Annotated in this window: 38 protein-coding genes and 1 tRNA gene (1 of these 39 running past the window's edge); 17 read left to right on the top strand and 22 right to left on the bottom strand. The window is 40.7% G+C overall.

Translation table 11 applies throughout. From position 1 onward, the window contains the following. Window positions 1–443 precede the first annotated feature (443 nt). Window positions 444–1,025 carry a TetR/AcrR family transcriptional regulator gene (locus tag AAC000_RS18485; protein WP_339724800.1) on the bottom strand — a complete coding sequence of 194 codons (582 nt, stop codon included), beginning with the start codon at window positions 1,023–1,025 and terminating at the stop codon, window positions 444–446. 142 nt (window positions 1,026–1,167) lie between these two features. On the opposite strand from AAC000_RS18485, the gene AAC000_RS18480 reads away from it, so the two are divergent. The 4 genes from AAC000_RS18480 (at window position 1,168) to AAC000_RS18465 (ending at window position 3,987) form a co-directional block, all read left to right on the top strand. Continuing rightward, window positions 1,168–1,812, top strand: coding sequence for a peroxiredoxin-like family protein (locus tag AAC000_RS18480; protein ID WP_339724798.1), 645 nt, complete (start codon window positions 1,168–1,170; stop codon window positions 1,810–1,812). Between the two features lie 36 nt (window positions 1,813–1,848). Continuing rightward, window positions 1,849–2,946, top strand: coding sequence for an L-dopachrome tautomerase-related protein (locus tag AAC000_RS18475; RefSeq protein WP_339724796.1), 1,098 nt, complete (start codon window positions 1,849–1,851; stop codon window positions 2,944–2,946). 418 nt (window positions 2,947–3,364) lie between these two features. After that, window positions 3,365–3,715, top strand: a complete 351-nt coding sequence (locus AAC000_RS18470) for a type II toxin-antitoxin system RelE/ParE family toxin (protein WP_339724794.1) — start codon at window positions 3,365–3,367, stop codon at window positions 3,713–3,715. Then, window positions 3,712–3,987 carry a helix-turn-helix transcriptional regulator gene (locus AAC000_RS18465; protein ID WP_339724792.1) on the top strand — a complete coding sequence of 92 codons (276 nt, stop codon included), beginning with the start codon at window positions 3,712–3,714 and terminating at the stop codon, window positions 3,985–3,987. Before AAC000_RS18470 ends, AAC000_RS18465 begins: the two co-directional genes overlap by 4 nt. Window positions 3,988–4,764: 777 nt before the next feature. On the opposite strand, the gene AAC000_RS18460 is transcribed toward AAC000_RS18465, so the two are convergent. Continuing rightward, on the bottom strand, window positions 4,765–5,541 hold the full coding sequence (locus AAC000_RS18460) for a DUF1080 domain-containing protein (RefSeq protein ID WP_339724790.1): 777 nt from the start codon (window positions 5,539–5,541) through the stop codon (window positions 4,765–4,767). A gap of 981 nt (window positions 5,542–6,522) precedes the next feature. On the opposite strand from AAC000_RS18460, the gene AAC000_RS18455 reads away from it, so the two are divergent. Beyond that, window positions 6,523–7,116: a hypothetical protein gene (locus tag AAC000_RS18455; RefSeq protein ID WP_339724788.1), complete on the top strand. Its 594-nt coding sequence runs from the start codon at window positions 6,523–6,525 to the stop codon at window positions 7,114–7,116. Window positions 7,117–7,530: 414 nt separating this feature from the next. Here the strand turns inward: AAC000_RS18455 and AAC000_RS18450 are convergent, their stop codons facing one another. From AAC000_RS18450 to AAC000_RS18440, 3 genes are all read right to left on the bottom strand, one after another. Beyond that, the gene (locus AAC000_RS18450; RefSeq protein WP_339724786.1) at window positions 7,531–8,382 is read right to left on the bottom strand and encodes a hypothetical protein; all 852 of its coding nucleotides are present in this window, start codon (window positions 8,380–8,382) and stop codon (window positions 7,531–7,533) included. Continuing rightward, entirely contained in the window at window positions 8,375–10,573 is a 2,199-nt protein-coding gene (locus AAC000_RS18445) for an AAA family ATPase (RefSeq protein ID WP_339724785.1), read from the bottom strand. Before AAC000_RS18445 ends, AAC000_RS18450 begins: the two co-directional genes overlap by 8 nt. A gap of 120 nt (window positions 10,574–10,693) precedes the next feature. After that, window positions 10,694–12,574 carry a class I SAM-dependent methyltransferase gene (locus tag AAC000_RS18440; protein WP_339724783.1) on the bottom strand — a complete coding sequence of 627 codons (1,881 nt, stop codon included), beginning with the start codon at window positions 12,572–12,574 and terminating at the stop codon, window positions 10,694–10,696. Window positions 12,575–13,065: 491 nt separating this feature from the next. Here AAC000_RS18440 and AAC000_RS18435 point away from each other — a divergent pair, with 491 nt between their 5' ends. Then, window positions 13,066–13,209, top strand: coding sequence for a topoisomerase DNA-binding C4 zinc finger domain-containing protein (locus AAC000_RS18435; protein WP_339724804.1), 144 nt, complete (start codon window positions 13,066–13,068; stop codon window positions 13,207–13,209). 7 nt (window positions 13,210–13,216) lie between these two features. Here AAC000_RS18435 and AAC000_RS18430 read toward each other — a convergent pair whose 3' ends face one another. Next, entirely contained in the window at window positions 13,217–14,050 is an 834-nt protein-coding gene (locus tag AAC000_RS18430) for a transporter substrate-binding domain-containing protein (protein ID WP_339724781.1), read from the bottom strand. Beyond that, entirely contained in the window at window positions 14,037–15,221 is a 1,185-nt protein-coding gene (locus tag AAC000_RS18425) for a diguanylate cyclase (RefSeq protein ID WP_339724779.1), read from the bottom strand. The genes AAC000_RS18430 and AAC000_RS18425 overlap by 14 nt, the downstream gene beginning before the upstream one ends. A 311-nt stretch (window positions 15,222–15,532) precedes the next feature. On the opposite strand from AAC000_RS18425, the gene AAC000_RS18420 reads away from it, so the two are divergent. Further along, a complete protein-coding gene (locus AAC000_RS18420) occupies window positions 15,533–15,844 on the top strand; it encodes a hypothetical protein (protein WP_339724777.1) in 312 nt (103 codons plus the stop codon). 45 nt (window positions 15,845–15,889) lie between these two features. On the opposite strand, the gene AAC000_RS18415 is transcribed toward AAC000_RS18420, so the two are convergent. Next, window positions 15,890–16,810, bottom strand: coding sequence for an AraC family transcriptional regulator (locus AAC000_RS18415; RefSeq protein ID WP_339724775.1), 921 nt, complete (start codon window positions 16,808–16,810; stop codon window positions 15,890–15,892). Between the two features lie 169 nt (window positions 16,811–16,979). Beyond that, entirely contained in the window at window positions 16,980–17,588 is a 609-nt protein-coding gene (locus tag AAC000_RS18410; protein WP_339724773.1) for a TetR/AcrR family transcriptional regulator, read from the bottom strand. Window positions 17,589–18,043: 455 nt separating this feature from the next. Here AAC000_RS18410 and AAC000_RS18405 point away from each other — a divergent pair, with 455 nt between their 5' ends. Genes AAC000_RS18405 through AAC000_RS18395 form a run of 3 tightly spaced genes read left to right on the top strand, consistent with a single transcriptional unit; the run spans window position 18,044 to window position 23,862 of the window. Continuing rightward, complete coding sequence (locus tag AAC000_RS18405) at window positions 18,044–19,285, top strand: efflux RND transporter periplasmic adaptor subunit (RefSeq protein WP_339724772.1); 1,242 nt, start codon at window positions 18,044–18,046, stop codon at window positions 19,283–19,285. Between the two features lie 10 nt (window positions 19,286–19,295). Further along, complete coding sequence (locus AAC000_RS18400; protein ID WP_339724770.1) at window positions 19,296–22,475, top strand: multidrug efflux RND transporter permease subunit; 3,180 nt, start codon at window positions 19,296–19,298, stop codon at window positions 22,473–22,475. Further along, entirely contained in the window at window positions 22,468–23,862 is a 1,395-nt protein-coding gene (locus AAC000_RS18395) for a TolC family protein (RefSeq protein ID WP_339724769.1), read from the top strand. Before AAC000_RS18400 ends, AAC000_RS18395 begins: the two co-directional genes overlap by 8 nt. 60 nt (window positions 23,863–23,922) lie before the next feature. Here AAC000_RS18395 and AAC000_RS18390 read toward each other — a convergent pair. The 5 genes from AAC000_RS18390 to nlpI form a co-directional block, all read right to left on the bottom strand. After that, window positions 23,923–24,012: transfer RNA gene (locus AAC000_RS18390), tRNA-Ser, on the bottom strand. 177 nt (window positions 24,013–24,189) lie between these two features. Beyond that, window positions 24,190–24,789: a beta-phosphoglucomutase family hydrolase gene (locus AAC000_RS18385; RefSeq protein ID WP_339724768.1), complete on the bottom strand. Its 600-nt coding sequence runs from the start codon at window positions 24,787–24,789 to the stop codon at window positions 24,190–24,192. Between the two features lie 107 nt (window positions 24,790–24,896). Then, complete coding sequence (nadA, locus tag AAC000_RS18380; protein WP_339724767.1) at window positions 24,897–25,955, bottom strand: quinolinate synthase NadA; 1,059 nt, start codon at window positions 25,953–25,955, stop codon at window positions 24,897–24,899. 91 nt (window positions 25,956–26,046) lie between these two features. Beyond that, the gene (locus tag AAC000_RS18375; RefSeq protein WP_339724766.1) at window positions 26,047–27,168 is read right to left on the bottom strand and encodes a hypothetical protein; all 1,122 of its coding nucleotides are present in this window, start codon (window positions 27,166–27,168) and stop codon (window positions 26,047–26,049) included. 2 nt (window positions 27,169–27,170) lie between these two features. Beyond that, window positions 27,171–28,079, bottom strand: coding sequence for a lipoprotein NlpI (gene nlpI / locus AAC000_RS18370; protein ID WP_339724764.1), 909 nt, complete (start codon window positions 28,077–28,079; stop codon window positions 27,171–27,173). A gap of 246 nt (window positions 28,080–28,325) precedes the next feature. Between nlpI and cdd the strand changes: the two genes are divergently transcribed. Beyond that, window positions 28,326–28,736: a cytidine deaminase gene (cdd, locus tag AAC000_RS18365; protein WP_339724763.1), complete on the top strand. Its 411-nt coding sequence runs from the start codon at window positions 28,326–28,328 to the stop codon at window positions 28,734–28,736. A gap of 161 nt (window positions 28,737–28,897) precedes the next feature. Here cdd and AAC000_RS18360 read toward each other — a convergent pair whose 3' ends face one another. The 7 genes from AAC000_RS18360 to AAC000_RS18330 form a co-directional block, all read right to left on the bottom strand. Next, entirely contained in the window at window positions 28,898–29,746 is an 849-nt protein-coding gene (locus tag AAC000_RS18360) for a fumarylacetoacetate hydrolase family protein (protein WP_339724762.1), read from the bottom strand. A 27-nt stretch (window positions 29,747–29,773) separates the two neighbouring features. After that, the gene (locus AAC000_RS18355) at window positions 29,774–30,547 is read right to left on the bottom strand and encodes a glucose 1-dehydrogenase (RefSeq protein ID WP_339724761.1); all 774 of its coding nucleotides are present in this window, start codon (window positions 30,545–30,547) and stop codon (window positions 29,774–29,776) included. Beyond that, on the bottom strand, window positions 30,544–31,416 hold the full coding sequence (locus tag AAC000_RS18350) for an amidohydrolase family protein (RefSeq protein ID WP_339724760.1): 873 nt from the start codon (window positions 31,414–31,416) through the stop codon (window positions 30,544–30,546). Before AAC000_RS18350 ends, AAC000_RS18355 begins: the two co-directional genes overlap by 4 nt. A gap of 1 nt (window position 31,417) precedes the next feature. Continuing rightward, entirely contained in the window at window positions 31,418–32,461 is a 1,044-nt protein-coding gene (locus tag AAC000_RS18345) for an aldo/keto reductase (RefSeq protein WP_339724758.1), read from the bottom strand. A gap of 4 nt (window positions 32,462–32,465) precedes the next feature. Next, window positions 32,466–33,617 carry an alpha-hydroxy acid oxidase gene (locus tag AAC000_RS18340; protein WP_339724757.1) on the bottom strand — a complete coding sequence of 384 codons (1,152 nt, stop codon included), beginning with the start codon at window positions 33,615–33,617 and terminating at the stop codon, window positions 32,466–32,468. A gap of 12 nt (window positions 33,618–33,629) precedes the next feature. After that, window positions 33,630–36,080, bottom strand: coding sequence for a sodium/solute symporter (locus tag AAC000_RS18335; RefSeq protein WP_339724755.1), 2,451 nt, complete (start codon window positions 36,078–36,080; stop codon window positions 33,630–33,632). A gap of 169 nt (window positions 36,081–36,249) precedes the next feature. Beyond that, window positions 36,250–39,003, bottom strand: coding sequence for a TonB-dependent receptor (locus tag AAC000_RS18330; RefSeq protein WP_339724754.1), 2,754 nt, complete (start codon window positions 39,001–39,003; stop codon window positions 36,250–36,252). A gap of 344 nt (window positions 39,004–39,347) precedes the next feature. On the opposite strand from AAC000_RS18330, the gene AAC000_RS18325 reads away from it, so the two are divergent. The 5 genes from AAC000_RS18325 (at window position 39,348) to AAC000_RS18305 (ending at window position 46,876) form a co-directional block, all read left to right on the top strand. Further along, entirely contained in the window at window positions 39,348–40,034 is a 687-nt protein-coding gene (locus AAC000_RS18325; RefSeq protein WP_215929711.1) for a GntR family transcriptional regulator, read from the top strand. A 43-nt stretch (window positions 40,035–40,077) separates the two neighbouring features. Next, window positions 40,078–41,169: an enolase C-terminal domain-like protein gene (locus AAC000_RS18320; protein ID WP_339724752.1), complete on the top strand. Its 1,092-nt coding sequence runs from the start codon at window positions 40,078–40,080 to the stop codon at window positions 41,167–41,169. A 216-nt stretch (window positions 41,170–41,385) separates the two neighbouring features. Next, window positions 41,386–45,201: a CBM35 domain-containing protein gene (locus AAC000_RS18315; RefSeq protein ID WP_339724751.1), complete on the top strand. Its 3,816-nt coding sequence runs from the start codon at window positions 41,386–41,388 to the stop codon at window positions 45,199–45,201. A 91-nt stretch (window positions 45,202–45,292) separates the two neighbouring features. Beyond that, on the top strand, window positions 45,293–45,835 hold the full coding sequence (locus AAC000_RS18310) for a hypothetical protein (protein ID WP_339724749.1): 543 nt from the start codon (window positions 45,293–45,295) through the stop codon (window positions 45,833–45,835). Between the two features lie 75 nt (window positions 45,836–45,910). Next, window positions 45,911–46,876 carry a Gfo/Idh/MocA family oxidoreductase gene (locus tag AAC000_RS18305; protein ID WP_339724747.1) on the top strand — a complete coding sequence of 322 codons (966 nt, stop codon included), beginning with the start codon at window positions 45,911–45,913 and terminating at the stop codon, window positions 46,874–46,876. A 17-nt stretch (window positions 46,877–46,893) separates the two neighbouring features. Here AAC000_RS18305 and AAC000_RS18300 read toward each other — a convergent pair whose 3' ends face one another. Then, complete coding sequence (locus AAC000_RS18300) at window positions 46,894–47,610, bottom strand: GntR family transcriptional regulator (RefSeq protein WP_339724745.1); 717 nt, start codon at window positions 47,608–47,610, stop codon at window positions 46,894–46,896. A gap of 339 nt (window positions 47,611–47,949) precedes the next feature. On the opposite strand from AAC000_RS18300, the gene AAC000_RS18295 reads away from it, so the two are divergent. Next, on the top strand, window positions 47,950–48,427 hold the 5' portion of the coding sequence (locus tag AAC000_RS18295) for a hypothetical protein (protein WP_339724743.1). It continues 14 nt past the right edge of the window; only the first 478 of its 492 coding nucleotides appear in the window; it begins with the start codon at window positions 47,950–47,952; its stop codon lies beyond the right edge, outside the window.

Genomic DNA, 48,427 nt, shown 5'->3' with positions numbered 1-48,427 from the left:
AAGATAGAAAATAGAAATACACACAGCCTAAAATACCGTCATTCCGGCGTGCTTTAGGCCGGAATCCATTCTGTTGAAACAGTAAAGAGTTGATAGAAAAAGCAAAAGACTAAAGCTTGTCACAGAAAAAAGCAGATAAAATCATAGTGAAGCTGAGAGAAGCAGAATGTATTATCATTTCGCTGTTACTCGTATTTACTTGCTCCTAGCTGCTTTTAGCTATTCGCCATAGAGCGCTACGCTGCACAGAGAACACGGAAAACATATCTAATATTGGGCTAGGTTAAACCCCTCCCTATAAATTTTATATTTTAACGAACCTAGAACCGCAAAATCTTAGCCTGCTCAATTCAAGGTGCAGTGACCGAGGAAAAATCTTGAAGCACCTATGCTCGCGGCTTTAATTTAATCAACAACGCCAGCCTAAGTTATAAAAGCTAACCCTACTTAATATTGTTATTAGAATCATCTTTCAACCAAGGCAATATGGATAAAATAAAGTCCTCAACATCTTCAGGTTGCTCACTTTGATAACTATAAACACGAATACCAAAAATTATGAGCATGAGCTGTTTTGCGTATTGCAAACTGATCTCAGGAGAGAATATCGTCTTTAGGATAGCGCAGTAATTTGCTTCGATTTTTGCAAACTCTTCGGAAACGTTGCTAAGTATCGACTCATTGTGAGCTGACAACTCCAATTGAGTTTTAACTAAAAAGCAGCCGCAGTAATCCTTGGCTTTGGCCTCTTCGAACAAGTCCACCAGTATCGACTTAATGCCTTCAATAACACTTGAACTGCCTTGTATACGGTTGTTCACAGTCGTAATAGTGGCCGCAGCATAGCGACTAAGAGCAAGCAAGTACAACCCTTCTTTACTTTCAAACTCTCGGTACAAACTACCCGGGCGCAATCCAGTAGCTTGTAACAATTGCTGCATAGATGTTCCATGATAACCATATTGCCAAAATGTATTGATTGCCTGCTCAAGTACGACATCCACATCGAATTTTTTAATCGCCATAACGCTCATTACTTTATTGAGTACAGGGATATTTAATAACATTTTGAATGACTATTCAAATTGATATTGACAAACATCCCATACGGAAATAACATTTTGAACGTTCATTCAAAAAAACAAATTTAATCTTAAGGAAAATGATATGAGTCTTAAAGAGCAATTAACTGAAGTACGCGAAGCATCTGCTAAAAACATCCCTGCGGAAAAGCTTTCTGTCATGCTGGCTGAAACCGACAACCTAAAAGCAAAAGAGCTGGAGAAGAATGCTCCAAAAGCGGGTGAAGTGTTTCCTGCATTCTCTCTTACAGACCAACTTGGCAACCAAGTGAGTTTGTCAGAAAAGCTTTCTCAAGGCCCAGTAGTACTAACATTTTACCGTGGCGGCTGGTGCCCATACTGCAATCTAGAATTGCGTGCCTACCAAAGCGTTCTTGACGACATCAAAGCACAAGGCGCTAGCTTACTGGCTATAACACCTGAGCTACCTGATGCATCACTTTCAACAGCAGAAAAAAATGCGCTAAGCTTCTCTGTATTGTCTGATCCTAACTCTGAGTTTTCTAAAACCTTAGGTCTAGTGTTCACTCTACCGGATTCAATCAAGCCTATTTACAGTGGTTTTGGCATTGAAGTTGAAGCTCATAACGGCAAAGGCGCTTTCGAACTACCTCTTGCTGCAACCTATGTCATCGCCCCATCAGGAAAAATCGTATTTGCTGATGTGCATGCTGATTACACACACCGCGCAGAGCCTAGCGAAGTCGTTGAATCATTGAAGCAAATCTAAAAGCACGGCAATAACTTACTAACAGGAAACGTTAAAATGACGCGTTCATTCAAACTATTAGCATCGGCCGCAATGATTGCTACCAGTGCATTCAGCCTAAACATGGCAGCAGCCGATGAAGCAAGACAGCTTGAAGTAGTCGCCAAGCTCAGTGCCGAAACGCCTCCGGGTAACATTGCGGTGAGCTCTGATGGCCGAATTTTTCTCAGTATTCACGGGTTTTACGGCAAATCTCTACGAATTGTTGAGCTGTTACCAGATGGAACAACCAAACCTTACCCAAATGAAAACTGGGCGTATGCGGCTCAAAGCCGTGAGTCTGGTGGGCTTTACGGTGTACTTGGATTAAATATCGATGCCAATGGCATTTTATGGTTGTTGGACACGTCTGGGCCTGAACATGCCGGACGGTTAGTAGGATGGAACACCAATAAAGAACAACTACATAAAGTAATCTACTTAGCTAAACCTGTGATTACTGGCTCAAGCTTTCTAAATGACTTAGCTGTTGATAGCAAAAACAACGCAATTTACATCGCTGATACGGGCACAAGCTCAATCATTGTGGTTGACTTGACAACAGGCAATGCTCGCCGAGTATTGAAAGAGTCGAAGTCAACTAAAGCGGAAGACATCGATATGGTCATTGACGATCAAACAGTCTACCTAAACGGCCAACCAGTTCGTATGGGCGTGAACCCAATTACGATCGATAGCAACTTTGAATACGTCTACTACGGCGCGATGTCTGGCACAAGCTTGTACCGAATTGCGACCAAAAACCTATTAGATACAAGGCTATCAGAGCAAGAGTTAAACAAGAAAGTGCAGCGCTATGGTGACAAGCCCATTTCTGACGGCATAACGATCGATAACGCTGGCAATGTGTATGTTACTTCAATAACAAATGACGCAATCGGTTATGTTCAACCAAATGGTCATTATAAAACCCTAATTCAGCGCGATGATGTGTCATGGCCTGATGGGCTTGCAGTTGGCTTAGATAGTTACATCTATGGCACAGTGAATGAACTGCACCGCTCTCCCGTATTAAATAACGGAAAAGACAGTACTCAGGGCGAATTTAAGGTCGTACGCTTTAAGGCATTATCCAATGCCAACACCGGCCGATAATTAAGCCAATAAAATCGCTCATTCTAAGTAAGAACTTGAAGGGTTACACTCTTATTCAAACAAGAGTGCAACCCTTAAATCTTAAATCTTAAATCTTAAATCTTAAATCTTAAATCTTAAATCTTAATCAGTATAGAATAGCTGTACTGACAAGGTGTAATTGACCATGACAGAGTTTAAATATGCAGCTTAGCCGAAAGACTAAAAAGCCATTCACCACAGAGCGCTTCGCTACACAGAGAACACGGAGGAAAGAAAAAATACAGGGTTATTTTAATTCCCCCCTCCGCACACCATTTTTGATGACACGCTCAAAATATTCATTTCAACGTATTTAATACTGGACGTATCTATCATCACTTATCTATATATACCTTCTTAGAAACTTGCAGAAGTTCACACGGATGTTAACATTAAGATGAAAACTATTAATTTTTATACAACACAAGAAGGTAAAACACCCGTTGTTGAGTTCTTAGATTCATTGCCAGCAAAGCAAGCTCAAAAAATAACTTGGGTATTACAATTGGTTGAAGAGCTAGATGTTATTCCTACTACTTATTTAAAGAAGCTGGTTAATACCCAAAACATTTGGGAAGTAAGAGCGCAAGTGGGCAATAATATTTTTAGATTATTAGGCTTTTTCGATGGTGATAACTTAGTGGTACTTAACCATGGTTTTCAAAAGAAAACTCAAAAAACGCCAGCCAAAGATATCAAACTTGCAGAACAAAGACGTAGAGATTATCTACGAAGGAAAAAACAATGAGCGATCTAAAAAAGTACGTAGCCAAACGCAAAGCCGATGATAAGGATTTTGCCGAAGGATATGATGAAGGTTACCAAAATTTAAAATTTGGCATCATGCTGAAGACGGCTAGAAAAGAATCAGGCATAACCCAACAAGCATTGGCCGAAATGCTACACACTCAAAAAAGTGCGATATCTAGAATTGAAAACCATTCTGATGACGTAAAGCTCTCCACACTTGAACGTTTTGCGTCTGCTTTAGGTAAAAAGATAGAAATCCGATTGGTATGAGTAAATGCAGCAAGAGCAAATAAAATCAGAATGGAGCTGAGTGAAGCAGAATAAAGCAGTGAATAGTAGCTAGGGATAGAAAAAGCACAGCTTAAGATTTCGTCATTTCGGTGTGCTTTTAAGCCGGAATCCATTCTTTTGAGCAGTAAATAGTTGGTAGAAAAGCAAAAGACAAAAGCTTGTCACAGAGTTACACAGAGGTTAAGGATGCGGCTTCACCGAAAAGACTAAAAGATATTTACCACAGAGCGCTACGCTGCACAGAAAACACAGAGGTTCCAACAAAATTCCCACCCCGTCATTCCGGTAGCCTTTAGGCCGGAATCCATTCTTTTGGAACAGTAAATAGAGGCTAGGAGATAGAAAATAGAAATACACACAGTCTAAAATACCGTCATTCCGGTGAGCTTTTAAGCCGGAATCCATTCTGTTGAAAGCAGTAAATAGTGGCTAGAAGATAGAAATACACACAGCCTATAATCCCGTCATTCCTGCATGTTGTTAGCAGGAATCCATTCTGTTGAAGCAGTAAATAGTGGCTAGCAGATAGCAGCGAATTAAAGCAAAGATCTAATATTGGACTGGTTTAACCCCTGCCCTTATCTATAAAATTTATATTTTGACGAAACTAGATCCACAGAATCATGACCAACTCAATTCAAGACGCAGTGAGTCTTAAATTTGTTTAAAAGTGACACTGACCCATTTTATTTTTGAGTGAGTTTGAAGTAGTGTTTCTTTGTGGCCACAAAGCCCTGATAAATGGGACTAAAGACTCTATTCTAGTAATCTAATTCTAACGTTCTTAAATTCAATAGGATGACCTTCACTTTGTAACCCGATATAGCCCGAGTCTAATGCCTTACCACCTTGTGTAAACTCGGCTGCAGCACCTTTTACCATTTGGTCTTTAGCGTCAATTGTAGGGTTGCTATACACAAGTACCACTTCGCCATTGATTAGTTGTGTTATTTTGGGGCCTTTAACAATTAACTCAGCCGTTACCCATTGATCTTTAGGCAGGGCTTTTTTGTGTGATGATAAACAATGCTTCGGATATACCTTTCCATTAAATTCAATGTTTGTGCCAGGCGAACACATATTTCCTGTAGTTCGCTTACCATCGCCTAGGTCTGCTAGGTATTGCATTTCGACCGACACGGGCCAATTTTGATCTTTGTTTTGAGATTCAGCTGACTGGCTATGAAACATCACTCCGCTATTTAACAAAGCGTAACTAGGCGCATTCTCTTCAAAGTCCCCACTAAAACGGTAGTCAACGGTAAGATGAAAGTTTTTAAAGGGAGTTTTGTAAAATATATGGCCAAATTCGTCGCTAAAGTCATATTGGTCATAACGCACTTTAAGCATTCCTTCCTCTACTCTGAAGGTATTGCCATAGTTATCACCTGCATCATAATGATGAATTTTCACCGTCCAATCGTCTAAATCTTTACCATTGAATAGTGTTATCCATTCGTCTGAACTAGGCGTTTTGCTGCACCCAAATGTTAATATCATGCATAGGGTGATTAAAAATAATTTATTGGCCATTAAGCTATTTATCTATTTTATGAATTGAGTTTTTATACATGAGCGCCGAACATTTAACCTTAATTTTTTAACATTTTCACTTTTTAAATCGCTATTCAGTCCACTTAGCTCAAATAATCTAGTTGTGGTGAAGGTCAATGTATTTCGGATTCCCTTTAACAATTAGAGTCAAAAGTAGTCGGCAATAACTGTGTTGGATGACTGTAAGTGTATAATCAGCGGACTAAGGGATACACAGGTACGTTGTATATCAGTGTATCTGGTGATGTTAAGAATGTGCTTTAGCCTCAACTCAAACTCGCCAATATTACATTCACTTTTTGAGTAATCTCAAAAACCAAATAACTGACCAAAATATAAAATCCAATAACCCGTTATCAAACGTAATGATACCTGCTATAAAAATGGCAAACTCAAATACCCTCCGCTTCCTATACGCAAAGTATTAAGCGCCTCAAGAAAGGACTGGAACAGCCATTCACAACGAAACTTATACAGCACCAGTTGTGCGTTTATCTACTTTTTAATGGACGATACAAAACGAAAAGCCACACTTGTAAAAATGCTTAAAGCGGAACAAAAAAACTTATGTAAAACCTTGTCTTTTGAGCAAACCATGAAGATTTTTAATTTGAGCGATAGAGAGTTACAAAATAGATTTTCAAGGTGGTTAGCTAAGGGGGATAAGTTTACTCATCAAATATAGGGCAACGAATAATTAAATTCAAAAGTGCTGCCTTCGCAGGCCAATTATCATTAAATGTGATTTCTATTAATCGTCTAAAATAACCTTGTTCTGCCCCCGATATTTCCCTTGTTAAAATTAATAAAAAACGAATATCGGGGTCAGAACACGATATTCCTGGACTTAGTTAAAAAAATCGTTTGGTAGAGCGAGTGTTATTCTAAGTGCTGTTAAAATAAGTTAAACGTTAGTAATGTAGAACTAACGTTTAACCTATCTTAACAAAAGAAACAAATATGCATAATCGGTGGCCTTTAGTTATTGTAGTTACATGTTTTTCACTAAGTTTAATTGGTTCATTTGTTCTCTTTTATTTTCTCGAATCAAATGCAGAGGGAAATTTTAAGGGATATACCTTAGGAGGAGCTATAGCTGGCTTTGTAGTGATATTTTTTTTGGTTAAAAATCTCTTTTTAAGTTTAACAAAAACAAACCTCAATTCTACTCAGAGCCTTATAGTCCTAAATCTTTGGGGAAAGAACCAATCTAACAATTACAAAGAATGGTTATTTTCCCTTATTGATAGATATGACACTAATTCACTCAATGGTCAGGAGAGTGCTTTTCAATTGGAAGCAGAATCAATTCGTTGTAAATCCAGGCGGGAATTATCAGAATTTAGCAGTCTGAAAGGTAATTTAGCAGATTATGTAGATTCAATTTTTAATCGCAAAAACTTTGAAGATGACATTAGTAATGTTTTTAAATTGATTACTTCATCAGAAATTAAAACTTCCGAAAAGCGTTACAAAATTTTGAAGATGTTAGAAAATAGGAGAGATATTTTATTTACAAAGTATGAATCTGATTTTCGTGCCACTTCAAAATGATCTTCCCCTAAGCCTGCAGGTGTTTTTTACTGGGACTTTAGAGTTGGGAAAACTGTGGCAATCGCACCAATGATGATTCGGCGACTATGACACGAAATTAAAGCGGGTGTCCATGTAATAGGTGTTGTCGCTACAAATGTGTCCATCCAACTTTTTTCGCTCAAATGGCCTCTTTGACATTTGCGCCTAAAATAAGCCTTTTTGTGCTGAAACTTTAAATGCGGGAAAAAGCAGTGGCTACGCCACCAAAGAGAATTATCTTGCGATGGATGTCTTCGTAATTTCCTATCAAAATTAAGACAATTGAAATCATTTGAAGTTTCAACGAACCTGACCCCACAGGTCATGCCCCCACAGGTCAGAGAATTTAAATCATTTCAATTTTCAACGGATCTGACCCCGCAGTTAGCATGGTTAGGTAGCTTCAAATAGAGTCGTGATATTAATACAATGTGGGTTTGTTAAAATATCGTCTTTTTTAATGTAGTCACTATTAGCAATAATTACGGCATTACTTGAACCCGAAAACTGTAATTGGCCAGCAACTGAAATTAGCGACTTTAATTCTTTAAATTGTACATTACCACCATAGGATTCGTTTTCGCTATTACATGTATATTTTTTTTGTCTTTCAGTCGCTAAATTATTATCTTCCAAAAAGTTGGAGCCACCCGTAAATATATCTTCATTATTTGATTTCATCAATTTAGATAAAATATCTTCTAATTGACCGTGTTTGTCTGCATGCTCTTCATCGTGAAAAATATAACAACCAATCTCATAATCACTTTTGATTTGAATTTCATTATTATTTAAATTTGGCAGCTCTAATGAAGCCTTCAAATTTTCAAGCCTAGCATCTACGCCTTGTTCATCGGAATCTAAAAAGTATAAAAACCTATAATTTAATTTGTCATACTTTTGAATTTTTCTGATATTTTCTTTGTTTAAATTTAGATACATATCAACTATTGAGCTTGCTCCATCATGACAAAAATTGGCGTCTCCATCTAAATTATGAAAAATGACCAAAGTATTACCACGTGTTAATACTGAATAAGGAACTTTTGGTTTTGGACGTTGAAATTTAAATTCATAGTCTTTAATTTTCTTGTCGCCTAAATTTTTTTGATATAGTTCATTAAATGGAATAGGAAAATTCTTTACCTTTTTATCATAAAATGTAAATCCTTGAATCAATAAGACTCTAATTAGAAAAGCTATATCATGATCACCTTCACATAAAACAATTATATACTTATTCATGTGACTTCCCTCGTAAATCAAAATCAATGGTATCGATATACTCTTTCAATTCATTACCATCTACGTAAACAGCCTCTACAATTCCTGAATTATTTTCAATGAAATAAGAAGATATTTCGTCATTGTGGTAGTCATTATTAACGAAAGCATCGATACATTCTTTTGAGTGCGAAGTTAGAAAAACTTGAACATTAAAGGTACTCGCAAGTTCTTGCACAAACTTGGTAAACTCGATTAATATTGAGTTATGGATTGCTGTTTCAAATTCGTCTAAACAAACTATTCCATTTCTTGCCGATGCAAAACTTAATGCTATTTCAAATATCCTTTGTAGCCCTTCTCCATAATTTGTAATTTCTATATTTTTATCTTTAAACTTCGTAGAATCAACTATAAACCTTTGAATATCATCAACTTCATTTAGTCTAATATCATTAATAGAATCATCTATTTTCTTTAAGAACTTAACTACTAGACTAATGGCTGCTTGCCCATTTTTATCTTTATTAATAGTATTTTTATTATAAGTTTCAACAAGTTCATCCAAATTGTAAAAATACGGACTTTTAAATATTGACTTACATAAGTGCTCTACTTTTTCATTTTCTCTGTTTAAGGTGTCATAGCCAAAAGTATGAATTGTATTAGTCAATTCACGTTCATTCAATTTTGCCTGTAATAAATATGAGGCAATATAATCATCACTTTTATTAATGTTCGACGCTTCGAATTTATTAAATTTGACAGAGGCATTTGTATTGTTAAATACGCCTTGCACATCTATAACTTCATTTTTATCAAAAACTTCGTTAAGCCAAATTGGATTTAATAGCTTCAACTTATTCCTTAATTTAATTATCTCTAAAAATGCTCCAATATCATTTTGTTTCGTAAGATAATATAAAGCCTCAAGTAGTGTTGTTTTACCGCTATTATTAAAACCTGCAAAAATATTGATTCTTTTTAAATTATCAATATTGAATTTTTTAAAAATTTTATATTGATTTACCAATAGGGATTTAAAGTGGGAGCTACTAGAGTCGTGTTCAAAAGCGACTGAATGATTACCATAATTTATTTCCATATAACTCTTTTGAGGAACAAATTCATTTAATTTAGCTTTAATAGATTCTAATGTTTCAATATCTTCATATTGAATCATATTTTTATAGCTGCTCAATTCGTTAAAGCTATTCGAAAACTCTGTAAGTGACTTTTCATAATTAAGTTTATCAACTTCTCCACTTACCATTAAACCTCGAATTATGCTTTTTGTTTTTTCCATTTCAATTAAAGCATTTTCATTATTTATAAAAAGAGCAAGCTCTCTAATTTCAAGTGCTTTGGTAATAATTGGATCAATTTCTTCATATTCTTCACTTTCATCATCAATAAGTTCTTCATTGGTTGATAGCCATGAAAACAACCTTTGCATATTGCTTGTATTACGGCAAAAATATTCGTGATCATCCCAGTCCAGCCACTCTTTGATCTTAGGTCGTTTCATTATTTCAACAAAAAATGAGTAATCTTTACTTTCAAATTGATCGCCAAAGTCGCTATTTTTATATTGAATAATCAAATGATAAGCCCGTTGTGAACTGCGTAATTTAATTTTAGTTATCCCAAGAGATTCGCATAGTTGTGTTTCTTTATCTGAATATTCAATCGACTTCCAATATGGCTTCAAAAAATCATAAATTAATTGAGCTTGATTAATAGCAGACCATTTTTTATTTCCACTAATATGTTTCAACCCCATTATAATTAGGTGTTTTTCTTTACTTTCATTTGAATGAATTTCAAATGGTATTTTTTTAAAAATTTCAGGATTTAAATTACCAATACTTAGTCCATTTTCATAATCTTCCTGCAGTACTTTTAGCGAGGCGACTCTTCTATTACCTTCAATTACTAAATATCTATTTTGACCAAGATCTCTAACTTGAATAACATCAACATCTAAAAATCCATTTGACTTAAAACTTGCTATTAAGTCCTTAATATTTGCTCTTTTGTTACCTTCAATAAATGTTGATGAGCGTTTTTGAATATTTTCATCAAATAGGTCACTTTCAGGAACCTCTATATATCCATCATTATCAACAAATCGATAATTATTTGGATCCAAATAGAGATTTTTGAGATTGAAACTTCTTCTTTTGGTAGTTTCAATTATTGGCTCATTCATAAGTTTTCCAGGTTATTTTTATTAATTTTGCGAGATCAATATTAAAAGTTTATATAATCATAAATAATCATACCGTACTAACTTCTAAAAGCACTTCCTAATCATTATATAACTCCTGATTTACCACTCCCTCAACTGCTGCATCTCTCTCAACCTACCACGCTGCACCACCAGCGCTTCAAACAAGTCGTCGATTGATTCGTTGTTTGAGTTTAAGCCCGGTAAGGCGATGTTGGCTTCGGCGAAAAAGCGTTTGTTTTGCCATGGCTGGTTAGCTGCTGTTTGCTCTAATTCTGTTGAGGTATTTGCCGCAGCGGTACTTGGAGAGTTAACTTGGTAGCTGGCTGCTTGTTCTTGTATTTGGTTTGAATTACTGGGTTTAAGCCAAGCTTGTTGCCACCAGTGTTGAATGCGTTCTTTGGCGTTTTTTAATTTTTGTTCTGTGGGTAGTCGGTCGCTTTTTTGGTTATTGATTTTGCAGTCGGTGGGTAAGAGGTTCCATAAGTCGTTATTGGGCCAGCGGGCAAAAGGCATACTGTGGTCAATATCGTATTGTTTGTTTAGTGACTTGGCTGACCATACACATTGGGCAAGTTCTGGGGTTTGTTGTTTCAGTTGTTCAAAGCGAGTGCGTACTTCAGTGGTGGTGCGTTTTGGCTCTAACCAGTTTAATGCTTGTTGTAAGTGGTGTTGATTTTCTGCTGCGGCATATTGCTGATTGCCTGCATAACTGGCCATGGTTTTTACCCATTCGCTGACCAATACTGGCTCTATCCAACAGGCGTATCGGTTGAAGGCCAACCATGTAGATTCTGGCAGTGAAAACTCGCCCCATTGTTCTAAGGTTTGTAGATCTAGAAAAAGGCTGTCTTTGGCTTTGACACTTTTTTTGTCTACTTCAAATACCACTTGGTCACTATTTGGCAAGGTGATGAAACGACAAGGCATGGTTTTAATGTTGGTCACTGCAGCCGAAATGGTTTTGTGTAAGGCGATGGCATCGTCACCCATAAATAAGTTGCCAATGCGATAATCTGCCGCCGTGCGATGGGTTAACTTATGCCAACCATCGGCTTTCATAAAGCCCATGTTCGGGCTTTTATTGGGTGTTTGATATAACTGGTGCGTATCTATTAACTCTTTATATTGATGGCACCAATACAAGGCGACTAAACCAACAGGTAAAATCACCCTGTCACCACTTGGAGTAGCTTCTCGGCGTAATACTGCCCCTGGATGGCCGTCGGCAATTCGTAACAAAACTCTTAAAAGCGCTAGCTTGTGAGTGGCAGATTTACCGTCGTTAATCGCTACGTAGCGAATAAAAGGGAATGCACCTGTGCCGTCATCTGGCATTTGCAGCACAAGGGTTTGCCAATGCACCTCGTCGCGGCCTAGTTTGTCTGTTTGGTTTGCAGTGACTAATGTCGAAAATAACCCAAGGTTTTGCGCTAAACCTTCTACTTCTTCCACACTCACATCGTACATACAGCGTTCTTGCTGCTCGCTTGCTGTCATACCAAACTTGAGAGAAATAACAATTTTGCCGCCCGGCTTAAGTAAGTTAGCCAGTTTACGTAAGGCGCGATTACGTTGCGAAGGCGCTACATGCATCCAAACGGCACTGAGAAGAATTAAGTCAAAGCTGATTTCTAGACGGGTGATCTTGTCGAGTGAAGGCAGAGAATCTTGCAGCCAATGAACATTATGTGCGGCAGTGGTTAGCTGCCCTACTTTCATGAGTTCTGCTGCAGGTTCAACCGCATAGATTTGGCAAGTGTTAGATATGGCTTGAGCTGGGGTTTGAATTGCGGCGGCAAGTTCTGCGATACGTTTTACATCACGGCCCACCCCTGCGCCAACATCCAAAATGGAGGCATTAGGCTTTTCTAAAATAGGCGTTAAATGCTGTGACCAAGTACTATGTACGTCTTCAAAGGTGACTGATAGATACTGCTGAGAAATCTCATTAACTTGGTTGTTGTAATAGTCCGCAGACATTGTATTCCTTTTATTGCAACAGCAAGCCCATTAAACCAAGACTATGCATAGGATTTACCCCATTTACCTTAGGGTATTCATCCACTTGTATTAACACCATCCTAACAACTTTTGGGATAAAAGAAATACCAAAAATATTTGGCTCAGATCCGCTGGTTTTAGAAACACATCAACAAAAAGCAATTCACCACAGAGTTCACAGAGCGCTTCGCTGCACAGAGAAGGGCGAAATGATTGTTAAAACTAAATCCCCTTAACAATTAAGTACTACTTCTTACACATAAACTTTCTTTGCTTAACCTCTGTGTTCTCAGTGGTTCAAATTCTTTTGCTTTTATCTTTTCTATAGCATCTAGTCATTGCTCTAAATGCCTTATGGATTCCGGCCTAAAAGCACACCGGAATGACGGAAGGGTAAACCATATGAATTAATTGCTGACGTGCAAACCACTAAACCTTCGCAAACTAAAGTTAAACCCATCGATGAGCCAATGGTTAAACCAAAAAATACCACCACATGCCCAAAATGTGCTTCACCTATGGTGAAACGGGTCGCTAAAAAAGGCGCGAACCTTGGCAATGAGTTTTTGGGTTGTAGTAGTTTTCCCAAATGCAGGCACATAGAGCAACTCTAGTTACTAGTTACTCATCACCCAAAGTCACCTGATACTTCTCAAGCAACTTTTGTAGTTGTGCGCCTTGCATGGCCACACGGCCTTGATCCCAAATTTTGATGAGTTGTTTTCTTTTTTCTGTGGGGATTTTTTTTGAAAAAATCGGTATTTCGATTAGATTTTTTTCTAAACCGGGGCGTACTATGACTAAGTCGTCATTTAACTTTAGGCGGTGTAATAGGTGTTGTAGAACCAGTTCGTTGTCGGCGTATAAATCGACTCTTTTGTCTTTAATCATCCTAAAGATTCGGTCAACCACATCATCGTCACCCGCTATCACTTCGACAAAGTTGCTATTACTTGGATCATCTAAATAGGCTTGGTAATCAACACTCATTGAACTGTAATTCCAACCGGGACCAGTGGCAATGCGTTTACCTTTTACCGATTGAATACCTGCATAACGCCAGGGGTCGTTGCGCCTTACAACAAAAGCTGAGGGATAACTAAAGGTGGCTTGGCCGGCAAATTCGAAGTCTTGCTCGGCTTCTTCGGAATATAAATATTCTGGCAACATATCACACAACCCTTCAGCCACCATATTTAGCCCTCTGGCCAGTGGCACTTCGTAATAGTCGAGTTGATAGCCTTTTGCTGCATAAATTTGCGCTAACATATCGATAACCACACCACGGGAAGGAGCCCCTTGGGTGGGGAATATCGTCATGGGTGCCCATTGGTCGTAACACACTTTTAGAGTGTTAGCCTGACTCTGGTGAGTCACAACACTGCCTAAAATAAACAATGCCGCACTCAATAGCCGAGGTGTGTGTTTAGTGGTTAACTTTTTATACTTCAACACGATTACGGCCTTTATCTTTAGCACCAAATAGTTTCACATCTGCTCGTTTAAACATATCATCAATAGACGCCTCTTCTGGCTCAGATGCTTCAACGCCAAGGCTTACTGTGTAAGTGATGGTTTTACCATCCACCTCTAAGCTGGCATTGGCAATAGCTTTGCGTATTTTATTGGCAAGCATAAAGGCGTCATCACTATTTGTATCATTTAGAAAAATACCAAACTCTTCGCCCCCTAGCCTGCCCACTAAGTCAGACTTTCTTAAGAAGGTTTGGATGGTTTCGGTGAAATGAATTAGTACTTTGTCGCCACTAAAATGCCCAAACGTGTCGTTGATGGATTTAAAATTATCTAGGTCCATCAACACTAAACAAGTGGGTGTTTTTTGTCTTTGCCCAAGGGCCAATAGGCGTTGTGCGGTTTCAAAAAAACGTCCGCGATTTAACACACCAGTCAACGAATCTGTGCTGGCCATATTTTCGAGTTTTTTATTCAGTACTTGTAATTCTTCGGTGCGCTTTGCAACGGCCTCTTCTAGCCAATTTCGCTTGCTTTGCTCATCTTCTAATAATTTTTGCCTGTCACTTTGGATAGCCGCGAGCATCTCATTCATATGCTTTTGCAATAAACTAAGCTCGTTGTTTTCAATGTTGGATAGGTTAATCCGCTGGCTAACATTTTGATTGAGCTGCACTTTATCCACTTGCGACATTAATTCTTTTAAAGGTTTGGCCATATATCGATCGAAAGCCCAAATAAATAACCAAAACAAAAGTGATAACTTTATAAACTCGGTCAATCCAATTAACGAAAACCCAAACAAAACCCGATCCAAAACCACCTCTGAGGATGAATACAGCACTAAGGTACCCAGAAAAATACGCTCTCCATTTAGCTGCCAATTTAGCTCTGATTGGGTTTCGAAAACCGACATGGGCTGTGAGTTTGCAGCGTAAACCCGTTTAGAAATTAACGATTGGCCCTGCTTATCGAATATGTCCACCCCTTCGATAATTGGCATTTTTACTAAGCCAGCACTCAGAGTTTGCAACTGAGTTTGATTGTATTGCCACATACTAGTTGCAACAGAGTCGAGCACAGTTTCTTGCAACTGTATTAATTCTTTTGAAATAGAATCTTGAGTTTTCAAATATTCAGACAAGAACTGCACACTCGTAATTAGGCAGGTTACAAGCAAATAAATCGAAAAAATCACACGCAACATTTTTTGGGAAAGGTTGTTAGGACGAAGGAAACGTAAAAACATGTATAAGATTACATACCGAAATACTGCAAGTTAGCAGTAATCTTAAATGACTCACCGGCCTAATGGAATAAACTTCGGCACTGTAAAAAAACAGCTCTGCGCTGACCGTGTAAAGAAATACCCTTTATAATGACATTATCTGATAGGTTAATAGTTACTCTCACAATAAAAAACAAACTAGACTCTTAAACAACAAGGAATAACGGACCTGACTTATGAACTTCCAAGAATATTCAGCCTATTGTTATAGCCAACTGGTGCAAGTGTTTAACAACACCCTTAAAGGGCAACCAGACGATAAGTTAAAGTTTCGCACTGAAGGATTATTACAAGCCGGTAAGCTACTTGGCTATTTAAGCCGTGAAGACGCCACAGAACTCATGAACATGGCACACATTGAAGTATTTGGCCAAACCATAGAAGACCGCAAAAATCACAAAGAAAACATAAAAAAAGCCCTGACTGATGACGGCAGCGATTTTTTTACTATTCCGGCTTATGAGAGGCGTGGAGAGTTAGATCGGTAAACACTATTCAACTTTATCGAGCCAAAGAATAAATCATCTTTTTTGCTAAATTGCTTGTCTAAAACGAGCCACATCTGCCTTTGGTGAAGCACCAAATAGGCGACTGTATTCACGACTGAATTGTGATGGACTTTCGTAACCTACTTTATAACTTGCGGTAGCAGCCTCGGTGCCTTCATTGAGCATGATGCGTCTGGCTTCGTTCAGTCGTAACTGCTTTTGAAATTGCATGGGTGACATAGTTGTAACCGCCTTAAAGGCTTGATACAAAGCAGATTCACTTAGATGCACCTTTTCTGCTAGCTCTTTCACACGTAGGGTTTGGTCAAAACGTTGGGTAATCATCTCTATTACGCTGGCCACCCTATGAGCTTGACTATCGATACGGGTAAAGTCTCGCAGTAAGGCACCCTGCTCTCCCTGTAGTAATCGGTATAAAATTTCACGCCTAAGAAGAGGCAACATCACTGGAATATCAAAAGGCCGCTGACTGAGTTGAACTAAGCGATGTATTGCATTAAGTAGCGGCAGATCGACCTGACCAACATTCAGGCCCTTGGCTTTTTCAAGGCTCTTGCCATGATCGGCAGTGTCGATAATTAGATCCGTTAATTCGCGCATATTGATATCCACGCGCACCCCAAAGTATGGTTCTGTTGAACTAGCTGTAAGGATCTTACCCGCTACTGGCATCATTACAGGCACCAATAAAAATTGTAAAGTGTTGTAATGAATAGTTTCTTCACCACAATAAATTACCTTTGAGCCTTGCACCAAAACACAAAATGCTGGTTCATAAATAACAGGCGTCACTTTGGTAGGTGAATCACTGCGAAACAGAACTAACTCGTCGATTGCGGTTTCTTGTACACCATCTTGAGTAGTAAGTTGCTGAATTAAATCTGCTAGTTGTTGGCGCTCTTTCTCCAAACTCGATTCCACAGGGTTTGTAGCTTGAGTTAACATAATTGACCTCACGGATGAAAATTGACTCTGCCGTTAGTATAGGGGCAATTCTCCAACAACATGGATAGTTTGAGTAGGTAATTAGAGTATTAGGCAATAACTGTGGAGAAACAGACAATATTCGTTTTGCCTGTTTACTCTGCAAATTGTTAAAAAGATAGTCTAAACGTTAGGCCCGAGGAAATGCCAGTAGACTGAGTTCTGCCACTTGCATCAGTTGCTCTGCACTGGCACCACTGGTGGCCTGAATTGCCATGCCTTGCATTACAGTTCCCAAAAATTTTGCTAATGCAGTAGGGTCCGCACTTGCGGGTAAATCTCCTTCTGCCTGTGCACGAATGAAACGATCACATAATTCCTGCTCTGTATTAAGACGCTTGGCAATCAACGCTTGTTTAACTGACGATCCAGCTTCACTGCATGACAAAGCCCCTTGTACAACTATACAGCCCTGTGGGTGACTAGTGTCAGCCAAATTGTTGGCAGCGCCCCGTAACATGTACTCGGCGACTTCAAAGGCGGTAGATTTCTCTAATGCCGGATAATAAGAATTACAGGGACGTTGTTCATATAATTCTATCGCTTTTAAAAACAGCTGTTCCTTATTGCCAAACGCAGAATAAAGGCTGGGCTTATTGATCCCCATGGCTGAGGTTAAATCACTGAGCGAGGCGCCTTCATAACCTTTTTGCCAAAACACCTGTAAGGCATTTTCCAGTGCTTTCTCAGCATCGAAGGCTCGCGGGCGTCCCATCTGAGTGCAGGTTGTAGTTGCCATAAAAACCCTCAAAGAAAATATCATTCAACGTTATTCGTAATAAGCGACTAAAATTGAGTCGTTCAAAATGTTTACTTACCAAATGGTACATAAATTCTAACACTAAAGTTACAAGTCTGCTCAATCCTAACTTCCTCAGGAGAATTAGGCAATAAAACTAGAGTTTTTGATATTCAGCTTTGTCACTTACTCCTTATTATATACCCAAACCAAACGAACAGTCAGGCAGCACCTTTAGTTTGGTAAATACGTAACAAAGTTGGTTATTTTTTGCCTATCACGACACACACAAATACAAAGACCTGAATATTCTAATATAGTTCCAAACTTACTTACCGGTTGGTACATAAATAGTTTGACAGTTTTCTATCACCCTATATATTTACCACTCGGTACATAAGTAACCTATATAACAATTCGTCACATAAATTTGAAATTTAAAGGAGATATTCACCATGAGTATGAAACGCACAATAAAGGCATTTATGTTAGGCAGTTTTGCCGCAGCAGTGTTAGTAGCTTGTGGAAACAATCAAACATCTGAGCAAGCTCAGCCGCAAAATTTACCTCAAGTAACAGTAGCCCATGTCATCAGCGAACGTATTACAGAATGGGACGAATTTACCGGTCGCCTGCAAGCTCCTGAAACAGTAGTGTTAGTGCCAAGAGTATCGGGTCATATAGATACAGTAGCGTTTAAAGAAGGGGGGTTAGTTAAAAAAGGAGATTTGCTATTTGTTATCGATGATCGCTCTTTTGCGACAGAAGTCGCTCGCTTAAAAGCTGAATTGCAAAACGCTAAAACTGCCGCTCAATTGGCAAAAAGCAATTTTCAGCGGGGTGAACAGTTAACCGCACAGCGCGCCATTTCTGCTGAGGTTTTGGACAATAGACGAGCAGCGGCGCAACAATCTGCCGCTTCTGTCGCTTCGGTTGAAGCAGCACTTGCCCATGCTCAGTTGGATTTGTCTTATACCCGTATTACCGCACCAATCAGTGGCCGAGTATCGTTTGCACAAATAACTGCCGGTAACTTTGTAACTGCTGGGCAAAGTCAGCTAACTCAAATTGTGTCTACTGACAAAATGTATGCCTATTTTGATGTCGATGAGCAGTCGTTCCTTAAGTACACCCAATTGGCTAGTACTGGTCAGCGGGCTGATACACGAGATGAATATGCTAATCCGGTATATATGGCATTGGCTAATGAACAGGAGTTTAGCCATATTGGCAGCGTTGATTTTGTTGATAACACCATTAATCAACAAACCGGCACTATCAAAATCAGAGCCAGTTTCGCTAATAGTGACAACCGCTTAATTCCTGGCTTATTCGCACATTTAAAACTAGTTAGCAGTAATTCGTTTCAAGGAATTTTAATTGATGAGAAAGCCGTGGCTACCGACCTAAACCACAAGTATGTGTTAGTAGTCAAAGACCACACATTGGAATATCGCCCAGTAACATTGGGTGAGAAAGTCAACGGTTTACGACTTATTACTTCAGGCTTATCTACTGATGATTTAATCGTAATCAACGGATTGCAAAGGGTTAGACCCAATATGCAAGTTGAATCTAATGTGGTCGAAATGACTAATCAAGAGACGTTAAGCAAACTTCGCCAAACACAATTATTACTTGACCAAACACAAACTGAACTAACAGCAAAAACTGATAGCTCGGGGACCCGTGGATAAAGGAGACAACATGTTATCGCAATTTTTTATTAGGCGGCCCATTTTTGCGGCTGTTTTGTCACTACTGTTCTTTATCAGTGGCGCCATTGCCGTCTGGCAACTGCCTATTACTGAATATCCAGAAGTAGTACCACCCACAATAGTGGTTACGGCAAATTACCCTGGGGCCAATCCCAAGGTCATTGCCGAAACAGTCGCTTCGCCTCTGGAGCAAGAAATTAACGGTGTTGAAAACATGTTGTACATGTATTCACAAGCAACCTCTGACGGGCGCATGACCTTAACTATTACTTTTGCTATAGGAGCCGATGTAGACAAGGCACAAACTCAGGTGCAAAGCCGTGTTAACAGAGCGACTCCTCGGTTACCAGAAGAAGTACAACGTTTAGGTATAGTCACAGAAAAATCATCACCCGACTTAACTATGGTAGTGCATCTCACCTCTCCGGATCAGCGTTATGACATGTTGTATTTGTCTAACTACGCGGCATTAAATGTTAAAGATGAACTGGCTCGTATCCAAGGTGTGGGCGCTGTCAGACTATTTGGGGCCGGCGAATACAGTATGCGCGTTTGGCTTGACCCGAATAAAGTTGCCGCTATTGGTTTATCACCTAGTCAAATATTAGCGGCCATTCGAGAGCAAAACCAACAAGCAGCTGCCGGTAGTCTTGGCTCACAACCTAGTGGTGAAGCGGACTTTCAGCTGTTAATCAATGTACAAGGGCGTTTGTCAAAAGTAGGAGAATTTGAAGATATCATCATTAAAGTGGGTGAGCGCGGCGAAATTACTCGGCTCAAGGATGTAGCACGCATTGAATTAGGTGCCTCTACTTATGCTTTACGCTCATTGCTCGATAACCAAGAAGCCGTAGCGATACCGGTATTTCAGGCCTCGGGTTCAAATGCCATTCAAATATCTGACGATGTACGCACAAAAATGGCTGAATTATCGGCCGATTTCCCTGATGGTTTAAGCTACGACATTGTTTATGATCCCACCGTTTTTGTACGTGGTTCAATCGAAGCTGTGGTCAAAACATTACTTGAAGCAGTGTTACTTGTTGTATTGGTGGTGGTGTTGTTTTTGCAAACCTGGCGCGCATCCATCATTCCTTTAGTAGCGGTTCCAGTTTCTTTAGTCGGCACCTTTGCCTTTATGCACTTATTGGGCTTTTCACTGAATGCCTTGTCTTTGTTTGGGCTGGTACTAGCCATTGGCATAGTAGTAGACGATGCCATAGTGGTGGTCGAAAACGTAGAGCGTAATATTGCTGACGGCTTATCGCCTATCGCCGCCACACAAAAAGCGATGAAAGAAGTCACTGGACCTATTGTGGCGACTACTTTGGTCTTAGCTGCGGTATTTATTCCCACTGCATTTATGTCAGGTTTAACTGGGCAGTTTTACAAACAATTTGCCTTAACCATTACTATCTCAACCTTTATCTCCGCCATCAACTCATTAACCCTGAGCCCTGCGCTGTCAGCTTTATTGCTCAAGGGGCATGACCAGAAAAAAGACGCGTTAACCCGAATAATGGACAAAATGTTTGGCGCTTGGGTATTCGCTCCCTTTAACCGACTCTTCGCTCGTCTATCAGACGGGTACGGCTGGTTAGTGCGTAAAGTCCTTCGTTTTGGCGCCATAGTAGGTCTGCTATATGTGGTGTTGTTAGGGTTGACTGGCCTGCAGTTTGCCAATACCCCTACAGGTTATGTACCAGGTCAGGACAAACAATATTTAGTGGCTTTTACTCAATTACCTGATGCATCGTCGTTAGAGCGAACCGAAGCTGTAATTAAACAAATGTCTGATATTGCCCTTGCGCAACCTGGTGTGGCGCACTCCGTTGCTTTTCCGGGTCTGAGTATTAATGGATTCACTAATAGTCCTAATAGCGGCATTGTATTTACTCCGCTTGATGATTTTAGCCAGCGCCAAGATCCCGCGCTATCAGCTCAAGCCATAGCAGCCGAGTTAAATCAAAAATTTTCGGTAATTGAAGATGCTTTTATTGCCATTTTTCCGCCACCGCCAGTACAAGGCCTTGGCACAATAGGTGGCTTTAAATTGCAAATACAGGACCGAGGCAATTATGGTTATGAAGAGTTGTACAAGGTCACTATGCAAGTTATGCAAAAAGCTTGGGAAACACCGGAATTAGCCGGAATATTTTCAAGTTATCAAGTGAGTGTACCGCAACTCGATTTAGATATTGATCGCACTAAAGCCAAACAATTATCGATTTCATTGGACGAAGTATTTCAAACCTTGCAGACCTATATGGGATCGGTTTACGTCAACGACTTTAACCAGTTTGGCCGTACCTATCAGGTTAACATGCAAGCGGATGAGCAATTCCGTCAAACCCCAGAACAGATAAGTCAGTTAAAGGTACGTAACCAACAAGGTGACATGATCCCTCTGGGCTCATTTATTCACGTCAGCAACAGTGCCGGTCCAGACCGCGTGATGCACTACAACGGTTTTACCACAGCCGAAATTAATGGCGGCCCTGCTCCAAGTTTCAGTACTGGCGAAGCACAAGCCGCTATTGAGAAAATATTGGCTGATACTCTGCCCAACGGCATGACATACGAATGGACCGAGTTAACCTATCAGCAAATTTTGGCGGGTAATGCAGGCGCATTTGTTTATCCTCTGATCATTCTTTTGGTATTTATGGTATTGGCTGCGCAATACGAAAGTTTAACGCTGCCGTTAGCCATTATTCTAATCATTCCAATGACCCTGCTATCTGCGTTAAGTGGCGTGCTTATCTACGGCGGTGACAACAATATTTTCACCCAAATTGGACTCATAGTATTGGTGGGGTTAGCAACCAAAAATGCGATCCTCATAGTGGAGTTTGCCAAGGAGTTACAGGATAGCGGATTACACGCCAAACAAGCCATACTCGAAGCGGGACGCTTACGCTTGCGCCCCATTTTAATGACCTCTATCGCTTTTATTATGGGGGTGGTGCCTATGGTATTTTCAAGTGGTGCAGGCGCCGAAATGCGTCAAGCCATGGGTGTAGCCGTGTTCTCTGGCATGATTGGTGTCACCTTATTCGGTTTAATTCTTACCCCATTATTCTACTATGTTCTAGCAAAACGTGACGTGGCAAAACAACAAGGATCACCCTCTCTAACTACCAATACGGAGCAAAACAACCATGGATAAATCGATAAGATTAAGTATTCTCAGCTTAACGATAACAATCCTAAGTGCTTGTACAGTAGGCCCTGAATATGTAGCGCCAACGCAGGTCGAAAAGGTAAGACTTGAGCATCCATACCAACAAGCATTACACGCTACAACTTGGTGGCAAGCATTCGATGACGAAGAGCTCGATCGTTTGGTGGCGTTGGCCTTACTTGAAAATCGTACTTTGGTTAGGGCCAAAGCCAATGTCGAACGCGCAGCGGCCATTTTTTCCGAAGCAGACAACGATTTCCTACCGAACGCATCTATCGATGCTGACTATCAGGCCGTTAGAAATACCTCCATCTACACCACAGATGATGGTGTTACCACTCGCGGTAATAGCCTTGGAACGAGCTTAAACTGGGATTTTGACTTATTCGGAAAAATTAGTCGAGCCACAGAGGCAGCTCAGGCCGATACACAGCAGGCTCAAGCCCTGTTGCATAACGCTCAGGTGCAAGTTATTAGCCAGGTCGCAATGACCTATGGAGATGTTCGAAACGCGCAACAGCGTCTAACACTGGCTGAACAAAATCTTGAAAATGTGCAAAAAACTCTTGCCCTAGTGCAAGCCCGAGTCAATTCAGGATTTAGCTCTGAGTTTGAACTGGCGCGCATTGAAGCTCAGTATTATTCAATAAATTCCACGTTACCACGTTTTCAAAGCGCATTGTTTACAGCACAGTCGACCCTGTCTGCCCTGCTTGGCAAAGCGCCGAACGAATTAGTGTTGAGTGATGTAACAAAGTTGCCACAACTCAAACAACCTGTGAGCATTGAAAACAGTCAACACTACCTGATTTTTCGTGCTGATGTTGCTGCAGCTGAGCGACGTTTAGCAGCCAGCATCGCCAACATAGGTGTGGCCACTGCCGATCTCTACCCTAACCTATCGGTTAGCGGTTTTTTAGGCTTTGTATCAAATCCTGGCTTGAACTTAAACAATGCTAGCCAAGGTTGGTCTATTGCACCCCGTCTAAGTTGGAATATTGGTGATATAGCGTCAACCAAAGCACGCATAAGAGCGGCCAATGCAACAGCAAAAATGGCCTTGGCAGACTTCGAGAAGAAGGTTTTTGAGGCAGTTAATGAGATCCAACTGTCACTGCAAGAATACCATTTAACTAGAGAACAACATTTACTTACTGAGCAACAGTATAAAGCCAGCACCAAGGCGATGATCATTGCGCAAGTGCGTTATGAAGCTGGCAGTGGTGAATTTTACGATTTGCTTGAAGCGGAGCGAGATTGGCTTACAAGTCGTGATCAGCTGGCGCAATTGGAACTTGCCGGCTTTGCCAAATTGGTCAATATTTATCGGGTTTTTGGTGGCAGTTTGGTCTTGCAGCAACCAGCAGTTTAAGTGTTACATCCAATACAAAAAATGGGCACCTCAAGTGAGGTGCCCATTTTTTTCAGTATTTGGCGGAGAGAGAGGGATTCGAACCCTCGTTAGGTTTAACCCTAAACACACTTTCCAGGCGTGCGCCTTCAGCCACTCAGCCACCTCTCCAAATTTTGCTTTTTGTATTGTGTGCCGTTAAAACGCCACTGCTGCTACAAAAGAGGCGCGTATGTTAGGGAAAACCGCTTGGTAGCGCAAGTATTAACTGCATTCAAAGGGATGATGCGGTGATTTATTCGTCAAATCACCGCTAATAACCTACAAAAATCATCAAACTGATAACAATTAGGCTGATGGTTGCGGTAACACTATCTTATTGTTAATGACCATGATGCAGTCCATACCGGCGTTTTGCGCTGCTTGACGACCTATTTCGGTGTCTTCGAACACGACACATTCTGCTGCTGTTAGCCCCATGTTTTTAGCGACGGTTAAAAAGGTTTCGCCGTGAGGTTTTCCGTGTGTTACATCGGTAGCGGTGACAACAGTTTCAAGACGTTCTAACAAGCCCGTTGCTGTCAGTACGTTAATGGCATTATTTCGGTCTGATCCGGTTCCTACACCCATTTTTAAGATGTTTTGATAACGTTGCATCACGTTAAAGGTATCTTCGATTACAGCTGGACTGTCCTCTAGGTTGAGAAAGGCTTGGCGTTTGGTTTCGGTAACTTGGTCCACGTCATGGTTAAGACCATATTTTTCATTCATTAATCCGGCTATTTCTCGGGTAGGCACGCCACCAAGGTTATGGATGTATTCGCTATCAAAGGGATAGTCATACTGTTCGCAGGTTTGTTGCCAGGCTTTATTGTGTGCGCCCATCGAATCTATCAATGTGCCATCCATATCAAACACTATGCCTTTATAACGGCTTAAATCGGGCATATCATGCTCCTTAGTAGTAAATTGCAACGAATTATAAGGTGTGAGTGTGAACTTAAAATGAAAAAGCCAGGGTCACTGGCTTTTACTGATAGGCGTTTAAATCCGCCTTAGGCGTTGCCTGTAACTTTCATTTTTAACTCAGCTGAAAAATCTAACATGCGATTTAACGGTATTAACGCTCGTTGCCGCAAAGCCTCATCTACAAAAATTTCATGCCCTTTGATGTCTGTTAGTGATTGGTAAATGGCTTTTAGACCGTTCATAGCCATCCATGGGCAGTGGGCGCAGCTTTTACAGGTCGCGCCATTGCCAGCTGTGGGGGCTTCTAACAATATTTTATCAGGTGCGGCTTGCTGCATTTTATAAAAAATGCCGCGGTCAGTAGCCACAATAAAATGGCTATTGGGCAAGGTTTTAGCGGCGTTGATCAACTGCGTGGTTGAGCCAACAGCATCGGCCAAAGCAACCACACTGGCGGGCGATTCTGGGTGCACTAAAATAGCGGCGTCTGGGTAAAGGTACTTCATATCTAACAGGGCTTTTGCCGAAAACTCGTCGTGCACTATACATTCACCCTGCCACATCAACATATCAGCGCCAGTCTGTTTAGCGATATAGGCGCCTAAATGGCGATCCGGTGCCCAGATGATTTTTTCACCCAGCGAGTCTAAATGTTCCACAATTTCTAAAGCAATGCTCGATGTGACTACCCAGTCAGCGCGGGCTTTTACCGCCGCTGAGGTATTGGCGTACACCACTACAGTGTGATCGGGATGGGCATCACAAAAGGCTGAGAATTGCTCTTCAGGGCAGCCTATATCCAATGAACAGGTTGCCTCTAGCGTTGGCATCAACACGGTTTTTTCAGGACTGAGAATTTTAGCGGTTTCACCCATAAATTTCACGCCAGCCACAATCAAAGTATCGGCTTCGCAGTCGCGACCAAAACGCGCCATTTCTAGCGAGTCAGAAATACAGCCGCCCGTTTCTTCAGCTAAGGCTTGGATTTCAGGGTCGGTATAATAATGAGCGACCAATACGGCATTTTTTTGCTTAAGCAAGGTTTTGATCTCTTGCACATATTCTTGCTGTTGCGCTTTACTCAGGGCAGCAGGCTTAGCTGGAAAAGGATAATCTATGGTTTCGACAGGAAATAACTGGGACATAATCTGAATGTAACACTAACAGCAGCAAAAAACGTTCGAGTATTATACCCATGGTGATAGGGCCTTGTCACACAAATGACATTTTCATTTGTTATAGATTTTTAATTTTACCAGTATTGGCTTTTAGATATTGCTGATACTTAGCTCGCCAGAACTTGCTTTCTGATAGATTATTCGACTGTTCATACAATTGTGCAAAATTGACATGAGCCGAGGGTTGGTTAGGCATTTTTTGTAATTGTTTTTGCCACGCCTTTAGATAATTGGCTGGGATAAAGGCCGTATCGTGGTACTCCATAAAAGTGAGTTTTTTGGATGCTTTAAACGCTTGGCTAGTATGGTTATCACAAGTTCGAGCGGCATATAAATCACTGCTATTTTGCAAACCGATTGACTGCCAATACTGTCTATCTAGCTGTAATTGTTGTGCCTGTTTAAATACAATATTTGGTGCATCCACTCCGGCACAAACACGTTTTGCCAATTCTTTACTCAGCGGATATTCATCAATAAAGCCCGAAAAATGGGCTAACTCATGAATAAACACATCGTAGGTGTCCTTGCGATCGAGAAACATAATGCCGTTATGAACATTGGCTTTGCCTTTTTCAGCAAAGATCACCAGATGGGTAAAAGGTATGCTTTTTAATTTTTCGGCCAGTGACAGCAACTGGCAACCTAAACGGCCACCTTGTTGCCAGTTGTCCTCGCAGACAAGATCAACTGGGTCAAACCAAGTCAGGTCATAAATACAAATAGACAATGAACTCAGCCGTGGGTCTTTCGAAAAGCGCGCCCTGAAATATTCAGCTTGAGGAAGAGACTCGAGGTCGGCGGTCACAAACAATAACTTTTGTTTACAGTCATTTGGCAAGATGGATAGTTGCTGCATAAAGTCAGAGTGATGGTGTGTATTAAAAGCTGTGGCGTGATATTGATATAGGCTAGTTAAGGCTTGTAGATCCTCGTTGAGATTTTGAGTACCGAGAGAAGAAAACACCTGAGCCGACTCTTGATACTGTTTGTCTCGCCACAGTAATAAGCCTTTGGCTAGTTGTTGCTCGGCCTCAGCTTTAGATACTGGCATTGACGCTATACTGGGGACACTTAGATTGTCTGGCCCAGCAACTTCGATGCTAAGGTGTTCAACCATTAACCAAATGGGCAATAGCGCACATACTAAAGCTGAAACCCATTTGGTGAGTACTGTCATTATTATTGAGTTTGTATCTCGTTTGCTTCGACTTTATTGGCTTCATCACGTAACAAATTAAGCTCTAATCGAGCATAGCGGTGTTCTACATATTCAAATACGTTAGTACTTAACGCAAGTTTAAAGTAATTTGAGGCAATCCCTCTGTTCCCCCTAGCAGAGTGATACTTACCTAAATAAAAATAAGCTTCACATAATCTATCGGTCAATTGTTGTTGGCTTGTGACACCACCAATCAAACTACCTAATAATTGGTTTTCAGTGGTTTTATCAAGATATAAATCCACTATTTGGGTCGCCCAATTATTTTCATCTAGATTTTTTCGCTGCTGAGCCAATGCGGCCATTGCTTGAGGTTTATCAATTTCGCTAGAAGCCAGATAACTCCAAAGGGCGCGATAAGGATCCGAGGCATTGATGTTGTAAAAGGTACCAAAATCACGCACGGCCAAGTCGGGACGACCACCATAATACAAAGCAATACCGCGGTTTAAAAAGGCAAACTCCATATCTGGGTTGATGTCTAGTGAGGCATCAAAGGCTTCGTAGGCTTGAATAAAGTCCATTTGCTGGGTGTAATGTACCCCCATAGAATTATAAGCTTCAGCTAAGTCAGGCTTTAATTGGATCGCCAAGTTAAAATCGTACTGTGCTAATCCAGACAAACCAACACTGTCGTATAACGTGCCTCGTTGATGTAAGAGTTGTGCTCTTTGTTCATCTTCTAAATCGGTATTAGTTAAAATATGACTGTAACGGGCAATCGCTAATTGTGAGCGCTGATTCATTGGAGCAGGTTCAGCCAATAACAAGTTGCCCATTTGCGGATTGCTCTGTACTGGGCTGCTATTGTTGGCACAACCGAATAAGACTGCGCTAAGAAAAATGATGCTGCTGAGATGTTTATGCATATTAGTAGAGAAGTTTTACCTGAAAATAGATTATGTATATGACTCTAACTTTGACACTAGGTTGCAACACAACCCTTTAAAATTGTCAAAAAACAAGAAGAAGGTATGTGCGCTAGAGTCGCTTATTTCCCTGAGAAAGTAAAGTTACCCAGGCTACCCCTGATGTTTAAATGTGAATTAAACTTGAATCTGTAGCCCAAAATAAAGCAAACTACGCGGCCGAGTTAATTTTGAAGTCTGATTTTTATGACACTTAACCTAACAGCTGAATACAAAATGCTTTTGGCCTTAGCCACAAAAGCACAAAAAAATGCCCACGCGCCTTATTCCAATTTTCATGTGGGCGCCGCCATTCTAGACGAAAACGCGCAACTTCATGCCAGTTGTAACGTAGAAAATGCCGCCTACCCACAGGGCCAATGTGCCGAAGGAGGTGCTATTGCTGCGATGATTGCCGCCGGTAGTAAACACATTAAACAAATCTTAGTCGCAAGCCCCAACGATGACTTCTGCCCACCATGTGGCGGCTGTCGTCAAAAAATTGCTGAGTTTGCTGATGCTGAAACTGAAGTGCACATGGCCACCCAAAGTGGTGACGTGAAAACGGTCAAATTTACCGAATTACTGCCGTTGGCATTTGGTTTTGATAAAGAATAAACAAAGTTAAGCTTGATTGTTAGGCTCATAGCTTCCAATTAATTTGGCACTATCACGTGCCAAATTAATCTTTTTAATCCTAGTCACAGATTAGATAGGCGCTATGTTTTATTGCAAAAGATTGAAAACGGCATCATCCACTAGAATAGCCAATTCATCATTTACTGCTCAACAGCCATTACTGTTTGGTTTTGTTGACCTAATCCTGCAATGCCCAAAGCGACTTTGTCTCCCACTTTTAAGTACAAGGGAGGCTTTTGACCTAGACCCACTCCCGGAGGTGTGCCCGTTGTGATGACATCGCCTGGCTCTAAGGTGGTAAACTGGCTTAGGTAACTCACAATAAATGCGGGTTTAAATATCATGGTTTTGGTATTTCCATCCTGAAAACGCTGACCATTGACTTCAAGCCACATAGATAAATTCGCCACATCGGTGATTTCATCTTTAGTCACAAGATAAGGTCCAATTGGACCAAAAGAATCACAGCCTTTACCTTTATCCCATTGGTTGCCTCTTTCAAGTTGAAAGGTGCGCTCAGACACGTCATTACACACACAATAACCTGCGATATGCTGCTCAGCGTCTTGTTCCGAGACATAAGACGCTTTGCTACCGATCACAATCGCCAGTTCAACTTCCCAGTCTAACTTATCACTGCCTTTAGGTTGGATAATGTCATCGTTAGGACCACAAATTGCACTAGTGAACTTTGAAAACACCTCGGGTTCTGTCGGGATAGGCATATTGGATTCGGCTGCATGATCAGCATAGTTAAGCCCAATGCAGATGAATTTCCCTACTTTGTTGACGCAAGATCCTAAACGTACATCATCCGCAACAATCGGCAGCGAAGTTATATCTCGTGTTTGTAAATAAGCGAGTTGTTCGGGTTGTATGTTGGCACCATCGATATCAGCCAAAATAGATGACAAATCGCGGATTTTCCCGTCTTGATCCAACATCCCTGGTTTTTCGTGACCTTTAGGGCCAAATCGTAATAATTTCACATTGATTCCTATTCGTTAAATTGAGGATTAATTGTTTAAAGTGACAAAACCGCCGTCAATTGGAAAGTTACTTCCGGTAATAAAAGATGCTTCCTCGCTGCATAAATATTTGACCATAGCGCCGATTTCGTCTGGTTTTCCCATACGGCCAATAGGCTGAGTTTTAGACAATGTCTCAAACATTTCTGGTTTATTATCGGGATAATTTTTTTCTAAATAAGCATCAACAAAAGGGGTGTGAACACGCCCTGGCGCCACACTATTACAGCGGATCCCATAATTTATATAATCTTTAGCTATGGAGTAAGTCATAGTTAAAACTGCTCCTTTGCTCATTGAATAGGCAAATCTATCGGCAATCCCTACAGTAGAAGCTACAGAAGCCATATTCACTATGACGCCAGCCCCTTGTGCTTTCATATAAGGAACAGCTGCAAACGAGCAGTTATACAGGCCTTTTACATTAACTGCATACACCCTATCTAACTCGTCTTCAGATGTTTCTTCTAGTGTCCCAACAGATCCAATACCAGCATTATTAACCAGTACGTCAATGTGCTTAAATTCATCTTTTATTTGCGCGAAAACCTGCATAGTTTCTTGATGTTTTGAGACATTAAGCTGTATGGCTTTAGCAGTGCCACCAGCTAGATTGATTTCATCGGCCGTTCTTTTTGCTGCCTCTATATCCATATCCAATACAATCACTGTATGTTTAAGTGTTGTTAAGGCTTTGCAAATGCTATATCCAATACCACTGCCTCCGCCTGTTACTACTGACACTTTATTCTCTTCTGTCATATTACTTTCTCTTCATTTAACCGATAAAATTCACTGGCCGTACCTGACCAAAAACGAATCTGTTCACGCTGGGACCATGAACTGACTAATTCCCTACATAAGTCAAACCACCCCTTATAGCTGTTATTGATATTCACCACTGGCCAGTCGCTTCCCCACATCATTCTTTCAACTCCAAATACTTTGGTAATGTGCTGAAAATAGTGTTGATAATGTTCTACAAGTTGCTGCTTTCTACCCGCTTCAGTTGATAGCCCTGAAACTTTTACGTATACATTGGAGAGGCTTGAAAATCGGCAAATAGAGGTTGCCCAATTATCAAATGCATTTGCATGGATGTTAGGTTTTGCACAATGGTTGATAACCATTTTTAAATCCGGGAATGTCTGAGCAATATGTAAAATAGCGTCAAGGTGCTCACCGCGCACTAACGCATCAAAACTTAAATTGTGCTCAATCAAAAAATTAAAAATGGGGGTGAAATTAGGATTTAAAATCCACTCTACATCCTCTATATCTTGCAACATTGGCCTTATGCCTTTGAATTTTGGTTCAGCAGCAAGCTGTTGCAAACGAGCACAAACAAGCGAAGAATGAGCATTCATATCAACCCAACCAACCACACCCGCTAGGGAGTCAGACTTTTGTGTCAACGACAGTAAAAAGTCTGTTTCTGCGTCAGTAGGCGCAGCCTGAATAACAACAGCTTTGTTTACCCCAAGACCAGTACTTGCTTGTTGCCAGTCTAGTGGCAAACGGTCCTGATATAACACGCCCAAATAAGGCGTTAGCCATGCATAATCTTGGCGGCTGAGTTTCCAAAAATGCAGATGGCTATCGACTATTTCCAATTGATTATCTAAAGTCATTTCAAACCTCACCAGGCACAGGCGCATCTTGTCTTATCAGCTGTTGTTGCTTTAAGGTTTGCCAAAACTGCATTGGTATCTGTTCTGAAAACAACTGACTGGTTTTAATTGCCCTGTCTGCACTGTCTATTCCGGGGATCACTGTAGCAACCGCTGGGTGGGCTAATGGAAACTGCAAAGCAGCCGCCGCTAATGACACATTAAATTCTGCACAAACCTCTTCAATGCGTGCTACTTTTTTTACTATATTTGCTGGCGCTGGTTCATAATTGTATATAGGTGTATCAGGCCCTTTAACACCTGTGGCTAATATGCCTGAGTTATAGGGGCCACCCAAAATAATCGACGCGCCGTGTGCTTCACATTTAGGTAAAAAACTCGATAAAGCATCTTGTTCGAGCAGGGAATAACGACCCGCTAATAAAAAACAATCAAATTGGCCAAGCTCCATCACACGCTCACAAATAGCGGTTTCATTCACTCCCAATCCTACCGCTTTTATTAACCCCTGTTGACGCAACTCTTCTAATGCCCGATAGCCACTGGTTTGAAACTGCTCAAAATAATAGTCATCCTTTTCGCCATGAGTATCAAAACCAATATCGTGCACTAATAAAATATCAATTTTTGCTAAACCTAAACGCTGCAAACTATCAAAATACGAACGCATAATGCCGTCGTAGCTATAGTCATAATGCGCATCAAAAGGCATAGGGGTATCAAAGCCATACCTAAGCTGACTGGTATCTGCGTTCACATCTGGCGTTAACACTCGGCCGACTTTAGTAGAAAGCACATACTCATCTGCGCCTATAGTGCGTAAAACATCTCCTACCCGTCGCTCACTTAAACCCAGTCCATAACGGGGGGCAGTATCAAATAAATTAATGCCTTGGCTTATAGCCGCGTGTAAAGTGCGACTGGCTTCTTCATCGCTTATTGCCTTATATAAATTCCCTAAGGATGCAGCACCAAATCCTAAACTGGAGACCTTTAATTGCGTCTGACCAATGGTTTTTTTAGTGATCTTATTAGCAATAGACACAGTGTTATTCCTCGACAAGATACTGAGGTAAATCTGCCACTTTTGAACAACCTAATTGGTTCATTATTTGTGTAAGCTGCATCATTAACGTATTGATAGTGTGATAGCCGCCTTTTTTGCCCAATGCCCCCACGCCATACACAAAAGGACGTCCTAAAAAGGTAAAGTCGGCACCAGAAGCCAAAGAAGCAGCAATGTTGGTACCGCTGCGCAAGCCACTGTCCATAAAAATTTTAATATCCGAACGGTACTTTTTGGCGATCCCCTGTAAGGGTTTTATTGGCGACTCACCGGCATCCAATTGGCGACCACCATGATTGGAAATCACCACGCCATCGGCACCCAGCTCTATGGCCAATTTCACATCTTGGGGATTAATTAAGCCTTTAATCACTAAAGGACCTTGCCACATATCACGAATGGGCTTTAAGCCTTCAATATCGACACGGCCCATAACAGTCTTGTTCATAAATGCGGCCAGTTGATCCATCGGCATGTCTTTTGGCATATAAGGTTTTAAGGTTTGCATTTCGGGTTTACCCGCCAAAGCGGTTTCCCATAGCCAACTGGGTTTAGCCAACATTTGTAGGATATTTTTTACTGTCATATTAGGGGGCATGGCTAAACCATTTTTAATATCTCTTGGCCTAAACCCGAAGGTGGGCACATCAACAGTGACCACCAGCACCGGATAGCCAGCTTGCTTAATTCTGTTTAACAAATCTTCGCGAATACTGTTATCTGTTGGATTGTAGAGTTGATACCAAGCCTTGCCTTGGGAGATTTCAGCTATGGATTCTAAGCTGGCAGATGACACTGTGCTTAGTACATAAGGAATGTTTTTATCGGCAGCGGATTTGGCTAATATTTCCGGCGCCTTAGGCCACATCAAACCTTGTAGACCAATGGGCGCAATACCAAAAGGCGCGCTATAGGTGTGGCCAAATAACTCTACTTCTAAATGACTTTTATCAAAAGGTGTTAATAATTGACTACGTAATTGCACCGCGGCAACATCGCTACGATTTCGGGCGACACTTATCTCTTCCATGCAGCCCCCCTCTAGGTAATCAAACGCAAAATTGGGTATGCGTTTTTGGGCTTTTGCTCGCAGATCGCTGATATCTGGGTATCTAGGATCAAAAAAATCTTTCATTACAACTTGCTCCTAAATATCTTGCGTGGAAATGGGTTGAGTTTTGCCATGCAACACCATAGTGCCCCATTGTTTTAACCAAGTGCGTTTGTCTCTTTCACCCGACCACCAGTTCTCATGCCAAAAATTGCCCCAGTTACCGGCTCCCTCGTTTTCATTATCTAAATCAGCAACGGCTAAATTTAAGCCCATTTTAGTGACTGGCAAATCGGCTGACCAAAACTCTCCAGGGGAGATCTCTAAACAAGGATCAGGGCGAATGCGCCACTCCACTGTATAACCTTTAGCATCAGGTTTAATCTGTACTTTCGCTTCCATGTCTTTGTTGAGTATCCACTTTTGGTAATTGTTCCAAGCAGATAACATTGAACGTTCTTCCCCTTCCAATAAACCGGCCACACCTAAACCACCTAATCGCGACTTATGAGTACTCACAACCATTTGCCAACTATGACCATTGCCTTTATTTAACTCGCCATCTTCTTGGCTAAAGCTATTTTTAGCGTTAATCAATACTTCCACGCCATCCCCAAACCAAGGAAAGCCTTCTCTGGTTAACTCATGGGCATTTGGGTTTTCTTGGGGCAACCAACGGGGGGTATCTACGCCATACATAAGGTTATCCACAATATCGAAAGCAAAATATAGGTATTCGCCATCATGTTTGATCCACACTGTGCCAGATAAGTCTTTTGGGTCGGATACGGCAGAGAACTGCGGATTCCAATTTTCAACGCCTGTTAACATAGTGGCATCTTGATATTCATTTTGATCAATGAACCCATCAAAGGTTGGCGTTTCTCCTCGATACACATTCACTTCAGGCGCCCCTAGGCCATCAGTGTTTGTGGTTAGAGGTTCACTATGACTTGCTGTTTTTTTTGTCGATGAGCTTGTCGTAGGGCTTGACGATAATTCTGTTGGTAAGCTTGAGGGTATGTCTGAGGTGTTGCCGGCATTTCTAGCCAAATACTCAAAGCCAGCATACAACCCAACCATAACAATGGCTAATATCAACCAGCCTTTCCAAATTGACTTATTTTGGCTCGAGTCGGTATTGGCTACGTCTTTAAACTTAGGTAAAAACTCTTCATCGGCAGAGTGTTTCGTGACTAACGAAATACCAATCGTAATCGCAGAAGTCACAATAAATAATATAAATGTTAGGTTTAAAAAATGTGGCCATTGTTCAAATAAGCCAAAAGTCTGTCCATTTATGCTACAAATACCCACTGTCATACAGGTAATACAACCAAGCACAAAACCATAAGTGGCGCCTGCAGTTGTTACGCGTTTCCAAAGTAATCCAACTAAAAATAACGTAGTTAACGGTGGAGCAAGAAAAGCAATAAGTGTTTGGAATATTTCAAATAAATTTGTCGCCATTCCTTCCATTGCTAAAGCCCAAACAAAGGCTAAAGCACTGGCCGCTAATGTGACAATTCGTCCAATTAACCTGACTTCTTTGCCTGAAAGCTCTTTACCCTTTTTAATCATGGGTTGATAAATGTCTAAGGTAAAAATAGTACTGAATGAATTGAGTCCTGAATCTAGAGTACTAATTAACGCTGCCATTAGTACCGCGATCATTAGCCCTCTAAACCCAATCGGCATGTACTCAGATACCATGGCGATAAAGGCACCATCGGTATTATCTATACCAGGTTGTAATACATAGAAAATAATACCGGGCAGGATAAAAATAAAAGGCGGAAGTATTTTCAATACAGCAGCCAGTAAAATGCCTTTTTGCGCAGTAGGCACATCTTTTGAGGCAAACACTCTTTGCACTATGGTTTGGTCTGTACACCAAAACCACACCCCCATTATCGGATAGCCCAATACAAAGGACATCCAAGGTACACTTTCTGAGTCAAAATCAATTAGACGCCAATATTCTGCGGGCGCTTTAGCCATCAATCCATCAATGCCCCCCACTTCATAAAGGCCAATTAATGTTAACGCGGCCATACCAACAATCATTAAAACAGTTTGAAATGCATCCGTTGCTATGACTGCCGCTAAGCCTCCTACAATAGTAAAGCTGGTTGCAATAATCAGCAGTAATAATACCGATTGCCACAACTCCCATCCTGTAAACTGAGAAAACAACAATCCACCGACGTATAAGCCGCTACCTAACCATATGATTACTATTGTGATTAGTGAGTAAATAGACAATAAGCGATACATGCCGTCGCCAAATCTACGTTTGATGATTTGCGGTATAGTGGTCACATTTGATTTGAGGTAAAAAGGCGTAAAAACCATGCCTAAAATCAATAAAAATATCCAAGCAAACCATTCGAAGTTGGCGATTAACATACCTGAACTATAGGCGGCCCCAAAACTAGCAATCAGAAAAGAAGGACCGATATTGGTTCCCCATATCGACATACCAATACTCGCAAAACCGACACTTTTGTCGCCAACGAATAAGCTTGCATTCTTTGCTTGTCTCATAGAGACAAATAAACCGATTGCTAAAAGGAGGAATACATAGATCCCGATTACGTAAAAGTCTATTGAATGGAGCACTGCATTTTCAACCATATTGATTTGTATATTAAAAAACACAAAATGACGCTAAAAAATTAGCGTCATTTTCCTATCGATCTACACTGCTTAAAACTTAGAAAGCAGCACGAACACTCACGACTGCAGTTCTAGGTCTAGTGACATAGTCACGGAAGTTGCTACTTTCGTTAATGTAGTTACGAGCATCTTCTTCGGTTAAATTGATGATATTTAAACTCAGATCAACATTCTCCATAACCGTATATGAGAAGTTCATATCAAGTTGCCCTGAACCTTCTCCAAACGCTGGCTGGTTAGCACGGTCAAAACCGCCACCTAATGCTTGGAAATAATCATCTCGGTAAATGTATGCTAAACGCGCTGAAAACACCTCAGTTTCGTAATAAGCAATAGCATTGAAGTTATGTTTAGATGCGCCAGGGAAACCATGTTCTAACAAAGGATTGTTATCTGGGTTTTCAAATTCTGAGTCAACGAAGGTGTAGTTCGCTTGAAGACCAAAATCACCAAAGACAATATTGCCGCCAAGTTCAAGCCCATACACTTGACCTTTTGCCACGTTAATTGGCTGAGTGGTATCGAACAATTGGTCGTAGCCATCTATTGCCACATCGCTGCGCGCTTCAGTGAGCACAAAGTCAGATACGTCTTTATAGAAAAGACTGGCAAATAAAGCGCTGCCTTCTTCTGTATAGTATTCAAGTGTTGTGTCAAATGACCATGCTGTGTAGGGATTTAAGTCAGCGTTACCAATTTCAGCGGTTGAATTGATAGTGGAGTCATAACCAACATAGCTTGTATCTTGTAAGTTAACTGAACCGTTTACTTTTAAATCAGTATATTCAGGTTGCGACATGGTTTTTGCAAAACCGACACGCCACTGAGTATTTTCTGTTAACTCAAGCATAAAGTTTGCACTAGGCAAAAACTGGAAATCAGTACTGTCTGCTTGCGCACCTATGTAACCCAACTCATCAACAATGGCGTTTAAGGAATTCACGATACGAGTGGTTTGAAAACCATAAACGGTACGATCAGTCGCTACTAAGCGCACCCCCATATTGGCGGAAAAGAGCTTATCATCTACCTCACCTTCCATATCTGCTTGGACGTAAAAAGCTGTTGTCTTTTCTTCCACCACGAATGAATTGGCTTTGTCTAAAGGTAACCCCGTGCTGTCGTCTGCATTTAGCAATGAACCATTTACGGCTGAGGATGATGCTCTTTCGTTAAAAATGTCAGGGAACACGGCTGCTTGCGCATCGTAATCAGGCTCTAGAAATTGATTAAATCCAATACCTGAACCGGGAAACAAAGGCTCGGTTAAGTTACCAGTGAAAGATGCCGCTGCTAAATCAGCATCGTCCCATATCAAGGTAAAACGCCCGGTTTCACGCACGTCAATTTCAGTATCTGCCTGGCGAACACCTGCTTTGATCTTCATACCATCTTCAAGCACCCATTCAGCATCTAACTTTATGGCTAACTGCTCGTTGCTGCCTCGACGGTCGCGACCAAAAAAGCCCACACTGACATATGAATTAGGATCGTTTACTTCACTACCATAGGTAAATGATGGCAGATCACCGCTTCCATCAAAACGGAAGTCACTTGGATCCAGTCCATAAGCGCCCATAATGCCTAAACGTAAATCTTGCACAAATTTAACACTTGAGTAAGAAATATCTGCCTTTAAGCTAAAGTCGCTATAAGCACCGTACTCAGCGTTAAAACCAATTACATTGTTTTCAGATAAGTTGTCGAACAACAAATCAAAGTTTTCTACTTTAAAGTCGCCTCCTGGGTTGGTCACACCAGAACCATCAATTGATTGCACGAAATTATTTTCGATTGATATGGCACTCTCATCAAATACACCATTGTAATCAAAGAATAAATCTACAGTGGGGCGCTGTGAATAAACATCATAAGTAGAGGTATAGCCATTAACACCAAACTTTAAATCGTCTTTTGCTTGCCATTCAAGACCATAGGAGACTGACTCGCGCTCTTTACTGCCGCGAATAGCGTTCATGGTAATCCGGCTATGGGAAATGACATCTTGTTCTACTCTATCGGCAATACCATCACCGTTGGTATCTATTTGAATGTCTCGCTCTTGCGCTCGGGTATAAGCCTCATCTACCGAATAATCAGCATCTGATGTCACAATCGCAACATAACCTGCTAGGGTATTATCGTCGTTGCGGGCGCCAAATACCCCAGAAAATTTAGGTGACCAATCTTCAGTTAGGCTGTCATTAACAGCAGAGACTGTTACTGCACCACCAAAGTTTTCATTGTTCTTATATAAGCTATGGGCTTTTAATGGCTCCATAGTTTGTAGCTCAACCGAACCACCAATCCCGCCTTCAATTGTTGAGGCTGTTGGCATTTTACGTACGACTACGCCACTAATAATTTCTGTAGGAATAACATCAAGGTTAAACTGGCGAATATTGCCAATACCTTCGTCACCGTGGGATAGAGGAGTACGGCCATTTACAGTGGTACTGACAAATAAGGGACCCATACCTCTAATTGAAGCGCGATCGCCGCCTATACCGTTATCATTGCGCTGGATCTGCACGCCGGGTATGCGTGCTATTGCTGCGCCTATATTGTCATCAGTAAATTTACCTAGGTCTTCGCTGGTAATTGCATCAACCACACCTTGAGAGCTGCGTTTTAAATTTTGCGAATTTATAATGCTGCCTCTAATCCCGCCTCTCACTTCAATCACTTCCGTTTCATTGTCGCTTTGAGTTTCTTGTGCACTTGCATTGAATTGAGCAAAAAGCAGCCCAGATGTTATCGCTGTTGCTAGTATTGATTTGTTAAATTTCATGTTTAGTTCCCATTATTGTTTTTACGTTGAGATACCGATATCAATCACCAACCTCAACCTAGGGATTAAATATTACATGGGCTTTTTGAAATATCAACAATATTCGTTAATATTTTTAACAACCTGTTAATCTCTGATTAATATTGACTTTTGATATCTCATAGCATTAAATGAAAACGTTCAATTAAACAAAACGTAGTGGATAATTTATCACATGACTAACAAATATGTGAAATATCACTGCATACTCGATAGTAATAAAAATCAAAAATCATTGATTACACCATAATAATCAATAGCTTAGATGATTAAAAATAATATCAGTGAGAGTCGAAGGCAAAATAATGAGTGCAACAGTTAATATATCTGACAATAAGTTACAGCTAAGTGAAGATGCCTATAATAAGCTTAAGGAAGGCATACTAAGTGGCAACATAGTAAGAGGAAAGACTTATACACAAGGTGTACTTGCGAAAATTCTTAACATGGCTATCAGTCCAATTAAGGTTGCAATAAACAAATTGGAGTCAGAAGGACTCATTATTGTTTTCCCTAGAAGTGGTATACAAATTATAGATACCGACTTTGCACTCACCAGAAACACCTATCAGCTAAGAGTCATTCTCGAAAGAGAAGGATTAAAATCCTATATACGCTCTGTTTCCGATGAAGAAATTCAAAGTTTCAAAACTCGGCATATTGAACTGCAACGGGCTATTTCAACCCCATCTAGCCAGACAAACGGGCAATCAGAGTTAGCCCAGTTGGACTCTGAATTACACAAACAATTTATTTTATCTTTAGATAACCAAATTATTACTAAATCTTACTTGGCGAACGAAGACTTAATAAGGCTGACTCGCTTAGATCGCCTTGATTTAGCCTCCCAAGAAATGATTTCAAGCTCCATTAAAGAGCATATTGAATTAATTGACGCTATAGCGGCAAGAGACCAACTAAAAGCACTTGAGTGTTTAGATGATCACTTAGCTAAGTCAATCAAAAGAGCAATGGGTCTATGGGGTTTTTAGACATTGCGCTGCTATACAAGTCACATTACAAAACAGGAATACTATGACTTCTAATATAAATAATATCCGCATACATTGCTTTGATTACCCGCGAGACAGGGTCATTGGTGATTCTCAAATCGCTTCAAGTAAGGTATGGATTGGCGCATTAGAGCTATTTGATGCTAATGGACAATCTGGATTAGGCTTTTTTCAATCTCTCACGGCGCCTTTGCCAGAAGCTAAAGTTATCAGAACACTATTAGAATCTAGCCGTTTAGACGGGATACTTGGGCAGCCACCAGAAGCCTTGATCCATAAGATATCTAGGCCAAGAGGAGGAAATATTCAGCAGCTTCCTTATCACTTAGATCAAGCTATAGACCAAGCTTTGTGGGACTTAACCGCTAAACGAGCCGATTTACCACTTTATAAACTACTTGGCGGTAATAGCAGTCAAGTCAAAGCTTATGGTAGCGGCGTGTGTTTTCATCTATCAGATCAACAAGTCACAAGCTTTTACGAAAAAGCCATTAAGCACAATTTCTCTGGTTACAAAGTTAAAATTGGGCATCCCGATTTAGCATGGGATATTAAAAGATTACAGCTAGTGTCGGACATTATTGGTAAAGACAAATTACTGATGATAGATGCCAATGAAGCATGGTCACCCAAAGAAGCGATAGCCAAAATCCGCGCCTATGAAAAAGCAGGGTTAGACATTTTCTGGGTCGAAGATCCTATTTTAAGGCATGATATTGCTGGTCTGCAGGAAGTCAAAGCAGGACTCAAAGACACCTACCTAAATGCAGGAGAATATTTACCACTAAGTGGCAAGAAAGCCCTAGTAGATAACCACGCAGCAGACATTATCAACATTCATGGTGATTTTTCTGCCGCCTTAAAAATTGGTTGGTTATGTGCTGAAAAAGGTATTCCCATTGCTTTAGGCAATACCCCAATGGAAATGGGCGCCCATATCGCATCGGCTTTACCAGAGGTGATCTACACTGAACATTCTATGCTCAATTGGGATGATATCATCGAGACACCCTTTACTGTGAAAGACGGATATATCCTACTACCAGACGTCTCTGGTCATGGATTGACATTATCTGAGTTAGCCATAAAAGAGCTCACCCCTTCTTGTGCATAGTGCTCACTAAATCACTTATCTTAAGTTAATTTCATTGCGTTTTTTATCTACTAAAGGCTGGCTCTATTGCCAGCCGCGTTACATTTGTTGTTCCATTTTCACCTCTCGCCACATCCACATAACATTTAACCAGCATTAAAATAACTTTTCCTTTACATCTGATATCTTAATTACTACCATTGAAATATCAAACAACAAACAACAAGAGGCAAGGTTATGTTAAAAAACGTCAAATCTAAAAATGCCGTAAGAAAAACAGGAGGAATTCAAGGCTCAGTTCTAGGACTTTGCCTCATTACAAGCTCTGTTTTTAGTGCAACACAACAGAATTTTTATGTTTCTCCAACAGGAGACGACACTCACAACTCAGGTACATTGTCTGCACCTTTTAAAACCCTTGAAAAAGCCCGAGACGCAGTACGCAGCATAAATAGCGACATGACCGGCGATATTTTTGTCAACATTCGCGGCGGGAATTACCCAATAACGGATACTATTACCCTTACGTCTGTCGACTCAGGCACTAATGGTCACCGTGTAGTTTACCAAGCATATAATGATGAAACCCCTGTGCTAAACGGGGCAACTCTGGTCACTGGCTGGACTCAACATGATGGCAATATTTACAAAGCGACTTTCAACAGTGATGAAAAATTACGTACTTTAATCGTCAATGGTGAACGTGCCTATATGGCAAGTACCGATGCGAGGCCTAATGGTGACTGGGGAACTTATACAATTACCGCTGGCCAAGCTGACTGGGCGAGAATAAATGGCACAGAGGCAGATGGTGGCAGATATAACCTCAGTGACATACCTACACTGACCAATGCGTCAGATGTAGAAATTATGAACAAAACCACTTGGAATACCAACTTTGTTACTGTTCGTGAAAGTGTCATTGAAGGTTCTGAGCGGGTATTAAAGTTTTCACAACCCTATGCAGCCATAGCACAAAACCAAAATTGGGGCGCGTTCAGCAATAGTGGTACCCATACCTTGTTTAATGCCTATGAATTTCTTGATGAAGCTAACGAGTTCTATTTGGATCGTAGTAGTAACACTCTGTATTACTACAATGATGGCCTTGATATGAATTCAGCCCAAGTTTACGCGCCACAAACCGATGCAATATTGAACTTAGCGGGTGACTCTACGGCCAATCGCATAAAAAACATCACTTTCAGCGGTATTACTTTTGCTAATACCCAAGCTAAGTTACCGGAAGTGGCAGGCTCAGCGGGTAAATCAACAGTACAAGCGGCAACATGGAAATTATCTTACAGTGATGGTAACTGGCACAACGATAAATACACCGGCTACGATGTACTAAATGGTGCAATAAACGTTAACAATGCACAGTCCATTAGTTTTGAAGATGGTGCAATTAAAAATGCAGGTAATGAAGGAATTAACTTCACCAATGACGTTATTGATTCACAAATTGTGGGTAATGCCATTACCGGAATGGGTGGCTCAGGTATCAACATTTCCCACCCACAACACGTTTATATTGGTGACGGCGGCACCTACGAAAAATACCCTATAGGTGTTGAAGGCGTAGTACAAAATATTTTAGTTAAAAACAACCTTATCTATGATGTGACACAAATTTACTACGGACATGCGGCTATAACCGCTTTTTTTACCGATGGTTTAACCATTGAACATAACCAAATTCAAAAAACAAAATATTCAGGTGTCAGTCTTGGTTGGGGATGGAATAATTTCGCCGTAGAAACACTACCAGACAACCCAACAACGGTTGCCCGCAACAACAAGTTTAATAACAATCACGTATACGATGTTATGACCTATCTCCATGATGGTGGTGCCTTTTATACATTGGGTAGCCAACCAAACTCAGAAGCAAATGGTAACTACGTAAAAGCCCCCACAACGTTTTTTCAAGGGGTTTATCATCCCGATGAAGGCACCGCTTACTACACGGGCAATGACTTGGTTTTTGAAATTGTCCCTGGACAAGATAATTTTGAATTAAACAAATGGCGTGATAAACGTGATAATCATTACGACAACATCTACTCAACCTCTGGGGCCTATCAAATTGGTGCTCCCAACTCGACCATCACTAATTTAACAGTAGTGCCTGATGCTGACTGGCCTCAAGAAGCATTAGATATTATTGCTAACAGTGGTTTAGAAGACGACTACCTTCACCTATTAATCGGCATACCTGATGCGCCAGATGTACCCGGCCTCATTGATTCTTCAGGTTACACCCTTTTAGAAGCTGAAAGTGGCAGCTTATTTGGCAGTGGTTCAGTCTTTACTGACAGTAATGCATCTGGCGGAGCTGGGATAGAAAACATTCATACTGCGGGTTCGGGCGTAACATTTACCAATATGGCCGCAGCAACATCATTGTTTGTCACTTATGCCTCGAAAAACACCGGTAGCTATAGCATTTATGTTGATGGTGAACATGCTGCAGATTTAAATTTTACTGCAACAGGCGGATGGTCTCGCACCTACAGCAATACTGAAGCGGTGTCGGTTAATATTCCCGAAGGCGCAACGTTAACGCTACAAAAAGACAGTGACGATTCAGGCATTAACATCGATTATATTTCTCTCATTAATCAAAGCTTAACCCAACAAGCAGAAAATGGCATTTTGCTTGGCGCAGCTAAGGTGAGTACTGAGCATGCTGGATTTGAAGGTACTGGCTTTGTTGGCGATATTTTCAACATTGGAGACTCAGTGCAGTTCAGTGTGAACGTTATCGACCCGGGCCAGTACATTTTAACGCCTCGCTACGCAATGGGACTATATGGACCTGAAGGCGTTCGCACTATGAGTGTGTATGTAAACGGCAGCGACCAAGTACAACATATGTTTACCTCTACTGGGGAATGGAATGTATGGGGCGAAAGTAGCAGCGTTATTACCTTACTTCCTGGTGCTAATGATATTAAATTGCAACTTGATGCAGATGACACGGGCGTAATCAACCTAGATCAATTTAGTCTCACAAAAATATATGAAGCTGAAGAAGCAACGCTAACAGGCACAACATCTGATAATAGTTATGAAGGATTCAGTGGCTTTGGATTTGTGTCTGAGATTGACGACATAGGTGACTCAGTTGCATTCACAGTGAATGTGGCTATTGCCGGAGAATATACCCTTGATATGCGTTATGCCGTGGGAGCAGATGGGCCTGCCGGTGAACGCACCATGAGTGTAGTGGTGAACGATACTGACCTTCTGCAAAGTAGCTTTGCATCAACAGGGACATGGGATAGTTGGAGCAATCAAACTGAAACCGTAAGCTTACAATCGGGTGAAAACACTATCCTTTACCGCCTTGATGCTGACGACACAGGCTGGGTTAATTTTGATTACTTGCTTATCGATTTAGGCCTGACTAATGATAATGATGACGATGACGATGACACCCCTATAGATTTACCTAATCTATACGAAGCCGAAGATGCCTCGATAAGCGGCAATAGAATCGGTATCAGCAGCGAACACCCTGGCTATAATGGCAGTGGCTTTGTAGGTAATATCATTACCATTGGTGACAAAATCGAGTTTACGGTTGATCTTGATACTGCAGGTTTTTATGTCCTGAATAGCCGCTACACCATGGGCACTTTTGGGCCTTCTGGCAACCGTACCCTGAGCGTGTATGTCAACGATGAAGACACAGTTCAAAGCAGCTTTAGCACTACAGTTGAATGGGATAACTGGAGTGATAACTCTGATTTAATTCCCTTACAAGCCGGCACTAATACCATCAAATTTCAACTAGACGAAGATGATACAGGTTGGATTAACCTAGATTATATCCAACTTGAGTTTGATTCAGCTCTGCCTGTCTTTGGCGACTTTGATGCTGATCAAGACGTAGATATGGATGATGTTAATTTATTTTATCAACACATCCGCGCCCAAACACTCAGCGATTTAAGTTACGACTTTACTCATGACGGTCAGTTATCTAGCAGAGATGTTAGAGGTTTTATGTCGCTGTGTACGCGAGCGGCTTGCGCGACTGAATAACAGTAAACAAGGTTGGCACTTTGAGGCCAACCTTGTTTTTAATAGCAACAAAGAGATTGAGTCATCACTTATTCAACAATTAGGAACAACCATGAAAAAATTAACCCTATTCATCTCAACTATAGTTTTAACCCTAGCCAGCCTACAAAGTCAGGCAACAACCATTACATTAAGTACGGATCAGCTTAACTACAATATCGGTGATACTGTACTACTGGATATAGCATTTGAAAACGTCAGTTTAGACACAGCTGAACTCGGCTTTAATTTGAACTTTGATAGCAGCGCGCTTATTTTTGATTCCTTTGATTTTAGTACTGAGGTGATCAATAGCGCATTTCTTCCGGCAGCGGATGTTTCATTTTTCGATAATAATATTATCGAAGTTTTTGTGCTTTGGTTGGACAGTACTTACTTGCCTGGAAGCAACTTTTTCCTTGGCCAAGTAAGCTTTACAGCGCAGCAGAATTACAGCCCTGAATTTGCATTAACAGATAGCTATTTGGCTGATGCAAATGGAGCAGATCTTGATGCCCCAACGGTATCAGTACCGGCGCCTGCCACAGGTTTACTCGTTTTATTTGGTTTTTTACTATTACCTATACAAAAAAAACTGCTCGCCAAACAAAAGTAATAATAAACAACTAAAATGAGCCATTGATACTCAGATGATGGCTCATTTTTTTGATAAAAAAAGATGGAACAGACATTGAATCAATCTAGAATAGTAAACTGGGGAATTGTCAGTACAGGCGCAATTGCAGATAAATTTTGTACCGATATGCCACATGTCAAAAATGCGAAAGTCACGGCTGTCGCCGCCAGAAAGCGAGAAGATGCTGTGGCCTTTGCACATAAACATAATATTGAGAAAGCCTATCAAGGTTATCAAACATTATTTGATGACCCTTCAGTAGATGTCATTTACGTGGCCACTCCTCATAACTTTCATTTTCAACATGTCTATGCTGCCCTGATGGCAAATAAACATGTGTTATGTGAAAAACCTATCACCATAAGCAGTGACGAATTTACAACCCTTGCAGCCTTAGCGAAACAGAAAAATTTATTCTTAATGGAAGCGATGTGGACCTATTTTCTTCCTGCGGTTTCACAAGCCAAGCAATGGATCGAACAAGGCCGTATTGGCAGCATAAAACATATTAAGGCCGATTTTGGTTACTCAGTGCCTTACGAGCCCAACGGGAGAATGTATAACCCTAATTTGGCGGGTGGCTGCTTATTTGATATGGGAATTTATCCCCTTGCGATTGCGCAATATTTTAATCCTGGTGAGCTTAAAGATGTGCTCATTAAAACTCACTTTGCACCTCACAATGTGGAAGATGACTTAGTCATACTGGCAACTTGCAATGACATCACACTTTCATTGGCGACCTCTTTTCAATGCCGACTGCAAAATGCGGCGTTAATAATAGGTGATAAAGGCTATATCAAAATCCCAAATTTCTGGCGGGCGAAATCATGTGCTTTGTACCAACTTGATGAAAAAATTGAAGCCTTTAATGACAACTCAATTGGCTGGGGATTGCATCACGAAGCACAACAAGTCAGTGCAGCGATTATCGATAACCAAAAGGAGCATACCATCATGCCCCACTCTGTTAGTTTGCTACTGCAACAACAGATAGAAACAATTACGTCACTTTTTTAAGTGACTTAATCGGTGCGTTAAAACAATCGCATATGGCGATGCAGCGCTTCTTTAAAGTGTAAAAGTAATCCTTGTGACGCGGCTTCTTGGTCGCGATTTAAACAGGCTTGTAATATTTTAATATGCTCTAACAAAGAGCTTTTAACTAAATTAGGGGTAAAATGATGTTCTAGCTGAATAAGTTTTATATAATATTTCAAGCGGGTGGCAGTCACCTCAACAAACTCATTCTTTAAACTTGAAATCATGGTGCCGTGAAACTTCAACTCTATGGCTTCAATTTCTTCTAACAAACCTTTAGTAATTCCCTCTTTCGCTAATTTTTCGATTAATTGATGGTGTTCATTAATCAAATCTGTAATCACACTTTCTTGACCGTATTGTGCAAAGTGTCGTGCCGCTGCACTTTCAATGATAGAGCGGAATTGATAAGTCGCACGTATAAACTCCAAATCAGGTTTTCTAAATTGTATGCCTGATCTTGGGTGAATAATGAGCATATTTTCGCTTTCAAGCACACGTAATGCATCTCGTAATGGCTGCATGGGAATATCCATTAACTTGGATAGTTCACTCTGTGACATAAACGCACCGGGCGCTAATTTACCATCAAACACCCATTGCAGAATTTTGTCGTATGCTGCCTTATTTAAGGATATTGCACGGTTTTCTGTAGGTTTTATCCCATCCTTGCCTAACGATACTTGAGCGTTTTCTTTTTGTTTTATTGCCACTTTTGTTAATTCTCCAGCAACGAGATCAAGGATCTGTTGAACTTTGTGGTACTTTTCCTAAAAAATGGCAAGGTCTAAACATTTCGACCCACAAACAATGGATCTAAGCGCACCATGCCGAGTGCAATGTTACCAGACTCCCAATGGGAAACACTATACTGCCTGATGTTTTTTAAAGGCCCATTGAAAATCACACTTAGCTAGTACGCCCTTGTTTTTGAAACCATTTATTGGATTCTTTAAAGATTAGGGATTAAGTCGCAGCAATCTAGGGGTAACCACCTATGTATACTTGTTGCTGGGGCAGGTAAATTATCTTTAGACTTTAAGGAGTAATTTATGCGCTTAATTAACATCTTGTGTTTATATTTTATTATTGGTGTGGGTTCAGCCAAAGCTAATTTGATTAACTACCAATTTAATACTTTGAACTTTACTGATAACCATCAGGTTACAGGCAGTTTTAGTTACAATACCGATGATGACGTTTTGGTAGCTCTCTCTATTTCGTTATTTGGCCCGGACTTCAATATCGACTTTGATATTGACGACCTTACCTCACCAGATGCTTTCTCAGTAAGTTTCGACAATATGACTTTTGGTGACAGTGCTAATGAGGGATTTGCGTTGTTTAAAAACGATGTGGAATTAGTGACGGGTGAGTATGGTTTAGGAGATTACGATACTTGCTATTTTGGGTCGATATCTGATGCTTGTACGGGTAATTTATTCACTTTCCAATCTGCCACTGTTGGAGTCGATGCACCACAACCAATCTATTTGCTGGCCTTTGGTTTAGTGTTGCTGTTTCGCGGAA

Source organism: uncultured Paraglaciecola sp., from assembly GCF_963977085.1.
In the GTDB taxonomy this organism is placed as follows: Bacteria; Pseudomonadota; Gammaproteobacteria; order Enterobacterales; family Alteromonadaceae; genus Paraglaciecola.
The sequence above is the reverse complement of the archived record's forward strand: the minus strand, read 5'-3'. Positions and strand labels throughout refer to the sequence as shown.

What these genes read in the sequence shown, in the direction of transcription:
- AAC000_RS18375 (WP_339724766.1), bottom strand. Translation starts at nt 27,168, where the DNA reads ATGACAGTACTCACCAAATGGGTTTCAGCTTTAGTATGTGCGCTATTG.
- AAC000_RS18475 (WP_339724796.1), top strand. Translation starts at nt 1,849, where the DNA reads ATGACGCGTTCATTCAAACTATTAGCATCGGCCGCAATGATTGCTACC.
- AAC000_RS18330 (WP_339724754.1), bottom strand. Translation starts at nt 39,003, where the DNA reads ATGAAATTTAACAAATCAATACTAGCAACAGCGATAACATCTGGGCTG.
- AAC000_RS18310 (WP_339724749.1), top strand. Translation starts at nt 45,293, where the DNA reads ATGAAAAAATTAACCCTATTCATCTCAACTATAGTTTTAACCCTAGCC.
- AAC000_RS18340 (WP_339724757.1), bottom strand. Translation starts at nt 33,617, where the DNA reads ATGAAAGATTTTTTTGATCCTAGATACCCAGATATCAGCGATCTGCGA.
- AAC000_RS18450 (WP_339724786.1), bottom strand. Translation starts at nt 8,382, where the DNA reads ATGAATAAGTATATAATTGTTTTATGTGAAGGTGATCATGATATAGCT.
- AAC000_RS18315 (WP_339724751.1), top strand. Translation starts at nt 41,386, where the DNA reads ATGTTAAAAAACGTCAAATCTAAAAATGCCGTAAGAAAAACAGGAGGA.
- AAC000_RS18350 (WP_339724760.1), bottom strand. Translation starts at nt 31,416, where the DNA reads ATGACTTTAGATAATCAATTGGAAATAGTCGATAGCCATCTGCATTTT.
- AAC000_RS18400 (WP_339724770.1), top strand. Translation starts at nt 19,296, where the DNA reads ATGTTATCGCAATTTTTTATTAGGCGGCCCATTTTTGCGGCTGTTTTG.
- nlpI (WP_339724764.1), bottom strand. Translation starts at nt 28,079, where the DNA reads ATGCATAAACATCTCAGCAGCATCATTTTTCTTAGCGCAGTCTTATTC.
- AAC000_RS18445 (WP_339724785.1), bottom strand. Translation starts at nt 10,573, where the DNA reads ATGAATGAGCCAATAATTGAAACTACCAAAAGAAGAAGTTTCAATCTC.
- AAC000_RS18455 (WP_339724788.1), top strand. Translation starts at nt 6,523, where the DNA reads ATGCATAATCGGTGGCCTTTAGTTATTGTAGTTACATGTTTTTCACTA.
- AAC000_RS18470 (WP_339724794.1), top strand. Translation starts at nt 3,365, where the DNA reads ATGAAAACTATTAATTTTTATACAACACAAGAAGGTAAAACACCCGTT.
- AAC000_RS18415 (WP_339724775.1), bottom strand. Translation starts at nt 16,810, where the DNA reads ATGTTAACTCAAGCTACAAACCCTGTGGAATCGAGTTTGGAGAAAGAG.
- AAC000_RS18320 (WP_339724752.1), top strand. Translation starts at nt 40,078, where the DNA reads ATGACTTCTAATATAAATAATATCCGCATACATTGCTTTGATTACCCG.
- AAC000_RS18460 (WP_339724790.1), bottom strand. Translation starts at nt 5,541, where the DNA reads ATGGCCAATAAATTATTTTTAATCACCCTATGCATGATATTAACATTT.
- AAC000_RS18485 (WP_339724800.1), bottom strand. Translation starts at nt 1,025, where the DNA reads ATGGCGATTAAAAAATTCGATGTGGATGTCGTACTTGAGCAGGCAATC.
- AAC000_RS18410 (WP_339724773.1), bottom strand. Translation starts at nt 17,588, where the DNA reads ATGGCAACTACAACCTGCACTCAGATGGGACGCCCGCGAGCCTTCGAT.
- AAC000_RS18465 (WP_339724792.1), top strand. Translation starts at nt 3,712, where the DNA reads ATGAGCGATCTAAAAAAGTACGTAGCCAAACGCAAAGCCGATGATAAG.
- AAC000_RS18395 (WP_339724769.1), top strand. Translation starts at nt 22,468, where the DNA reads ATGGATAAATCGATAAGATTAAGTATTCTCAGCTTAACGATAACAATC.
- AAC000_RS18335 (WP_339724755.1), bottom strand. Translation starts at nt 36,080, where the DNA reads ATGAGACAAGCAAAGAATGCAAGCTTATTCGTTGGCGACAAAAGTGTC.
- AAC000_RS18440 (WP_339724783.1), bottom strand. Translation starts at nt 12,574, where the DNA reads ATGTCTGCGGACTATTACAACAACCAAGTTAATGAGATTTCTCAGCAG.
- AAC000_RS18480 (WP_339724798.1), top strand. Translation starts at nt 1,168, where the DNA reads ATGAGTCTTAAAGAGCAATTAACTGAAGTACGCGAAGCATCTGCTAAA.
- AAC000_RS18325 (WP_215929711.1), top strand. Translation starts at nt 39,348, where the DNA reads ATGAGTGCAACAGTTAATATATCTGACAATAAGTTACAGCTAAGTGAA.
- AAC000_RS18405 (WP_339724772.1), top strand. Translation starts at nt 18,044, where the DNA reads ATGAGTATGAAACGCACAATAAAGGCATTTATGTTAGGCAGTTTTGCC.
- AAC000_RS18435 (WP_339724804.1), top strand. Translation starts at nt 13,066, where the DNA reads ATGGTTAAACCAAAAAATACCACCACATGCCCAAAATGTGCTTCACCT.
- AAC000_RS18420 (WP_339724777.1), top strand. Translation starts at nt 15,533, where the DNA reads ATGAACTTCCAAGAATATTCAGCCTATTGTTATAGCCAACTGGTGCAA.
- AAC000_RS18385 (WP_339724768.1), bottom strand. Translation starts at nt 24,789, where the DNA reads ATGCCCGATTTAAGCCGTTATAAAGGCATAGTGTTTGATATGGATGGC.
- AAC000_RS18355 (WP_339724761.1), bottom strand. Translation starts at nt 30,547, where the DNA reads ATGACAGAAGAGAATAAAGTGTCAGTAGTAACAGGCGGAGGCAGTGGT.
- nadA (WP_339724767.1), bottom strand. Translation starts at nt 25,955, where the DNA reads ATGTCCCAGTTATTTCCTGTCGAAACCATAGATTATCCTTTTCCAGCT.
- cdd (WP_339724763.1), top strand. Translation starts at nt 28,326, where the DNA reads ATGACACTTAACCTAACAGCTGAATACAAAATGCTTTTGGCCTTAGCC.